49 protein-coding genes and 1 pseudogene (2 of these 50 running past the window's edge) are annotated in these 57,671 nt (G+C 58.3%); 14 read left to right on the forward strand and 36 right to left on the reverse strand.

What is annotated here, in order from left to right; all coding sequences use genetic code 11:
* Positions 1–57 carry the 3' end of an ABC transporter permease gene (locus HU724_RS20155; RefSeq protein WP_186567864.1) on the forward strand. It extends 2,448 nt beyond the left edge of the window, so 57 of the gene's 2,505 nt are visible here — the last part of the coding sequence; the start codon falls outside the window, past its left edge; the stop codon is at positions 55–57.
* Between the two features lie 34 nt (positions 58–91).
* The gene (gene greB, locus HU724_RS20160) at positions 92–589 is read left to right on the forward strand and encodes a transcription elongation factor GreB (protein ID WP_071173132.1); all 498 of its coding nucleotides are present in this window, start codon (positions 92–94) and stop codon (positions 587–589) included.
* A 6-nt stretch (positions 590–595) separates the two neighbouring features.
* On the opposite strand, the gene HU724_RS20165 is transcribed toward greB, so the two are convergent.
* The 3 genes from HU724_RS20165 to HU724_RS20175 form a co-directional block, all read right to left on the reverse strand.
* On the reverse strand, positions 596–904 hold the full coding sequence (locus HU724_RS20165) for a hypothetical protein (RefSeq protein ID WP_016770886.1): 309 nt from the start codon (positions 902–904) through the stop codon (positions 596–598).
* Between the two features lie 248 nt (positions 905–1,152).
* Complete coding sequence (locus tag HU724_RS20170) at positions 1,153–1,587, reverse strand: DoxX family protein (RefSeq protein ID WP_133339411.1); 435 nt, start codon at positions 1,585–1,587, stop codon at positions 1,153–1,155.
* A gap of 113 nt (positions 1,588–1,700) precedes the next feature.
* Positions 1,701–3,122, reverse strand: a complete 1,422-nt coding sequence (locus HU724_RS20175; RefSeq protein WP_016770888.1) for an MltF family protein — start codon at positions 3,120–3,122, stop codon at positions 1,701–1,703.
* Between the two features lie 234 nt (positions 3,123–3,356).
* On the opposite strand from HU724_RS20175, the gene HU724_RS20180 reads away from it, so the two are divergent.
* The 3 genes from HU724_RS20180 to HU724_RS20190 all read left to right on the forward strand — a co-directional run bounded on the left by HU724_RS20180 (position 3,357) and on the right by HU724_RS20190 (position 6,446).
* Positions 3,357–4,163: a TatD family hydrolase gene (locus HU724_RS20180; RefSeq protein ID WP_186567863.1), complete on the forward strand. Its 807-nt coding sequence runs from the start codon at positions 3,357–3,359 to the stop codon at positions 4,161–4,163.
* A gap of 206 nt (positions 4,164–4,369) precedes the next feature.
* Positions 4,370–5,851 (forward strand): methyl-accepting chemotaxis protein, encoded by a 1,482-nt coding sequence (locus tag HU724_RS20185; protein ID WP_186567861.1) that lies wholly within the window; start codon positions 4,370–4,372, stop codon positions 5,849–5,851.
* 229 nt (positions 5,852–6,080) lie between these two features.
* Positions 6,081–6,446, forward strand: coding sequence for a DUF962 domain-containing protein (locus tag HU724_RS20190; protein ID WP_016770891.1), 366 nt, complete (start codon positions 6,081–6,083; stop codon positions 6,444–6,446).
* Position 6,447: 1 nt separating this feature from the next.
* On the opposite strand, the gene HU724_RS20195 is transcribed toward HU724_RS20190, so the two are convergent.
* The 3 genes from HU724_RS20195 to HU724_RS20205 all read right to left on the reverse strand — a co-directional run bounded on the left by HU724_RS20195 (position 6,448) and on the right by HU724_RS20205 (position 8,626).
* On the reverse strand, positions 6,448–7,242 hold the full coding sequence (locus tag HU724_RS20195; RefSeq protein ID WP_186567859.1) for an acyl-CoA thioesterase: 795 nt from the start codon (positions 7,240–7,242) through the stop codon (positions 6,448–6,450).
* A 236-nt stretch (positions 7,243–7,478) separates the two neighbouring features.
* On the reverse strand, positions 7,479–8,240 hold the full coding sequence (locus tag HU724_RS20200; protein ID WP_186567857.1) for a CHAD domain-containing protein: 762 nt from the start codon (positions 8,238–8,240) through the stop codon (positions 7,479–7,481).
* A 107-nt stretch (positions 8,241–8,347) separates the two neighbouring features.
* Positions 8,348–8,626, reverse strand: coding sequence for a hypothetical protein (locus HU724_RS20205; RefSeq protein WP_016770894.1), 279 nt, complete (start codon positions 8,624–8,626; stop codon positions 8,348–8,350).
* A gap of 214 nt (positions 8,627–8,840) precedes the next feature.
* Between HU724_RS20205 and HU724_RS20210 the strand changes: the two genes are divergently transcribed.
* On the forward strand, positions 8,841–9,878 hold the full coding sequence (locus HU724_RS20210; RefSeq protein ID WP_186567855.1) for a patatin-like phospholipase family protein: 1,038 nt from the start codon (positions 8,841–8,843) through the stop codon (positions 9,876–9,878).
* Positions 9,879–9,987: 109 nt separating this feature from the next.
* Here the strand turns inward: HU724_RS20210 and HU724_RS20215 are convergent, their stop codons facing one another.
* The 6 genes from HU724_RS20215 to kdpF all read right to left on the reverse strand — a co-directional run bounded on the left by HU724_RS20215 (position 9,988) and on the right by kdpF (position 18,246).
* Positions 9,988–10,683 carry a response regulator gene (locus HU724_RS20215; protein WP_016770895.1) on the reverse strand — a complete coding sequence of 232 codons (696 nt, stop codon included), beginning with the start codon at positions 10,681–10,683 and terminating at the stop codon, positions 9,988–9,990.
* Between the two features lie 48 nt (positions 10,684–10,731).
* Positions 10,732–13,383 carry a DUF4118 domain-containing protein gene (locus tag HU724_RS20220; RefSeq protein WP_186567853.1) on the reverse strand — a complete coding sequence of 884 codons (2,652 nt, stop codon included), beginning with the start codon at positions 13,381–13,383 and terminating at the stop codon, positions 10,732–10,734.
* A gap of 144 nt (positions 13,384–13,527) precedes the next feature.
* Positions 13,528–14,073 carry a potassium-transporting ATPase subunit KdpC gene (gene kdpC, locus HU724_RS20225; RefSeq protein WP_186567851.1) on the reverse strand — a complete coding sequence of 182 codons (546 nt, stop codon included), beginning with the start codon at positions 14,071–14,073 and terminating at the stop codon, positions 13,528–13,530.
* 312 nt (positions 14,074–14,385) lie between these two features.
* Positions 14,386–16,443, reverse strand: coding sequence for a potassium-transporting ATPase subunit KdpB (gene kdpB / locus HU724_RS20230; RefSeq protein WP_186567849.1), 2,058 nt, complete (start codon positions 16,441–16,443; stop codon positions 14,386–14,388).
* A gap of 10 nt (positions 16,444–16,453) precedes the next feature.
* Entirely contained in the window at positions 16,454–18,148 is a 1,695-nt protein-coding gene (gene kdpA / locus HU724_RS20235; protein ID WP_073472398.1) for a potassium-transporting ATPase subunit KdpA, read from the reverse strand.
* Positions 18,149–18,156: 8 nt separating this feature from the next.
* Positions 18,157–18,246: a K(+)-transporting ATPase subunit F gene (kdpF, locus tag HU724_RS20240; RefSeq protein WP_007899818.1), complete on the reverse strand. Its 90-nt coding sequence runs from the start codon at positions 18,244–18,246 to the stop codon at positions 18,157–18,159.
* A 399-nt stretch (positions 18,247–18,645) separates the two neighbouring features.
* Here kdpF and eat point away from each other — a divergent pair, with 399 nt between their 5' ends.
* The 3 genes and pseudogenes from eat to HU724_RS20255 all read left to right on the forward strand — a co-directional run bounded on the left by eat (position 18,646) and on the right by HU724_RS20255 (position 21,002).
* Positions 18,646–20,010 (forward strand): ethanolamine permease, encoded by a 1,365-nt coding sequence (gene eat, locus HU724_RS20245; RefSeq protein WP_186567847.1) that lies wholly within the window; start codon positions 18,646–18,648, stop codon positions 20,008–20,010.
* Positions 20,011–20,139: 129 nt separating this feature from the next.
* Entirely contained in the window at positions 20,140–20,307 is a 168-nt protein-coding gene (locus HU724_RS20250) for a DUF2897 family protein (protein ID WP_016770901.1), read from the forward strand.
* A 137-nt stretch (positions 20,308–20,444) separates the two neighbouring features.
* Positions 20,445–21,002: pseudogene (locus HU724_RS20255) on the forward strand (TetR/AcrR family transcriptional regulator).
* Here the strand turns inward: HU724_RS20255 and fabF are convergent.
* The 3 genes from fabF to HU724_RS20270 all read right to left on the reverse strand — a co-directional run bounded on the left by fabF (position 20,999) and on the right by HU724_RS20270 (position 24,919).
* Positions 20,999–22,273, reverse strand: a complete 1,275-nt coding sequence (gene fabF, locus HU724_RS20260; protein ID WP_186567845.1) for a beta-ketoacyl-ACP synthase II — start codon at positions 22,271–22,273, stop codon at positions 20,999–21,001. The pseudogene HU724_RS20255 and the gene fabF sit on opposite strands and share 4 nt — an antisense overlap.
* Positions 22,274–22,478: 205 nt before the next feature.
* Positions 22,479–22,814, reverse strand: a complete 336-nt coding sequence (locus HU724_RS20265; protein WP_186567843.1) for a ComEA family DNA-binding protein — start codon at positions 22,812–22,814, stop codon at positions 22,479–22,481.
* Between the two features lie 110 nt (positions 22,815–22,924).
* Positions 22,925–24,919 carry a polysaccharide biosynthesis protein gene (locus tag HU724_RS20270; protein WP_186567841.1) on the reverse strand — a complete coding sequence of 665 codons (1,995 nt, stop codon included), beginning with the start codon at positions 24,917–24,919 and terminating at the stop codon, positions 22,925–22,927.
* Between the two features lie 357 nt (positions 24,920–25,276).
* On the opposite strand from HU724_RS20270, the gene HU724_RS20275 reads away from it, so the two are divergent.
* The 5 genes from HU724_RS20275 (at position 25,277) to HU724_RS20295 (ending at position 31,025) form a co-directional block, all read left to right on the forward strand.
* Complete coding sequence (locus tag HU724_RS20275) at positions 25,277–27,421, forward strand: glucosyltransferase domain-containing protein (protein WP_186567839.1); 2,145 nt, start codon at positions 25,277–25,279, stop codon at positions 27,419–27,421.
* Positions 27,422–27,633: 212 nt separating this feature from the next.
* The gene (locus tag HU724_RS20280; RefSeq protein ID WP_186567837.1) at positions 27,634–28,743 is read left to right on the forward strand and encodes a DegT/DnrJ/EryC1/StrS family aminotransferase; all 1,110 of its coding nucleotides are present in this window, start codon (positions 27,634–27,636) and stop codon (positions 28,741–28,743) included.
* 1 nt (position 28,744) lies between these two features.
* The gene (locus HU724_RS20285) at positions 28,745–29,680 is read left to right on the forward strand and encodes a glycosyltransferase family 2 protein (RefSeq protein WP_186567835.1); all 936 of its coding nucleotides are present in this window, start codon (positions 28,745–28,747) and stop codon (positions 29,678–29,680) included.
* On the forward strand, positions 29,677–30,633 hold the full coding sequence (locus HU724_RS20290) for a WxcM-like domain-containing protein (RefSeq protein ID WP_186567833.1): 957 nt from the start codon (positions 29,677–29,679) through the stop codon (positions 30,631–30,633). Before HU724_RS20285 ends, HU724_RS20290 begins: the two co-directional genes overlap by 4 nt.
* Entirely contained in the window at positions 30,630–31,025 is a 396-nt protein-coding gene (locus HU724_RS20295; RefSeq protein ID WP_186567831.1) for a GtrA family protein, read from the forward strand. Before HU724_RS20290 ends, HU724_RS20295 begins: the two co-directional genes overlap by 4 nt.
* Before the next feature lie 89 nt (positions 31,026–31,114).
* Here the strand turns inward: HU724_RS20295 and HU724_RS20300 are convergent, their stop codons facing one another.
* The 21 genes from HU724_RS20300 to gyrA all read right to left on the reverse strand — a co-directional run.
* Positions 31,115–32,209, reverse strand: coding sequence for an acyltransferase family protein (locus HU724_RS20300; protein WP_186567829.1), 1,095 nt, complete (start codon positions 32,207–32,209; stop codon positions 31,115–31,117).
* A gap of 105 nt (positions 32,210–32,314) precedes the next feature.
* A complete protein-coding gene (locus tag HU724_RS20305) occupies positions 32,315–33,325 on the reverse strand; it encodes an MraY family glycosyltransferase (RefSeq protein WP_186567827.1) in 1,011 nt (336 codons plus the stop codon).
* 97 nt (positions 33,326–33,422) lie between these two features.
* Positions 33,423–37,679: a glycosyltransferase gene (locus tag HU724_RS20310; protein WP_186567825.1), complete on the reverse strand. Its 4,257-nt coding sequence runs from the start codon at positions 37,677–37,679 to the stop codon at positions 33,423–33,425.
* Positions 37,676–38,986 carry an ABC transporter ATP-binding protein gene (locus HU724_RS20315; RefSeq protein WP_437180364.1) on the reverse strand — a complete coding sequence of 437 codons (1,311 nt, stop codon included), beginning with the start codon at positions 38,984–38,986 and terminating at the stop codon, positions 37,676–37,678. The genes HU724_RS20310 and HU724_RS20315 overlap by 4 nt, the downstream gene beginning before the upstream one ends.
* Entirely contained in the window at positions 38,973–39,791 is an 819-nt protein-coding gene (locus tag HU724_RS20320) for an ABC transporter permease (protein ID WP_186567821.1), read from the reverse strand. Before HU724_RS20320 ends, HU724_RS20315 begins: the two co-directional genes overlap by 14 nt.
* A 114-nt stretch (positions 39,792–39,905) precedes the next feature.
* On the reverse strand, positions 39,906–40,898 hold the full coding sequence (locus tag HU724_RS20325) for a glycosyltransferase family 2 protein (RefSeq protein ID WP_225927638.1): 993 nt from the start codon (positions 40,896–40,898) through the stop codon (positions 39,906–39,908).
* A gap of 399 nt (positions 40,899–41,297) precedes the next feature.
* Positions 41,298–42,251: a UDP-glucose 4-epimerase family protein gene (locus HU724_RS20330; RefSeq protein ID WP_186567817.1), complete on the reverse strand. Its 954-nt coding sequence runs from the start codon at positions 42,249–42,251 to the stop codon at positions 41,298–41,300.
* Complete coding sequence (locus tag HU724_RS20335) at positions 42,248–43,171, reverse strand: glycosyltransferase (protein WP_186567815.1); 924 nt, start codon at positions 43,169–43,171, stop codon at positions 42,248–42,250. The genes HU724_RS20330 and HU724_RS20335 overlap by 4 nt, the downstream gene beginning before the upstream one ends.
* Positions 43,172–43,222: 51 nt before the next feature.
* Positions 43,223–44,113, reverse strand: coding sequence for a glucose-1-phosphate thymidylyltransferase RfbA (rfbA, locus tag HU724_RS20340; protein WP_186567813.1), 891 nt, complete (start codon positions 44,111–44,113; stop codon positions 43,223–43,225).
* Complete coding sequence (gene rfbD / locus HU724_RS20345) at positions 44,110–45,003, reverse strand: dTDP-4-dehydrorhamnose reductase (RefSeq protein ID WP_186567811.1); 894 nt, start codon at positions 45,001–45,003, stop codon at positions 44,110–44,112. The genes rfbA and rfbD overlap by 4 nt, the downstream gene beginning before the upstream one ends.
* Positions 45,000–46,076, reverse strand: a complete 1,077-nt coding sequence (rfbB, locus tag HU724_RS20350; protein ID WP_186567810.1) for a dTDP-glucose 4,6-dehydratase — start codon at positions 46,074–46,076, stop codon at positions 45,000–45,002. Before rfbB ends, rfbD begins: the two co-directional genes overlap by 4 nt.
* Positions 46,077–46,299: 223 nt before the next feature.
* Positions 46,300–46,539, reverse strand: a complete 240-nt coding sequence (locus HU724_RS20355; RefSeq protein WP_186567808.1) for a LapA family protein — start codon at positions 46,537–46,539, stop codon at positions 46,300–46,302.
* 30 nt (positions 46,540–46,569) lie between these two features.
* Positions 46,570–46,866 (reverse strand): integration host factor subunit beta, encoded by a 297-nt coding sequence (gene ihfB, locus HU724_RS20360; RefSeq protein WP_007950920.1) that lies wholly within the window; start codon positions 46,864–46,866, stop codon positions 46,570–46,572.
* Between the two features lie 153 nt (positions 46,867–47,019).
* Positions 47,020–47,298, reverse strand: coding sequence for a hypothetical protein (locus HU724_RS20365; RefSeq protein ID WP_110646032.1), 279 nt, complete (start codon positions 47,296–47,298; stop codon positions 47,020–47,022).
* Between the two features lie 192 nt (positions 47,299–47,490).
* Positions 47,491–49,176 (reverse strand): 30S ribosomal protein S1, encoded by a 1,686-nt coding sequence (gene rpsA / locus HU724_RS20370; protein ID WP_016770920.1) that lies wholly within the window; start codon positions 49,174–49,176, stop codon positions 47,491–47,493.
* A gap of 119 nt (positions 49,177–49,295) precedes the next feature.
* Positions 49,296–49,985, reverse strand: coding sequence for a (d)CMP kinase (gene cmk, locus HU724_RS20375; RefSeq protein WP_024013869.1), 690 nt, complete (start codon positions 49,983–49,985; stop codon positions 49,296–49,298).
* The gene (locus HU724_RS20380) at positions 49,982–52,189 is read right to left on the reverse strand and encodes a bifunctional prephenate dehydrogenase/3-phosphoshikimate 1-carboxyvinyltransferase (protein WP_241663533.1); all 2,208 of its coding nucleotides are present in this window, start codon (positions 52,187–52,189) and stop codon (positions 49,982–49,984) included. Before HU724_RS20380 ends, cmk begins: the two co-directional genes overlap by 4 nt.
* 28 nt (positions 52,190–52,217) lie before the next feature.
* On the reverse strand, positions 52,218–53,330 hold the full coding sequence (gene hisC, locus HU724_RS20385) for a histidinol-phosphate transaminase (protein WP_133339477.1): 1,113 nt from the start codon (positions 53,328–53,330) through the stop codon (positions 52,218–52,220).
* 13 nt (positions 53,331–53,343) lie between these two features.
* On the reverse strand, positions 53,344–54,438 hold the full coding sequence (gene pheA, locus HU724_RS20390; protein ID WP_016770924.1) for a prephenate dehydratase: 1,095 nt from the start codon (positions 54,436–54,438) through the stop codon (positions 53,344–53,346).
* Positions 54,438–55,523, reverse strand: coding sequence for a 3-phosphoserine/phosphohydroxythreonine transaminase (serC, locus tag HU724_RS20395; protein WP_039760041.1), 1,086 nt, complete (start codon positions 55,521–55,523; stop codon positions 54,438–54,440). Before serC ends, pheA begins: the two co-directional genes overlap by 1 nt.
* Positions 55,524–55,754: 231 nt before the next feature.
* A protein-coding gene (gene gyrA / locus HU724_RS20400; RefSeq protein WP_016770926.1) for a DNA gyrase subunit A crosses the window boundary here: on the reverse strand, positions 55,755–57,671 show its 3' portion. It continues 738 nt past the right edge of the window; only the last 1,917 of its 2,655 coding nucleotides appear in the window; its start codon lies off the right edge, out of view — the gene reads right to left on this strand; the stop codon is at positions 55,755–55,757.

Genomic DNA, 57,671 nt, shown 5'->3' on the forward strand with positions numbered 1-57,671 from the left:
TTCGGCACGCGGCGCGCGCTGAATGCCAGCCCACTGACAGTGTTGCGCGAGGGTTGATAGACTCACGCGGTCTTAATCACAAGAAGTCGCCATGAGTCGTTATCGCCCTCCCCGCACCGCCGGCACCGCGCTGATCACCCCCGAGGGTGAAGCGCGGATGCGCGCCGAATTCCATGAGTTGTGGCATGTACGTCGCCCGCAGGTCACCCAGGCGGTGAGTGAAGCGGCGGCGCAGGGCGATCGTTCGGAAAACGCCGAGTACACCTACGGCAAAAAGATGCTGCGGGAAATCGACAGTCGCGTGCGTTTTCTCACCAAACGCCTGGAAGCGCTCAAGGTGGTCAGCGAAAAACCCAGCGACCCGAACAAGGTCTATTTCGGCGCCTGGGTAACCATCGAAGACGAAGACGGCAAGCAATCGCGCTACCGCATCGTCGGCCCCGATGAACTGGACCTCAAACAGGGTTTGATCAGCATCGACTCGCCGCTGGCCCGCGCGCTGATCGGCAAGGCACTCGACGCGGAAGTGCGGGTGCAGACGCCGACCGGCGAGCAGTTCGTTTACATCGTTGCGATTGAATACCCGTAAGTCTGATCAGCGCCGAGTGATCAGGCCCTGCCGTGCAACGCGGGTGAGTTGCTTGATCATCTCCGGCGCATCGTCTGCGCTCGGCGCCTGAATCACCGCCAGATCAAAGCTGTCGGTGGCGAAACGCGCCAGCGACTCGCCGTCATCGACAAACTGGATCAGGAACGCGGCAGGACCGCCGCTGCGACGTGGCCAGCCATCGAGATAACGCAACAGCGTCGGCTGGTGTTTGCCGCCAAGAAGGATTTTCGGGTTGCGCTGGGTGACATGTGCCGTGATCGGCGCGGGACGTGCTGGAGGGCGTAGTGCGTTCATCGTGTCGTGTCTCTGCCTCAAAAGTCTGCATGGCAGGTGAGAGGCAACACCGAACCAGCGCTTTAGCGGTATTTCGAAGCCCTGTTCCGGCTTCTGACGGTAACTGTAGAAGTCACCTGGCGCCCCGCAAGTAGCTGTTTAAATCGGCGCATGGGCAACATCCTAGAGAACGTGACCGATCAGTGTCAAGAATCCCCCGCAACAAAAAAGGCCCGCGCAATGCGGGCCTTTGCCTTGAGCCAGAGCCTTCAACCGGCGATGGCGCGATCCGCCGAGAGCTTGCCGGCACCTTCGATCAGTACCGCGATGCTGCCAGCCAGCAGAGCCAGAGCAAACTCATAACCGTTGTTGGCCATGAACAGACCGTTGCCGATGTGCACCGAGAAGATCGCCACCAGCGAGAGGAACGCCAGACCCAGTGCCGCCGGGCGTACCAGCAGGCCGATGATCAGCGCCAGACCGGCGAAGAACTCGGTACCACCTGCCAGCGCGGCCATCAGATAGCCCGGGGTCAGGCCGATGCTTTCCATCCATTGCGCGGTGCCGGCCAGGCCGTAACCACCGAACAGACCAAAGAGTTTCTGCGAACCGTGGGCGGCGAAGATCACGCCGACAGCAATGCGCAGGACAGTCAGGCCGTAACCGGCGCGGGTGAACAGAACCTTGTTGATCAGAGAGCTCATGGTGCATTCCTTGTTGTGCAGAAGTGTTTGTGTGTTTGGGTTGGTCGCTATATTAATCAGTTTATTTCATGTTTAAAGCGCAAAGATTTCGCCATAACAATCGAATTTTTAGATTATTTCCGTGTGACCACTTTCTGCTGCCGGGGCTCGAGCGATTCACGCTCCCGGTCGAATGCCAGGTAATACTTGTTCACGCTATTAACATAGCTGACGGCGCCCATCCCCACCTGCTCCATGGCAATGCGCTCGACCTGGAAGAACCACTGGTTGGGATTGAGGCCACGGCGGCGGGCTTCGGCGCGCATGCCCTGCACGCGCTCGGGGCCGATGTTGTACGCGGCGAGGGTGAAGGCCATGCGCTCACGCTCGTTGAGTTTCGGGCTGCTGAAGAATTTGCGGCGGATCATCGCCAGGTACTTGGCGCCGGCCTGCACATTCGCATCGAGATTCTGAATATTGCTCACGCCGACCCGCTGCGCGGCGGACGGGGTGATCTGCATCAGCCCGGTCGGGCCGCTGCCGCTGCGAGCGTTGGGCTGCAGACGCGATTCCTTGAACGCCAGCGCCGCCAGATTGAGCCAGTCCATGTTCTGCGCGTCGGCGTGCTTCTGCAGGGTCGGACGGAGTTTTTCCAGACGCTGGCGATCGGCCTTGGCCAGCGGATTGTGCACCTGATACAGGCGCCGATAGATGCGCAGGAACGCCGCGTCTTCGTCCGACGGTTTCTTGTAACCGGTGAGGAAGCGATCGATGCTCGCGCGCAACATCGATGCATCGCGACGCACGAACCAATGCTCCTCGCCCGGCTCGCCGAGGCTCAGTTGCCGATCAAGGCGCAGCTTCGGCAGGATCTTGCCCCAGCGCTCGGCAATTGGTTGCTCGACAATGGTCAGGTGGAAAATGCCGCCCTGGACCATTTCCAGCACATCTTCGACCGCCAGCGTCGGATCGACCCATTCGATGTTGATCGGCGCGAGTTTGTGCAGCGCCAGTTTCTGATTGAGCTGACTGACCACCTCCCCCGCCGCACTACCGGTGGGCAGCGCCAGGGTTTTGCCGGACAGTTGCTCGACCTTGGTGTAACGGCGCTGACCCTTGATGCCGACCAGCACCAGCGGCACGTTGCTGGCAATCGGCTCACTGCTGGCCACCGCGTAGCCAGATGGCAGATCGAGCAATTCACCGGGCGCGACCATATCGCCTTCGCCGCGCTGCAAGGCGCCGAGCAATTGATCCTTGGCTTTGGGAATGATCTTGAGGGTGACTTCCTGGCCGTCACGAGCATGGCCATTGAGGTATTGCTCGAACGCGCGCAGTCGGTGGTACTCGACACCGATGGCTTGGCCCTGGACCTCGCCGGAGCTGTTGCGGCTCTGATTGACCAACACCCGCAACACGCGGCTGCTGCGAATGTCCGAGAGGTCGCGAACCTTGCTCGCCGGCACGGCTTGCAGCGGCCCGGGCAGGCGCGCGACCGCCGTCATCGGCAGCAGCAACGCAGCACACAACAGCAGCAGAACCGAGGGACGATGCATCCACTCTCCGAAAAGAATACGGGGCGATTCGTCGCAAAAAAGACGACATCACCGACGAAAACAGAGCGCTCTGAGCGCTGGTAAAGTGCGAGAGACTGGCACAGTGATGGCATCGTCGCCACCCCGGAGTTCTTCGCGGCCTCAACAGACAGCCATAAGTCTTTGTAGTTCTTGGCTTTTCTTATAAATCTACAGCTCTGATATGCTTTCCGGCCTTCGGCCCGAGGTAGCACCATGCAACTCATCGATATCGGCGTCAACCTGACCAACCCCAGTTTCGCCGACAAACACCAGGCCGTGCTCGACCGCGCCTATGCCGCCGGCGTCTGCCAATTGGTGCTGACCGGCACCAGCGTCGAGGGCAGCGAGCAGGCGCTGGAACTGTGCCAGCAACTGGATGAAAGTGGCCAACGGCTGTTCGCCACCGCCGGTATCCACCCGCATTCGGCCAGCGACTGGAACGCTGACAGTGCTCGTCGCCTGCGCAGTCTGTTGAACGAATCCAGCGTCGTCGCGGTGGGCGAATGCGGGCTGGATTTCAACCGCGATTTCTCCCCGCGCCCGCAACAGGAAAAGGTTCTCGAAGAACACCTGGCGCTGGCCGTCGAGCTGCAATTGCCGGTGTTCCTGCACGAGCGCGATGCCAGCCAGCGCCTGCTGGAGGTTCTCAAGGATTTCCGCGATCAACTGCCGGCGGCGGTGGTGCACTGTTTCACTGGCGAGCAAAAGGCCTTGTTCAGCTACCTCGATCTGGATCTGCACATCGGCATCACCGGCTGGATCTGCGACGAACGTCGGGGCACGCATCTGCATCCTCTGGTGAAAGAGATCAAGCCGGGACGGCTGATGCTGGAAAGCGACGCACCGTATCTGCTCCCGCGCACGTTGCGGCCGAAGCCGAAAAACGGTCGCAACGAACCGGCGTATCTGACCGAAGTGCTGCGCGAAGTGGCGTTGCATCGCGGCGAGACCGAGGAAGCGCTGGCCGCACATACCACCGCGTGTGCCCGGGCGTTCTTTAAACTCCCAATTCTCACCTGACTGCACACCTCCCCTGTGGGAGCGAGCCTGCTCGCGAAGGCGGTGGATCAGCTACAAATGGGCTGAATGACGCAGCGCTTTCGCGAGCAGGCTCGCTCCCACATTAGATCTCGGCATCTGTTGATTCATATCAAACTCCCGAATCTGCATAGCGGCACAATAATGGCACCTTGCCAAAACTGTTTCCGCTATCAGAGAAGACCTCCATGGGTGCCTGGCTTAGCAACATCTCGCTGAAATACAAATTCTGGGCGGTCAATGCGGTCGCCTTTGTCACCACCCTGCTGCTCGTACTGTACGCCGTGCACCTCGAACAACAGGCCCGCAGCCATGCCGCGCAGGTGTCCGCGCAGGCGCAGGCGCAGTTGCTCATGGCCTGGCCGACCGGGCAAGCTTTGCCCAAATCCGCCCAGGTGCTGACCTTCAAGCGCGGTGAAGCGCCGCGTCTCAATGATCAACCGTTGCTGGAAATCAGCGGCAGCAACGGCTGGAACGCCATCAATGAAATGCCGCTGTTCGGTGACGACCCGTTGATGGGCGCCGAAGTGTTCAGCCGTGCCGACGGTGAGCAAGTGGCGGTCATCGCCTATGCCCCGAGCTTGAGCCAGGTGTTTAGCGAGCGTTTCGCCAACTATGCGCTGGCGGTCTTCGTCTTGATGCTGGCAATGCTCGGCGCTTCGCAACTGCTGATCCGCTTTCTGCTCAGCCAGCTCAACACGTTGAAAGACGTGATGTTGCATGTTGAAAAAACCGGCGACCTCTCCGCTCGCGTGCCGCTGGCAGGCAAGGACGAAGTCGGGCAGATGGCCAATGCCTTCAACGCCATGCAGGCCGGTTATCAACGCGTCGTAACCACCGTTGCCAGCACCGCGCGACAACTGGATAACGGCGCTGCGCGGCTGGCCTCGAGCATGAATGATGTGCGTCACGGCATGCTCGGCCAGCAGAGCGAAACCGACCAGGCTGCCACCGCGATCAACGAAATGACCGCCACCGTTTATCACATCGCTCAACACGCCGGCGCCACCCGCGATCTATCGAAAACCGCCGATGGCCTCGCCGGCAGCGGTCAGCAGGTGGTGGCGCGGGTGCAGCAGTCGATTGCCGGACTGTCCAGCGGCGTGCAGCAGACGGCAGAAATGATTCAACGCCTGGCCGAGGACAGTCAGAAGATCAACGGCGTGGTCAGCGTGATTCACAGCATCGCTGAACAAACCAATCTGCTCGCGCTGAATGCGGCGATCGAAGCGGCCCGTGCCGGGGAGATGGGTCGCGGCTTTGCCGTGGTCGCTGATGAAGTGCGCAACCTCGCCAAGCGCGTGCAGGCGTCCACCGACGAGATCACCGGCATGATCGCCGCGTTGCAGGCCGGCACCCGCGATGCGGTGGATTTCATGCAGGAGAGTTCGTACAAGGCCGACGACTGCGTGCAGCAGGCGCAGGAGGCTGGCGCGGCGCTGGCGGAAATCACCGGGGCGGTGGCGCAGATGCGTGAAAGCAACACGCAGATTGCCGTGGCGGCGGAACAGCAGAGTCAGGTTGCCGAAGAGATGAATCGCGCCGTGGTGAGTATTCGTGATGTGACTGAGAACACCGTGCAGCAGACAGTGGATTCGGCGACGACCAGTAACGAGTTGGCGACATTGGCCGGGGAGTTGAACAAGGCGATAGGTCAGTTGAAACTCTGATGGCCTCTTCGCGGGCAAGTCCGCTCCCACAGGGATTTTCTACAATCAACAATTGTGCGTACACCGAGCACACTGTGGGAGCGGGCTTGCCCGCGATGGCGTCCGCTCAGGCGACATCAATTTTTGCCATTGCCGCTATCAACTCAATAGCCAACCTTGATTCGCCGCCCTCCGCGCCCGGGCCTATTCTTCAACCATGAAGTTCAACATGGATCGAGGAGTAGCAAACATGGGCAAACGTCACCCCAACCTTCCCGCGTGGCAATGGCGCGCCTACCCGGGCAATCATCAGCATCCGACCAATCTGGTCCTGCACTTGATTGCCGTGCCGTTGTTCATTGTGGCGTTTCTGTTGATCGTGTCGGGAGTGTTCAGCCTGAGTCTGGCCAGCGTCGCCATCGGCGTGATCGGTATCATCGCGGCGCTGGGTCTGCAGCGCCACGGCCACGGCCTGGAGGCGCAAGCCTCCGAGCCGTTCAGTGATCGCAAAGATGCCGTGTCACGTTTGCTGGTCGAGCAGTTTCTGACCTTTCCGCGGTTCTTTCTCAGCGGTGGCTGGTGGCGCGCCTGGCGTGAGCGTCACCGTCGGCATTGAGTCAGGCGAAGATCGTCACGGTCTGCCGACTCATGGCAATCAACTCTCCCTTCGCACTCCACAACTTCGCGGCGACATGGCCGTAGCCGTCGGCTGCGTATTCGATGTCGGCCAGGTATTGGCACCAGTCCAGCGTGCTCAGGTCGTGTAACGGCTGCACGAATTCGATGGTCCAGGTCAGCGTGCTACCCGGTGCCGGTTTCTTCAGATACGGCAACAGCGCCGGCGGCCAGGCATCCACCAGCGCCAGCAGATGCGCCTCGTTGACCGGCTCCTCTTTGACATCCCCACGCAACCGCACCCAGCCGCCCATCAAGCGCGAGGCCGTGCCGGAGAACGGAATGCCGCCGACGCTCCAGCGCATCGCCAGATGGCGCATGAATTCCGGGGTCACGCCTTTGATGTAGGGCAGCTCCTGGCATTCGTCCCAGTGTTTCATCGTGGGCGCCGGATAGGCTTCGACGGCGACTTCCGAAGGCCGCGAGGCACCGAAGCTGCCCTGAATGATCGTCACCACCTGACCATTCTGCATGGCGCGGCCCAACACCTGGCTGACGGCTTTGCCTTCACGCAGCAGATCGACTTCGAAACTCACCGGCACCTCCGGCTCGACCGGGCCGACAAAGGTAATCGCCAGCGAACGCACCGGGCGCTCCGTCGGCACCCTGGCGCGCATGGCTTCAAATTGCAGCGCGGCCACCAGCCCGCCAAAACTGGCACGGCCCTGCCCCCATTCGGCGGGGATGGTCACTTCAGGTTGTTGGCGGACAGCATCGAGCAGATCGCAAAAGCGCATGACAACCTCGGAAAACGAGAAAGGAATGCGCGGATCTTACCCAGCCCCGGGCGGCGGCGCAGCGTCTATTCCGGTCAAATGGGCTGACAGATAGGCCTTGGCCCGATTCCTTCAAGCGACAAATCACCTTGTGGGAGCGAGCCTGCTCGCGAAAGCGGTCGATCAGTCGACAACGATTGCGACTGACACGGCCCCTTCGCGAGCAGGCTCGCTCCCACAGGGGAACAGAGCCATCTTCAGGAGTGTTTGAAACACGTCGCGCTGAGCTTCTCCAGCACTTGATCGGCCTTCAGCTCTGCCTTGATCAACCCCGCCTGCCAGGTGGCCACGCACGGTTGCAGATCGGCTTCCTGCTCGACACGCGCCAGCCATTGCCAGCAATCGTGCCAGTCGCCGAGTGCGCCTTGCGCCGATTTCAGGCGTTTGTAAGCCGGTTTCGGCAAGCGATCCAGCTCGGGATAGGCTTCGATGCCATAGCGCACGCGCTTGATCAGCAGGCGCAGACGATGGCGGTCATGGGCGGGATCGTGCAGCGCCGCGTCGAGCTTCTGCCATTGTTTGGCCAAGCGTTTTTCAATGCGTTTACCCAGATCCTTGAGTAAGCCCTGACGCTCGGACGCGCGCAGAAACCGTGGAAATGCGTCGAGAATCATCAGCAACGAAGCCAGTTCCGCACTCGCTGCCAGCGCCGGATACGCCTCGGCCATTTGTGCCAGACGCCGCTGCGCAGCCTCGGGCTGATCATGCTCGAGCAGATACGCCGCGAGCACTTCGCGATCACGCCACGGTGTGGTCAGATCGCCCACCGCAGACGCCGCCGCCTCCAGTTGCTCGACACCCGGCAAGCCGCGCAACGGCCGCAACAGACTGCGCAAGCGCCGCACCGTAGTGCGCAAATCATGCAACGCCTCCGGATCGGTGCGCGCAGTCAAGCGCGCCTGACATGCCAGCAGCCGCACATCCAGGCTCAAAACATGAGCCACCAAGCGATCGATCATGGGGTCTACTCCGTAGACGGCTGCAAGCTTCTAGCTACAAGCTTCAAGCTGAATGCGTTTGCTTCAAAGCTTGCCGCTTGCAGCTGGAAACTTGCAGCTGCTTTTTTTTAACGTCCTGCGCGGGATTCGCGGATGTAGAAGCGGGCTTTCTCGGCTTTCTTGCTGCAGCCTTCAAAGCCTTCGAATTGTTGCTGGGTCTTGGCGGCGGTCAGCAGCGACAGCGCTTTGGAATAGCTGACGGTGCCGGCGAAGCCTTCAGCCTTGGCCAGGTCCAGTTCGTGCCAGGCCGCGTCGAGTTGGCTGCCGCAGCTGTCGCGGTACGCGGTTTTGCCGGCGCAACCGGCCAGAACCAAAGCCATCAACGGTACACAGATCCAGGCTTTCATCACTCACACCTCAAGGTAGGTCAACAGTCGTGCAGGTAAGACGGTCAAGCGGCGAAAAAGTGCCTCGCTGACCGGGCAAACCACGTGGCGCAGAGCATAGCGCGCAAGCGTGTGCCGCGAACGAAAAACGACGTCACCGCTTCGCGCAACGACCTTGGCGATTGAGCCGCTTGGCCGATGCGTGCATTGTGCAGGCTTGTCGGGAGGAAGTTTGATGAAAAAGCGTGTCGCACTGGTGCTGGGCTCCGGTGGCGCCCGGGGCTATGCCCATATCGGCGTCATCGAAGAAATCGAGAAACGCGGTTACGAAATCGCCTGCATCGCCGGGTGTTCGATGGGCGCGGTGGTCGGCGGGATCTACGCCGCCGGTAAACTCGATGAATACCGCAACTGGATCGAGCGTCTCGACTACCTCGACGTCCTGCGTCTGGTCGACGTGAGTTTTCGCCTCGGCGCGATTCGCGGCGAAAAGGTCTTCGGGCAGATCCGCAAGATCGTCGGCGAGATCAACATCGAAGACCTGCGCATCCCCTACACCGCCGTCGCCGCCGATCTGACCAACCAGCAGGAAATCTGGTTTCAGGAAGGCTGCCTGCATCAGGCCATGCGCGCCTCGGCGGCGATTCCCAGCCTGTTTACCCCGGTGATGCAGGGCAACCGCATGCTGGTCGACGGCGGCATTCTCAATCCGTTGCCGATCGTTCCGGTGGTATCGAGCCATTGCGACCTGATCATCGCGGTCAACCTCAACGCCACCAATCAGCGCCAGTACAAGTTGCCGGTGATCGAGCGGCCAGCGGCGTTCCGTTCGCGCTTCGACAGTCTGATCAAATCCATGGGTTCGAAGTTGCCATTCCGGCGTAAACAGGCCGAGCAATTGTTGAAGCTGGAACAGGAAGCCTTGCGCGCCGAGGCGGCGGAGATCAATCCGTGGCTCGAGGGCGTCGAACCGGAAAGCCAGCAACCGGCCGCCGCCCCGGAACGCGAAGGCGCACCGAAATCCGCTACCGGTTCGTTCATCATCGATAACGTCGGGCCGGCGTCGCTGCTGGATTTGATCAACCAGAGTTTCGAGGTGATGCAGACTTCACTGGCGCAGTACAAGATTGCCGGGTATCCGCCGGATATCCTGATCAACGTGCCGAAGCGGGTGTGCCGGTTTTTCGAGTTCTACAAGGCGCCGGAATTGATCGCGCTGGGGCGGGAGATTGCCAGTGATACGCTGGATCGGTATGAGCAGGAGCAGGGTTGATCTGATGCGGATTTTTCGGAGTATTTGATGGCCTCTTCGCGAGCAGGCTCGCTCCCACATTTGAAATGCATTCCCCTGTGGGAGCGAGCCTGCTCGCGAAAGCGTCAGCTCAGCCAGCTTCACTCAACAACCGATACCCAACCCCCGCCTCAGTCACGATAAACCGCGGCCGGGTCGGGTCATCCGCCAGTTTCTGCCGCAGGTGCCCGACCACGATGCGCAGGTAATGACTGTCCTCGGTGTGCGTCGGCCCCCAGATATCCTTGAGCAATTGCTGCTGAGTGATCACCCGCCCCGGATGCCGCGCCAATTGCGCGAGCACCGCATATTCCTTGCGGGTCAGGGCGACTTCGGCGCCATCGAGCAGCACGCGCCGATAGGCCAGATCCACGGTCAACGGGCCGAAACTCAGCGCCGCCGGCTGCGCCTCCCCCGCCGGTGCCTGACGCAACAACGCGCGGACCCGGGCGAGAAACTCCTGAATGCCGAACGGTTTGGTCACGTAGTCATTGGCGCCGCCATCCAGCGCTTCGACTTTCTGCCCTTCACTGGCGCGCACCGACAGCACCAGCACTGGCGTGGTCGCCCACTCGCGCAACTCGCGCAGCACCTGCTGACCGTCCATGTCCGGCAACCCGAGGTCGAGCACCACCAGGTCCGGTTTGCTCAGCGCGGCCTGCGCCAGGCCTTCAGCGCCGGTGCCCGCTTCGAGCACTTTGTAGCCTTGTGAAGCGAGGCTGATGCGCAGGAATTTGCGGATCTGCGGTTCGTCATCGATGACCAAAATGGTCGCGGTCTGGCTCATGAATTCACATCAACACAATAGATTGGCAAGAGAGTAGCGCAGTCGACTTCAAGCTTCACCGTCCATCCCCGGCTGCGCCTGCAACGGCAGGTGCAAGGTGATGCAGGTGCCGCGCCCGTCGATGCCGTCAGCTACGGAAATACGCCCGCCGTGCGCGCCGACCATGCCCTGACAGATCGCCAGCCCCAACCCCGTGCCCTGCCCGCCGCGATCACCGCGCGCGGCGGTGTAGAACATGTCGAAAATCTTCGCTCGGTCCTCTTCGGGTATCCCCGGGCCTTCATCGCTGACCGCAAAGAAAATCTCCTGCTCATCGGCGCCGGCGCGCAGTTGCAGGCGACCGTGGCTGGGGGAAAAGCGCGCGGCGTTCTCCAGCACGTTAACCAGCGCCTGCTCGATCAGCGCCGCGTGCACATACAGCAACGGCAGCTCGGCCGGCACTTCGGTGCTGACCTGCAGCGGCGCCAGCACGGCGCGCAGGCGATTGAGCGAACTGCCGACGATATCGGCTGGCGAAACCCAGTCGCGCGCCAGCTTCAGGGCGCCGTGGCCGAGGCGGGTCATGTCGAGCAGGTTCTGGATGTAGCGGTCGAGGCGTTCGGCCTCATCGCGGGTGCCTTCGAGCAGCTCGCGGCGATCCTCCAGCGGGATCGCTTCGCCGAGGGCCAACAGGCTGTCGATGCTGCCGCGCATGGCCGTCAGCGGCGTGCGCAAATCGTGGGACACCGAGGCCAGCAAGGCGCTGCGCAATTGTTCGGTTTCGCCGTGCAGACGCGCCGCTTCGAGGTCATCGGCCAATTGCGCGCGGGCCAGGGCTTGCGCCAGCGGCTGGCTCAGCGCAGTGAGCAAACGCCGGCGCTGACCGCTCAAGCTCTGGCCTTCCTTGGCGCAAACGCCGAGCAACGCCAGCGGCCCGTCCTCGACCGACAACGGCCACCACCACCAACGGCCCAGCGGCAAGGTACCGGTGCCCTTGCCCGCCGGTTGATCGTGTTGCCAGGCCCAATCGGCGGCGGCGCGTTCGGCCTCGGTGAATTGCAGTGGCCCGCCGGTTTCGACTTTCCAGCCGCCCTGGCCGTCGCGGTTGAGCAAGCACAATTGCACATCGCTCCAGCCTTCGAGGTGTTGCGCGGCGGCGCTGATCACGGCCTGGCGGTCGGTCGCGGCGGTGAGTTTGCGCGACAGGTCGAGCAGTTCGCTGGTTTCTTCCTGGGTATCGCGCAAAGCCTGCAATTGCCGCCGCTGACGCGCCGCAAGGTTGCCGGTGAGCGCCGCCATCAACAGGAAGAACAGCAGCGTCAGCACATCTTCTTCGCGCTGAATGCTGAACGAGAAATTCGGCGGGATAAACAGAAAATCGTAGGTGAGAAACGACAGCGCCGCACAGGCCAGCGCCGGGCCGAGGCTACTGCGCACCGCCACCAGCAACACCGCCGCGAGAAACACCAGCGAGATGTTCGGCAACGGCAACACACTCGACACCGCCCAGGCCAGGGCCGTGGCCAACAACGTCGCGACCAGCGCCAGCGCATAGTCGAACCACACCAGCGTGACTGAATTACGCGGGCGCGGTTGGTGCTGCTCGTGGTCACTGTCGAGCACGTTGATTTCCAGACCGTGAGCCTGACGCAGCAGGCGCGCCGCCAGGCCACCGCCGAACAGTCGACGGCGCAGACGTGGCCGCGATTGGCCGACCAGCAACAGACTGGCGCGGCGTTCGGCGGCGTGTTGAATCAGGGTTTTCGCCACTTCGCCGGCCCGCAACAGCACCACTTCGCCACCGAGGCGTTCGGCCAGTTGCTGGGCGCTTTGCAGGCGCAACCGCGATTGCTCGTCACGGGCACTGCCGTTGTCGACGTGCACCAGACTCCACGGCAGATGCCGGCGCTGGGCGACGCGGCTGGCGTGACGCACCAGCCGCTCGGCCTGCGCATCGCCATCGATGCCGACCAACAAACGCCCGCGCACCGCCGGCGCGGCCTGGCCGAGTTGGCGATAGCCCTGGGCCAGATCGTTGTCGACCTGCGCGGCAGCGGTCTGCATTGCCAGTTCACGCAGTGCGGTGAGATTGGTCTGGGTGAAAAAAGCATCGATCGCAGCGCGGGCCTGTTCCGGCACGTAGACCTTGCCTTCGCGCAGACGCTCGAGCAATTCACGCGGCGGCAGGTCGATCAGCAGCAGCTCGAAAGCTTCCTGCAAGACCCAGTCCGGCAGGGTTTCGCGCACCTGCACGCCAGTGATGCCGCGCACCTGATCATTGAGGCTTTCCAGGTGCTGGACGTTGACCGTGGTGAACACGTCGATGCCGGCGGCGAGCAGTTCCTGAATGTCTTGCCAGCGCTTGGCGTGACGACTGCCGGGGGCGTTGCTGTGGGCCAGTTCATCCACCAGCACAAGTTTCGGCTTGGCGACGAGAATGCCGTCGAGGTCCATTTCCTCAAGCAGCACGCCACGGTATTCGCTGCGCACCAACGGCTGCTGCGGCAGGCCGCCGAGCAAGGCTTCGGTTTCGGCGCGGCCATGGGTTTCGACCACGCCGGCGAGAACCTTCACGCCTTGCCGCAGTTGCGTGTGGGCGGCCTGGAGCATGGCGTAGGTCTTGCCGACCCCGGGGGCGGCGCCGAGGAAAACCTTGAGCCGGCCACGGCCATCGCGGGGCAGGTCTGCTAACAATGCGTCGGCGCGGCCGGAGTCGCTCATGCTTGATGTCTCTCTTCCTGATGATCGTTCCCACACCCTGCGTGGGAATGCAGTCCGGGACGCTCTGCGTCCCATAAAAGCAGACGCAGAGCGTCTATTGATGCATTCCCACGCAGAGCGTGGGAACGATCGGTATCAACTGAATTACAGGTTTTGCAGTGCCAGATTCAGCTCCAGCACATTCACCACCGGCGGCCCCACCAGCGGTTGTTCGATGTGCTTATCGAGCAATTGCTGCAAGGTCGACACCGGCAGATTGCGCGCCGCCGCGACACGCGCCAGTTGATAGGCAATTGCCGCCGGTGGCAAGTGCGGATCGAGGCCGCTGGCGGAGGTGGTCAGCAATGCCAATGGCACCGGCCCCTGCCCAGCGACTTGTTGTTTCTGCGCGTCGTCGATTACGCGGGTCGCCAGGGCCGGGTTGCTCGGTGCAAGGTTGCTGGCGCCGCTGGCGACCGTGGCATAAGCCCCAGCGGACGGGCGTGGGTGGAACCAGTTGTCGCCGCTGAAATCCTGGGCGATCAGCGCCGAGCCGCGGACTTTGCCGTCGGCGTCGTGGATCAGGCTGCCGTTGGCCTGAGCCGGGAAAGCGACCTGGGCGATGCCGGTGACCGCGAGTGGATAGGCGACGCCGGTGATCAGGGTCATCAGCGCCAACAGGGTCAGGGCCGGGCGTATCATTGTGGACATTTCAAGATCCTCGAATTCGTTGGACAAACTTTTGCCGGGTGTCAGGGAGATCCATTCCCCCTCACCCCAGCCCTCTCCCCCAAGGGGGCGAGGGGGAAAGGGAGCCGATCTTCATGCTGTTCAAAACCTGAGTTCGGCTCGGAATTTCAGGTCGGCGAACCTCGCACAAACACCTCGGTCAGTCCCCTACGGTGATTGGCTTTCCAATCGCGCATTCACCTCGGTATCCCAAGTCGGCGTACCTCTCGCAAACACCTCGGTCAGTCCCCTCTCCCCCCGGGAGAGGGCTAGGGTGAGGGGCTCTTTTCAGCCTTACACCAGATACAACGCCGTAAGCAGCATGTCGATCACCTTGATCCCCACGAACGGCACGACGATCCCGCCGACGCCATAGATCAGCAGATTGCGCCGCAGCAACGCCGCCGCACTCGCTGCCTGCACGCGCACGCCGCGCAATGCCAGTGGAATCAGCACAACGATGATCAGCGCGTTGAACACAATGGCCGAGAGAATCGCGCTCTGCGGACTGCTCAGATGCATGATGTTCAGCACGCCCAGCTGCGGGTAAATCGAGGCGAACAGCGCCGGCAGAATCGCGAAGTATTTGGCGATGTCGTTGGCGATGGAAAAGGTCGTCAGCGCGCCACGGGTCACCAGCAATTCCTTGCCGATCTGCACCACGTCGAGCAGCTTGGTCGGGTCGCTGTCGAGGTCGACCATGTTCGCCGCTTCACGTGCCGCTTGCGTGCCATCGTTCATCGCCATGCCGACGTCGGCCTGAGCCAGCGCCGGGGCGTCGTTGGCGCCGTCGCCGCACATGGCGACCAGGCGACCGTCGTTCTGCTCGTGACGGATGCGCGCGAGTTTCTTCTCCGGCGTGGCTTCGGCGAGCACATCATCGACGCCCGCTTCAGCGGCGATCGCTGCTGCGGTCAGCGGGTTGTCGCCGGTGACCATCACCGTGCGAATTCCCAGTTTGCGCAACTCGGCAAAACGCTCGCGAATGCCTGGTTTGACCACGTCCTTGAGATGGATCGCGCCAAGCAATTTGCCGTCAGCGCAGACCAGCAACGGCGTGCCACCACTCTGGGCGATCTTGTCGATTTCCCGCGCCAGCGCCGGGGCCAGATCGCTACGCTGTTGACCGAGAAACGCCAGCAGCGAATCCACCGCGCCTTTGCGATACACGCGGCCCTGATAATCGACGCCGGACAAACGGGTTTCCGCGCTGAACGGCACGGCGATCAGGGTTTCCGAGGCCGGCTCCGGTTGTGGATGCAGGCCACGGAGGAACTCGACGATCGACTTGCCTTCAGCGGTTTCGTCGGCCAGCGAGGCGAACAACGCGCCTTCGGCCAGCTCACGGCCGGTCACTCCCGGCGCGGCATACACCGCGCTGCAACGACGGTTGCCGAAGGTGATGGTGCCGGTCTTGTCGAGCAACAGCACGTGCACGTCGCCCGCCGCCTCCACCGCGCGACCGGACTTGGCGATCACATTCAGGCGCACCAGACGATCCATCCCGGCGATACCGATGGCCGACAGCAGACCGCCGATGGTGGTCGGGATCAGCGTGACCAATAACGCCACGAGGAACACCAGCGGCAGGCTGCCGTTGGCGAAATGCGCGAACGGTTGCAGGGTGACGACCACCAGCAGAAAGATCAGGGTCAGGCCGATCAGCAGGATATCCAGCGCGACTTCGTTCGGGGTCTTCTGACGCTTGGCGCCTTCGACCAGGGCGATCATGCGGTCGAGGGTCGATTCACCAGGGTTGGTGGTGATCTTCACCAGCAGCCAGTCGGACACCAACCGCGTGTTGCCGGTGACGGCCGAGCGGTCGCCGCCGGACTCGCGGATCACCGGCGCCGATTCGCCAGTGATCGCCGCTTCGTTGACCGCCGCAATACCTTCGATGACTTCGCCGTCACCGGGGATCATTTCCCCGGCTTCGACTCGCACCACGTCACCCTTGCGCAGATTGGCAGCCGGCACGATCTTGAAGCTGCCATCGGCTTGGCGGCAGCGGGCGCTGAGGCCTTCGCTGCCGGCCTTGAGGCTGTCGGCGCGGGCCTTGCCACGACCTTCGGCCAAGGCCTCGGCGAAGTTGGCGAACAGCACGGTGAACCACAGCCACAGAGCGATTTGTGCGGCGACGAAGGTCGGCACATCAGCGTCCGGAATGAAGCACAGCACGGTGGTGAAAATCGCCGTCAGTTCGACCACCAGCATCACTGGCGAACGGGCCAGCTGCCGTGGGTCGAGCTTGACGAAGGCTTGCACCAGCGCCGGGCGCCACAGGGCCGAGATCGCGGTTTTGGCTTGTTCCGGCGCCTTGACGGCGGCGGGTTTGATTGCAGGCATATTCATGATGGATTCCTTAGAAGCCCATACTTAAATGTTCGGCGACAGGACCGAGCGCCAGCGTCGGCAGGAACGTCAGGCCGCCCACCAGCAAAATGGTCACGGTCAACAGGGTCACGAACAGCGGGCCGTGAGTCGGGAAGCTGTTCTGGCCGACCGGTGCGCTTTTCTTCATCGCCAAACTACCGGCCAGTGCCAGCACCGGCAGGATGTAGCCGAAGCGGCCGATCAACATGCCCAGGCCGAGCATCAGGTTGTGGAACGGCGTGTTCGCGCCCAGGCCACCAAATGCCGAACCGTTATTGGCGCTCGCCGAGGTGTAGGCATAGAGCAACTGACTGAAACCATGCGCGCCGGGGTTGCTGATGGTTGCCGCAGCGCTGGGAACCGTGGCGGCAATGGCGCCGAGCACCAGCACGCCGACGGGCATCACCAGCAGCGTCACCACCAGCAATTGCACCTCACGCGCTTGAAGCTTCTTGCCGAGGTATTCCGGCGTCCGACCGATCATCAGACCGGCGAGGAACACGGCGATCAGCACGTTGAGCAACATGCCGTAGAGCCCGGCGCCGACCCCGCCGAAGATCACTTCGCCGACCATCATGTTGACCAGCGCGACCATGCCGCTCAGCGGGTTGAGGCTATCGTGCATGCCGTTGACCGAGCCGTTCGACGCCGCCGTGGTGGTCACCGACCACAGCACCGTCGCGGTGGTACCGAAGCGCGCTTCCTTGCCTTCCAGCGGCGCGGTCTGCTCGACGGCAGCGTTGTTCAGGGTCGGATTCGGCTGATACTCGGCCCACAACGACGTCGCACCGCCGATCAGGAACAGCGCCAGCATGCAAGCGATGATCGCGCGGCTCTGGCGCAGATCCTTGACGTAATGGCCGAAGGTGAACACCAGCGCCACCGGGATCAGAATGATCGAAGCGACTTCGAAGAGGTTGCTCCACGCGGTCGGGTTCTCGAACGGATGCGCCGAGTTGACCCCGAAGAAACCGCCACCGTTGGTGCCCAGTTGTTTGATCGCAATCTGGCTGGCGGCCGGGCCGAGCGGGATCACCTGATCGACGCCTTGCAGGGTCACGGCATTTACATACTGGGCGAAGGTTTGCGGCACGCCCTGCCAGACCAGATACAGCGCCAGCAACAGGCACAGCGGCAGCAGGCCATAGAGGGTGGCGCGGGTCATGTCGACCCAGAAGTTGCCGAGGGTCTGCGCCGACTTACGGCCGATGCCACGGCACAGCGCGACCAGCACGGCCAGACCGGTGGCGGCGCTGACGAAGTTCTGCACGGTGAGACCGACCATCTGGCTCAGGTAGCTGAGGGTCGCTTCACCGCTGTAGGACTGCCAGTTGGTGTTGGTCATGAAACTGACCGCGGTGTTGAACGCCTGGGTCCATTCCTGACCCGGCAGGTTTTGCGGATTCAGCGGCAGGTGATCCTGGAACAGCAGAATCGTAAACAGCAGCAGGAAACCGGCAAGGTTGAACGCCAGCAGCGCCAGCGTGTACTTCTGCCAGCTCTGCTCCGCCTGCGCATCGACCCCGGCAAGACGATAGCAACCGCGCTCGACCGGGCCGAGAATCGGCGTCAGCCAGGTGCGCTGGCCCTCCATCACCTTGTAATAGAAGCGCCCAAGGAACGGCGCCGGCAGCAGGACCAGCGCAAAAAACCCGAGGATCAGCCAATAGTCATAACTGTGCATAGCCGCTCCTAGTTCCGGTCCGCGCGCAACAGCGCAACCAACAGATAAATGAACAGCCCCACTGCCAACAGCAGTGACACCCCGTCCAGAACGCTCATGGAAGATCTCCGTGTAACGGCGTATTGCCGTGTGTGCGGTGATTGTCGGGAAGGAGGCTGTAAAGGAACGAGAGCGAGGCGCGGCGTGGGGCATAAAGAAAGCGTAAAGAGTGGGTTTATGCGGGCTTTACGGCTGAGTTTCGTGGTGTTTGGGCTGGCGCCTTCGCGAGCAGGCTCGCTCCCACCGGGGCAACACATTTCAAAATGTGGGAGCGAGCCTGCTCGCGAAGACGGCATCACCGACAACATCGCACCCAACTGGCGCACAAAAAGCAGCTATCCCCACCCGAACATCCCCGATACGACAGCTTTCAACTTATTACGACTTGTTTCACGGTGATGGCACGCCCACTGCACACGCCCTCCCCGAAGCTTTCCAATTCTTCAGGGAGCAAGCGCATGAACACACAACTCAAACCCACGCTGGGCACGTTGCACCTGTGGGGCATTGCCGTGGGGCTGGTGATTTCCGGGGAATATTTCGGCTGGAGTTACGGCTGGGGCGTGGCCGGTACGCTGGGATTTCTGGTGACTTCATTCATGGTCGCGACCATGTACACCTGCTTTATCTTCAGCTTTACCGAACTGACCACCGCGATTCCCCACGCCGGCGGGCCGTTTGCCTACAGCCGCCGCGCGTTTGGCGAAAAAGGCGGATTGATCGCCGGACTGGCCACACTGATCGAATTCGTCTTCGCCCCGCCAGCGATTGCCCTGGCAATTGGCGCTTACTTGAATGTGCAGTTTCCCGCGCTCGACCCGAAACACGCGGCGGTCGGCGCGTACATCTTGTTCATGGGCCTGAACATTCTCGGGGTGAAACTGGCCGCGACCTTCGAACTGATCGTCTGCGTGCTGGCGGTGGCTGAGTTGCTGGTGTTCATGGGCGTGGTCGCGCCGGCGTTCAGCTTCAGCAACTTCGCGCTGAATGGCTGGGCCGGCTCAGACGTCTTCGGCGCGCCGGCGATTGCGGGCATGTTCGCGGCCATCCCGTTTGCGATCTGGTTCTTCCTCGCCATCGAAGGCGCCGCCATGGCCGCCGAAGAAGCCAAGGACCCGAAACGCACGATCCCAAAAGCTTACATCAGCGGCATCCTGACCCTGGTGCTGCTGGCAATGGGCGTGATGTTCTTCGCGGGCGGCGTCGGCGACTGGCGCACCTTGTCCAACATCAACGACCCGTTGCCGCAAGCGATGAAAACCGTGGTCGGTGACAACTCCGGCTGGCTGCACATGCTGGTGTGGATCGGCCTGTTCGGCCTGGTCGCCAGTTTCCACGGCATCATCCTCGGCTACTCACGCCAATTCTTCGCCCTCGCCCGCGCCGGTTACCTGCCCGCCTCATTGGCAAAACTGTCGCGCTTCCAGACCCCGCACCGCGCAATCATCGCTGGCGGCATCATCGGCATCGCGGCGATTTACAGCGACGGTCTGATCAACCTGGGCGGCATGACCCTGACCGCTGCGATGATCACCATGGCCGTGTTCGGCGCCATCGTGATGTACATCATGAGCATGCTCAGCCTGTTCAAACTGCGTAAATCGGAACCGAATCTGGAACGTACTTTCCGCGCGCCGTGCTATCCGCTGGTGCCGATGATTGCGCTGATACTGGCGGTGGTTTGCCTGGTAGCGATGGCGTGGTTCAACACACTGATCGGGCTGATTTTCCTCGGTTTCATGGCGGTGGGATTCTGCTACTTCATGCTGACCGGGCAACTGCGCGCCGATGCGCCGGCGGATGCGATGTTGACCGGTTTGTGACGCCGTTCGGGTGTGCCGGGCATTAGCGGCCTAGAATGGAACCACTGCGAAGTCGTTTCGCTCAAAGGTGGTATGCAGCATCGCACGGCGAAGTCCTCGCCCGTCGAGCTGCCCTTAAGGAGAGCCGTTATGCCCTGGTATGCCTGGTTGATTCTGGTCGTTGCGATCGGCTCGATTGTTGGCGGATTGATGATGTTGCGCGACACCGCCAACAAGGTCGAACTGACCGATGAAGAACGCAAGCGCGTCGCACAGCGCAATGCCGAAGCGGACGCCAAGGACGCACAAGACCGCTGATACCAACCCCGCCGCAATGGCGGGGTTTGTTTTTTCAGCACGATCGGACTTACCCACAGGCTGTTTAGATTTTAGAAGTACAGTCACCATTTAATCTTCCGTGGTTAAGATGGCAGCATCGTCGCGGAGAGCTCCACATGCGTTACTCGCCAGATCACAAAGCCCAGACCCATCAACGCATCATCAAGGAAGCTTCCGCCCGATTTCGCAAGGACGGTATCGGCGCCACCGGCCTGCAGCCTTTGATGAAAGCCCTGGGCTTGACCCATGGCGGCTTCTACTCGCACTTCAGATCCAAGGAAGAACTGGTCGAAAAAGCCCTGCAAGAGGCCGGCGAGCAAGTCGCGGGCCTGTGCGAAGAAATCTTCGCGCAGGAAAACCCTCTGCAAGTATTCATCGACACCTACCTGTCAGAGTGGCATCAGACCTCGCCCCACGAAGGCTGACCGCTGCTGACCATTTCCTCGGAGCTGGGCCTGCGCGGCCAGCCAAGCCCCACCAGTGACGAAGTCCTCAATGCTCGCCTCGGACAAATTCAGGGCACGCTCAAAGGCGAGAACATCGGCGATCGCAGCATTGTCATCATGGCGACCCTGGCTGGCGCATTGCTGCTGTCACGCAGCGTCGCGGATGCTGACTTCGCCCAGCGCATCCTCGACGTCACCCGCGAACATCTCAAGCAATCGAGCGGTTAACCCTCCCAGCGCTTGAACAACACGCTCGCATTGACCCCGCCAAAACCGAAGCCGTTGGACAATGCATATTCGATCGCCATCGACCGCGCCTCGCCATGGACAATGTCCACCCCTTCGCTCGCTGGATCCGGGTTTTCAAAGTTGAGCGTTGGCGGCACTAGCTGATCACGAATCGCCAAGAGCGTGAAAATCGCCTCCAGCCCACCCGCCGCGCCGAGCAAATGACCGGTGGCGGATTTGGTCGACGTTACGGCGATCTTGTTCTGCGTGCCAAACAACGCCTTGATCGCCGCCAACTCGCCCAGGTCACCGACCGGCGTCGACGTCGCATGAGCATTGAGGTGTTGCACCTGATCCGGCGTCACACCGCCCTGAGCCAGTGCCAATTGCATCGCCCGGCGAGCGCCGCTACCGTCTTCCGGACCGGCGGTCAGGTGATAGGCGTCGGCAGTGGTGCCGTAGCCGACCAGTTCGGCCAACGGCGTCGCACCGCGTGCCAAGGCATGCTCCAGCGACTCGATGACCAGCAGACCAGCGCCCTCGCCCATTACGAAACCATCGCGCCCACTGTCGAAGGGACGCGAAGCTTTCTCAGGGGTGTCGTTGTAACCGCTGGACAACGCCCGCGCGGCGGCGAAACCGGCCAGACTGACACGATCAATCGAAGCTTCCGCACCGCCACATACGGCAATGTCCGCCTCACCCGCTCGGATCAACCGCGCCGCATCGCCGATCGCCTGAACACCTGCGGCACAGGCGGTAACCGGCGCACCAAGCGGCCCTTTGAGGCCATGCTGGATCGACACATGACCCGCCGCGAGATTGACCAGAAACGATGGAATGGTGAACGGCGACAAACGCCGGGGGCCACGGCTGTCGGTGGTACGCACCGCATCGGCAATCGCACCGAAACCACCGACACCCGAGCCGATGATTGTTGCGGTACGCTCTTGGCTTTCGGCGTCGGCTGGATGCCAGCCGGCCTGCTCCAGCGCCTGCCGCGCCGCTTCCATGGCAAACATGATGAAGCGATCCATCTTCTTCTGTTCCTTGGGCGGCGTCGCACGATCCGGATCAAACCCGGCCTCGGCATCCTCCTCCACCGTCGGCACACTGCCGCCGACCCGGGTCGGCAGATCAGCCACGACTGCATCGGGCAAGTTGCGCAACCCGGAACGACCGGCCAGCAAACGCTGCCAGACGATTTCAACATCACTGCCCAAGGGTGAAACCAGGCCCATGCCCGTGACGACGACTCGACGTTGGTTCATACCGTGGTTACCCCTTATCAATTCAAAATTCGACGTGCACCGGTGTGCTGCGATTCGGCTGCCGAATCAGTCCCGAGCGAAATTATTATAGGCATAATCAAGGCGCAATATGATACCCGTAATTTTCAGCGTTCAGGCATCCACCCGATCAGCACCCAATAAAAAGGCCGGTCAAAGACCGGCCTCTCGGCGTTGAACTGTCAGCTTAGTTCACTTCCAGCTTTTCACGATTGCGATCCAGAATCGCCTTACCAATCCCCTTCACCTCCAACAACTCATCCACCGACGCGAACGGCCCGTTTGTATCCCGATACGCAACAATTGCCTGCGCCTTCGCCTCACCCACACCCGCCAACTCCTTCTGCAAAGTCGCCGCATCCGCGCCATTGAGATCAACCTTCACGCTTGCCGAAGGCGCAGCCGCATCCATCAGCAAAGGCGCCTTTGTTGTCTCGGTGGGCACTACAGGCGCAGCAATCGCAGCGATCGAGGCGCTGGTGAGGAAAGCAAAAATCAGTGAGTAGAAATAACCGGTACGCATAAGTGACGCTCCATCATCGTTTTAGAAAGCAGCTTTTCCCAAGCTGCTCTCCAAACGTAGGTCATGATGGAGGGAAGTCAAAAATGTGAGAGTTACAGGATGTGAAACAATCAGGGTTCAAGACGTCGTTGCTGGTAGATCCAGTCAACGATTTCGCCATCGGGGGTGTAGCCGGAGACGGTTTCTCGCAGGAGCTGGCGGACGCGGGTGTAGTCGTCGGCTTCAACGGCTTTCAGCAGTTCATCCAAGCGGGCTTTCAGAACGTCCCACGGAAGGTGATCTTCATTTGCGCTCATGATCATCGGATGCGATGTCGCTGCGACGTTATCCCCGATGAGCAATTCCTCGTAGAGTTTTTCGCCCGGGCGCAAACCGGTGAACTCGATGGAGATGTCGCCCTGCGGGTTGCGCTCGGAACGGATGCTTAAGCCGGATAGGTGGATCATTTTTTCCGCCAGCTCGACGATTTTTACCGGCTCACCCATATCCAAAACGAAGACATCCCCGCCCTGCCCCATGGAACCAGCCTGGATGACCAATTGTGCGGCTTCGGGGATGGTCATGAAGTAGCGGGTGATCTTGGGATGCGTGACCGTCAGCGGTCCGCCCGATTTGATCTGGCTGTGGAACAACGGAATCACCGACCCCGACGATCCGAGTACATTACCGAAACGCACCATGGTGAAGCGCGTCTTGTTGACTCGGGAGACATTGGAACGATCCCCAAACAATACGGGGGCAATCTCACGACTCAAAGCCTGAAGGGTCAACTCGGCCAGACGCTTTGTGCTGCCCATGACGTTGGTAGGACGGACGGCCTTGTCGGTCGAGATCAATACAAAGTTTGAAACGCCAGACTGCAAAGCCGCCTGAGCGGTGTTAAGGGTGCCGATGGCGTTATTCAGAACACCTTCGGCGATGTTGTGCTCGACCATCGGCACATGTTTATAAGCTGCCGCATGGTAAACCGTATCGACCTTCCACGTTTTCATCACATCGAGGAGCTTGTCCTGATGACGGATCGAACCGAGGATCGGCAGTAGCTTGACCGATACCGACTCACGACAGCCCCGCTGCTCCAGCTCCGAGAGAATGCTGTAAAGGTTGAACTCGCTGTGTTCAAACAAAAGAAGTGTGGTGGGCTGCAAGGAAAAGATCTGTCGACACAGTTCAGACCCAATGGATCCTCCTGCCCCGGTCACCATGACAATCTTGCCTTTGATACACCGCTCCAGCAGATCAGGCTGAGCCGGCACCGCGTCGCGTCCCAACAAGTCGGCAATATCGACTTCCTGGATGTCTTCGACCTTCACCCGACCGCTGGCCAGATCAGTGAAATTGGGAACACTGCGCACGTGCAGGGGAAAACCTTCAAGCAGGTGCAGAATCTCCCGGCGCCGGGCACGTGTAGATGATGGCAGGGCCAACAGAATCTCCTGAGCCCCAGTGACATCAATCATCTGCTGGATATGTTTGGGTTTGTAGACCTGAAGGCCGGAAATCGAGCGATCTGAGATCCCCGGATCATCGTCGATAAAGGCTACCGGGCGCATGACTCGCCCCATCCGAAGCGCCGCCACCAACTGATTGCCGGCAACACCCGCCCCATAAATCGCAACTTTGGTAAGGCCGTCGTCACGATTGGTGAACGGAACATGCTGGGCGGCGGTGAACCAGTCGCCCATGAAATAATGGCGCATGCACAGGCGCAGTCCGCCGATGATTACAAGGCTCAGCCACCAATAATTGAAAATAATCGAGCGCGGTACGACCGCTTCGTGATTGCTGTACCAGTATACGACCAGCGCCAAAATCAACGAAGACAGACTGACTGCCTTGATAATCACCACCAATGCGTCGTTGCCGAAATAGCGCATGACTGCCCGGTACATGCCAAACCGGATAAACAGCGGGATAGCCACGATGGGAGCGCAGACGAACAGCCACAAGTGCACTTTGAACGGATTGACCATCTCGTCGATGCCCAGACGGACGATGAACGCCAACCACAACGCCAGCCAGACGAGGCCCACGTCGGTCAACACCTGAATCAATCGCTTCTGTCGACGCGGTAACCCCAGTAAGAATTCGCGCATTCTGTTCATACTCCCTTGTACCAATCTGGCCTACTCCCTTGGGTTGAATCGGCGGTTGACATTGTACGGAGGTGAGGGCTTTCGTTACAGAAAAAACAGCCGGACAAAGCGACTTTCGCGTCATGTATCCACCTTCAAGGACTCAGACCCCATCACCGACTTCTCCGGTCAGCCGTTAATATTTCAATCGCTGCCTGCCGCCCAGCTACTGCGACGGGCCAAGTGAGCAGGTATACTCCCCGGCGCGTTTGCGGCCGACTCCGTGCCTGAGGGAACAACTGGGCAGTTTCCGCAGCCTGAGGTCCCCCGCTTTACGCGTGCCAGCACAATCAACAATCAGAAAGTATAGGGAAGTGAGCACACGTTATGCACACCAGGTTCAGGATAAAAGTAAAGACACTTGTAAAATCAACCGCCCTGGTCGTCATCCTGACGCTGGCTCTGACCTGGTTACTGCTGAAAAGCCCGATATTAACGCCTACGCTGAAAATTGAAACTCTTGAATTTCCGGCAGAAAAATCACAGTTATTCTACAAAAGGCTGTCACCCTTTACCGAGCAAAACTCCTCCTATACAAAACTTGACGCGTCCCGGACAGCATTTCAGTTCAGCCTGCCAATCTATGACGATGACCTGCGTTGGGACCCATTCGAAAAAGCGGGAGATTTCTACCTGACATCGGTGCGTATCAACTTGCTCGCGTATCACTCAGTCATCCCGATGGAAAATGTGAATCCATCGTTTCAACTGCAAAAGGGTATTCGCAACAACCGCACTTTCTTTATTGCGCCGGCGGGTTCAACAGACCCCCAGATCACCATTCACATAGACAGCGCACATCTGGACAAAGTAAGAGTTGGCATGGCTCTTACCTTGGCGGCATTGATTGCATTGGCCATCGTCATATGGATCAACTGGCACGCGGCCATTCTTGACTATGCCCAGCGTGAAAGTGGCTGGATCGCACGCTTGAAAGGCGCGATAAAAAAAGACGGTTTCTCGCCAACAGAGTTTTCAGCACTGCTGGGCGTCGGGATTGTTCTGAATCTTATTCCCATGAGCCACTTCCTACTGTCAGTTGATGACGAGGTTGGAGCCTTTCGAACAGATCCTGCAGTCTGGATCTCGGATGGGCGATGGACTGCGTTTCTGGTAGAAAAGTTTATTTTTCCATTGCCGGTAATGCCGTTCGCTCCAAATCTGTTCTTTTATATCTGCCTCGCCGTGTCTTACATGGTGATATTACGTGCACACAACCTGAAGTTTAGCTGGATCACAACGCTCGGATACTGCGCATTTGTCGCGCACCCAGTCTGGTGGTTCATTGGCGAGTTCTACTCAAACTTGCCATCAACCGGTCTTGGCGTATTGTGCCTGTCCGTGGCCGTATACATCACATCTCGTATAAATCTTTGCGGCCGATTCAATCGAAGCCGAATACTCCAGTTCGCCGGCGCCAGCATCTTTCTCTCACTGGCTATCGGCGCCTATCAGTCGCTGGCAATGTTCTATCTGGTAGTCGCGATCGGCAGCGTCATCTTTATCGCCAAAGACAAAGCCAACGAACCATCAACAGCTTCCCTGTCGCTTGTTAAACGGATTGCTGCACTGGTCGCTGTTTTTTTGAGCGGTTTAATTTTGTATGCATTTTTCAACAAAGTCGCGAAGCACTTTTATCCGGTAAATTACGGATATCTGGACAGCTTCCTGAAAATAGACGAACTACTCGCAAACCCTCTGCAGATCACTAGATTGACCGTCAACGAGATGTTCAAGATCTATGGGGGGTCGGTGCAGAGCTTCGGCGTAAGCTTTTTCATTTCCACAGTAGTCCTAGGCATTGCCACAGTGCTTCTGATTACGCAAAAGACGCTGATCTCCTCCGCTCGCATGACGCTGTTTATCGGCGCCCTGCTACTCTCGCCTTTCTTGCTGCATTTTGTCACCGGAGGTACCTTCCTCCCCATGCGCTCCATGCTGGCGGTGTCTTTCATCACGTGGCTCAGCGTCATTGTCATTCTTGAAAAACGAGGCTCTCTCCAGGTTTTGGGGCTCATACTGACCTCAGTACTGGTCTTTCAAATGGTAACCATCAACAGTCAGTACGCCGCCAGCACCATTCTGGCGACCACCCACGACCGCCTCACGGCAGAAGCCATCTATGCCCGAATAGCAGAGGTTGACCCTCATTTTGATCGAGAAGCCCGGGCACCGGTTGATCTATATGGCAAGCTTTCCTTCAGTAGCCGATATCCATCGCCCGACTCTTCGACCATGAGCGCTTCGTTCTTCGACTGGGATGAGGGCAACGCCAACAGGATGCTCAAATATATGCAACTGCTCGGTTTCAGCAATGTATTTGCTCTGCACCCGACAATTCGTATCGGGCTGACGCCGAAGTTCAAGAATATGCCCGTCTGGCCTGCGCCAGGCTCTGTTCGCTTGGATAATGGTGTCTACCTGATCAAGCTGTCAGAAAAACCAGACCCGACCCACGCCAAGCACCAATAGACTATCGAAGTCCCTCGCGAGTGGAGCTCCGAGGGAGCTTCCTCGGAGCTCCACTCTGCGCAACACAAATGCACTCGAGATGTTGAAGACAGCCACTTTGAACCAATGCACGCCACTTACGAACGGCGTGGATTGGCCCGACATACGCAGCAACATCTGTAGTAACATTTCGCCCATCATCAAGTGCTCCGCCCTATATTTTTGGATAAATCATGGAAGTGAATCAAACCGTTCCGTTGTTTTCTGCAGCCGCGGCGAACGCAGGCATCGACTTCTCCGAACCCCTAATGCGGGTAGTCAATCGACACTGGTACATCATGGGCGAGGAGGTCAAAGCTTTTGAGCGCGAATTCTCCGACTATGTAGGCGTTGAGCATTGCATCTCCGTCGCCAATGGCTCCGAAGCATTGGAGATCGCTTTGCTTGGGCTCGGCGTAGGCCCGGGAGATCGTGTCATTACCGTGGCCAATGCCGGTTTCTACAGCAGCACGGCTATTCGGGCTGTGGGCGCCGAGCCGGTGTATGTCGATGTGGACGAACATTCTCTGACTATGTGCCCCGCCTCACTGAAAAAAGCCCTGTCCAAACCGGCTAAAGTCGTGATCGTCACCCACCTTTACGGTCAGTTGGCTGAAATCGAAACGCTTGCCCAAATGGCGAAGGTGGCAGGTGCGGCGGTGCTGGAAGATTGCGCTCAATCTCATGGCGCACGATCATCCGGAGGACAGTGTGGCTCTTTTGGCGATCTGGCCTGCTTCAGCTTTTATCCGACGAAAAATCTCGGGGCTCTGGGTGATGGCGGGGCAATCGTTACGTCCTCCGCCGAAATTGCCGAACGTCTGCGCACGCTGCGGCAGTATGGCTGGTCGACCAAGTATCACGTCACCACAGCCCTTGGCCGCAACAGCCGTCTCGACGAAATGCAGGCTGCTATTCTTCGCGTCAAACTGCCTCTGTTGGACCAATGGAATGAACAACGCCGGCATATCGCTCGCCGTTATAATCAGGGGCTCAAAAGCCTGCCCGTAATACTTCCATTCAGCCTGGAAAGCGATTTTGTCGCACACTTGTTCGTCTTGCGTGTAGCGGACAGAGAGGCCTTCACCCAGTACCTGAAAGAGCAAGGCGTCAGCACCGATGTTCATTACCCAGTACCCGATCACTGGCAGACTGCCTACACGTTGACCGAGCAATTCGACCTGCCGGTTACCGAGTCGGCGTGCTCTCGCCTCGTGTCCCTGCCTTGCTTCCCAGGGCTGACAGAGTCTCAGGTAGACCGCGTCATTGAAGTGGTCAACAGCTACTTCAAGCAGAGGACTTAACGTGCTGTCGCTCGTCATTCCGGTCTATCGCAACGAAGAATCACTCCCTTCACTGTTGAAGGCTGTCGACAACTTGAATGTCGAGCTTCACGGAGCGTTGGAAGTGGTGTTCGTTGTAGATGGCAGCCCGGATCGCTCGTATGAGATACTGCGCGACAGCCTGCCACTGCAAAATTTCGCGTCGCAGCTGATTCTACTGTCGAAGAACTTCGGCTCTTTCATGGCGATCAGAACCGGCCTTCAGCACGGTAAAGGCACGACGTTCGCTGTCATGGCTGCCGACCTGCAGGAACCACCGAGCTTGGTTCTGACCATGAATCGAGTGCTGAATACCGAGCCCGTCGATGTTGTCGTCGGCGTGCGAGAAAGCCGTCAGGATCCGTTCCTGTCAAAGCTGGCGTCGAAAACGTTCTGGGGACTATATAAACGCTACGTGATTCCGGAAATGCCGGCCGGCGGTGTCGATATGTTTGGCTGCAATCTGGAGTTTCGCGACAATCTGCTGAAGCTTGAAGAGCGGCATAGCTCGCTGATCGCCCAGATTTTCTGGCTCGGCTTCCGCCGTCAGATCGTCCACTATTCCCGGGTGGCCAGAGAGCACGGAAAATCTGCCTGGACGCTGCGCAAGAAGGTCAATTACCTGATGGACAGCGTCTTCTCTTTTACCGACCTGCCGATCCGGTTGTTGATCCGGATCGGCGCCGTGGGGTCGGCGCTTTCTGCACTTTATGGCTTCAGTGTCGTTCTAGCCAAGTTGGGAGGACTGATCGACGTGCCAGGCTATGCCATGACCCTGTTCACCATCACGCTGCTGGGCAGCCTGAATCTGTTGGGACTGGGCGTGATCGGTTCGTATGCCTGGCGCACCTATGAAAATACAAAAGGGCGCCCACTGGCGATCCCTATGAAAGTTTCTGAGTTTGGAGCCAATAAATGAGTGATTCACGGGATTTTTTCGTTCACGACCGTGCGATTTGTGAATCGTCCACTATTGGCGCTGGCTCGAGAGTCTGGGCGTTTGCCCATGTTCTGCCGAACGCCCGGATCGGCGCCGAATGCAATATCTGCGACAACGTGTTCGTAGAGAACGACGTCATCATCGGTGACCGCGTGACACTGAAATGCGGCGTGCAGGTCTGGGACGGCATCACCATTGAGGACGATGTTTTCGTTGGACCGAATGTCACATTCACCAACGACAAGTTCCCGCGCAGCAAGGTTTACCCGGAAGCTTTCTCCCGCACCATTATTCGCAAAGGTGCCTCCTTGGGTGCCAACTCAACGATTCTGCCGGGCATCATCGTTGGTACTTCGGCAATGGTCGGCGCGGGCGCAGTCGTCACGAAATCGGTTCCACCCAATGCCATTGTGGTCGGCAACCCGGCAAAAATCATCGGCTACGTCGATGCCAAACCTACCGATGGTGCATTGGTGGAAAATCCGGTCGAGGTCGGCAAATCGGGTGTCTACCCTTGCGGCGTCACGCTGCACCGCATGATGGAAGCCGTCGATATGCGCGGTAGCCTCAGCGTTGGCGAATGCGGTAAAGATGTGCCGTTCGAAGTGAAGCGTTACTTTCTCGTGACCAATGTTCCAACGGCGGAAACCCGTGGCGAGCACGCTCACCGCGAATGCCACCAGTTTTTGGTAGCGGTCAAAGGCACCGTACATGTCGTTGCCGACAACGGTAAGCATCGCCAGGAGTTTGTTCTGGACAACCACACGCTGGGCCTTTTCCTGCCAGCGATGACCTGGGGGATTCAGTACAAGTATTCGGCGGACGCTGTCCTGCTGGTCTTCGCTTCGGAACACTACATGGCCGATGACTATATCCGTGATTACGATCAGTTCCTGATCGAGAAGAAACAGCAGGCAGTTTCGCCGGAATGAAGCTGAAAAAACTGCTGGAGATCAAGTTTGTCCGGTTCCTCCTGACTGGAGGACTCAACACTGCACTGACGTACATTCTGTACTTGGCTTTATTGAGTTTCCTGCCTTATATCTGGAGTTACTCAATCAGTTACGTCTGCGGGATTTTTCTCGCGTTCCTGCTCAGTCGCTTCTTCGTATTCAAAGAGCACCAAGGGTTGAAGTCCGCCCTTTTGTTCCCTTTTGTCTACCTGGCTCAATACATCCTGGGTGTTTTCATTGTCTGGCTATGGGTCAAGAAGCTCTCGCTTCCTGATTACCTGGCGCCGCTGGCAGCAATTGCACTCACGCTGCCGCTGACCTTTGTGCTGAGCAGGCTAGTGTTTGTGAAGGGGAGAACGCCAGCGCATTGAAAAACCCGTAGACATCCAGCCAAAACAGTTGTTTTGGCGATCAACAGACATAAAAAAACTCGGTAATCCGGGTTTTTTATACCTGAAGGTCAGGCTGTTTTTTCAAGCACCGCCGGTGCCGAGAACTTCTTTTTGAACTGCATGGACGGCTTTTCAATGTACCGCCAGGAGAGCCAGGCCAGACTCATGGAAACAACACTGGCGGCAATCGCCAGCCACCAGGCGTTGATAGACTTGTGAGAGATCGACACCAATGCCTGCTGGATCGGGAAAGCGAATAGATAAGTACCGTAGGAGAGATCGCCAAGCTTGCGCATGCCATCAACGCAGACAGGACGACGATAAGCGAGGTACATCAGCAAGTAAGGCAACGCGATAAATAGCGCCAGATCGTTGTAATTGAATCGTGATCCGATCAGCAGGATCACCAGACACATTGCCGCGATACTGCCTTTGAACGGCACGATGTCCTTGTACTTCCAAAGGAAGGTACCCGCCAGGAAAATCAGACCAAAACGCATGGCCGGCATTACTGGAGTTGTGCCGAAAAGCGTTCTCGGTGCCATGGGTCCATGGAAGAACAACCAGATAGAGAATGCCGAGATCAACACAATTACCGGCACAACCAGCGAGAAGGTTTTACGCCCGGCAAAGAAAATGGCGGCCAGAGCTACGTAGCAGAACGCTTCGATCGGGATCGTCCATAACGAACCGTTCACCGTCTGTGGATAGGTTACATCCATGAAGACGCCAGGCAGTACGAACGCTGTCTGATACGGAATCGAATTGGTCAGATAACGATAGGTGCCGGAGTCCTGGAAATACTCGCCAAGTGGCAGTGCCGTGAAAATCGGGCCCAAGATCAATGCGGTGACAAACGAGGTAACCGCCAGAGCCGGTACTATGCGCAAAGCACGTGCCTGCCAGTATTCGGTGAATGTCCGCCGCTCCAAAGAACCGGCAATCAGAAAACCACTGATCGCAAAAAAAGCACTAACTGCGAGGCTTCCGGGCTCATACCCCATAAAAATGTTGAACCACGTTCCAGGCGATTTACCTGTTAGGGCAAAGCTATGAGTTATCAGGACGACCAGCGCGGCGCACAATCTGATCAAGTCAAAATTGTTAGTACGAAGCTTTACCATGTCGCCGAGTGATGTTGCTGGCTGCTTGAAATTGATCATTACGCGAACTCGTTTTGGCACCTTATATTCGGCGCGCGCATATTATCACGTAAGTGCGGCAGGATAATTTCGCCCTACGAAAGCAATATTATCTGCCGCTCAAGCTTACTCCGCCATTCCCGCTTGGTACTTGAAGGCGAGAAATATCAAAGGGACATAAGAAAGGATGAGCCCTGTCACCCCGTCCAGCCAGAATCGACTGACGCCTACGGCAATCGGCAGCAACCACAGCAGATTGATCAAACAGATTGCAACCGTGACACGCCAATGCTTGCCATATCGGCGCGAAGCGAACTGATAGGCATGACTGCGATGGGCCTCATAGACCCTCTCGCCGCGAAGCAGTCGGCGCAGGAGTGTAAACGTCGCGTCGACGATGAAAACGCCCAGCAGGATCAGCCATCCCCAAAACAGCTCGAATGACACCCAACTGGCCGCAAGCGCAAGAATGCCCAGAATCAGGCCAAGAAAGCCGCTGCCAGCATCGCCCATAAAGATTCGCGCCTTCGGGAAATTCCAGACCAGGAATCCGCCCACAGCGGCCGCGAGCAGTAGAGTCGACCCAATCAACGGGGCATCGGCCCCCAACGCGTACAGCAGACATGCACCCAGGCAAACCGTGACCGCCTCGACACCGGCGATCCCATCGATACCGTCCATGAAGTTATAGAGATTAAGCATCCATACGAGATAGAAAGCCGCCAATGCCGACCCGACCCACCCCAGATCGAACACCTGCCCAAGCGCATGAATCGGCGGCAAACCTCCCAGCCAATAGAGCGCCCATGCAGCCGCGACGAAATGCCCCAAGAGCCGCCAGCGGGCAGCGATGTGGCCATGATCATCCATAAAACCAATGATCGCGACCACCGCCCCGGCCCCCATCACCGAGACAAACAGTCCTGTGGGGATCAACTCTCCTACAAACAACAGACAAAGCGCAGCCAGAAAAGTGACCACGATCGCCACGCCTCCACCCCTTGGGGTCGGAATCGTGTGCGAACTCCGGTCGTTGGGAATATCGATAAGGCTTTTGGACAAGGCATAGCGGCGCAATAGCGCCGTTAAAATGAAGGCACTGACGAAAACCACTGGCACAAGCCAAACGCTACTCATAAGCCCAGTGGCTCCTTTGCAAAACTCGAATTCGACATTGCGTCAAAAATACTCTGCCCCTTACCGCTGAAACTCAGCGGTAAGGGGCACAACCGGCTCAGTTCTTGTGCAGGTCGACAATTTCGTGAAGTGGACGTTTGCTCAGCTTTCTCTTGATTTTCTGACGCAAACCATAAGGAACCGCACGACTGAGTCGCTGCATGCCAGGCTTGCGGTACAACGTCCAGAGAGCGAGCAGCGCGATCTCCCGGGTGGTCAACGGCGCTTCGTACTCAGCTGCCGAAGCACTTGCAGCAGGAAGTTCCAGGAAACCGAGGTGTTCCTGGCGCGGTACATCGCTTTTCACTAGTTGCAAATAATCGACATCGTAGAAGTCAGCATTCAACAGGCTTTGGCCACGTGACGGTGCCAGGACGGAGTCTCCCGCAACAGACGACTTCACAAATGCGCTCATCGCTCCTAGAAGCTCTTCCGGCTCGATGCCAAAACGGTATACGAGCGTATGTTCACGGCTGGCCAGACGCTCGGGGAATGCACCGATATCCGGCGCAATGATCGGCAAACCCGACTGAAGCGCATAACTGAGCGTGTAGCTGTAGGTTTCCGGCCACTGCGCAGGAAACAGGATCAAGTCGAGATCATGTTCCGCCATCAAACGCGCAAGGTCAGCGGCATCGTATTTCCCGGTGGTGAAAACGCCTCTCAACTCCCGATAGGCGAACCCAAGCAGCTTGAAGTCGAAGGGCGCACTTGCAGCCTTCGCCTTCTCAGCCAGTTGCTCAAGGTAATCAGCACCTTTTTCTTTGCCCAGCGCACCCAGCACACCGACGGTGTACCGCGGCTTGGCACTGATCGCCGCCACCGCAGAACTGACAGGTCGTTTCTCTTCAACGTGCAGCGCCACGATCGGACGTTGCAGAGCATAGTGTTGCTGGTAGAGCGACAGCGTGTACTCGGACGGGAAAACAACCGTTTTCGCGTTTTCGATGAAGCCTCTCAATTGATCTCGCCACGCGGCTGCCGAGACACCATCGGGCAGAGGGAACGCAGGATTAAGCAAGTCATCGGAATATTGGCCAGGAAAAACACCCGCTTCGTTGGTCAACGTCGGGTTGCCACCGATCCAGTAGAAGTCGTGGGCCGTCAATGCATACTCAGTCCCCAGCTGCGCCGGAAGGTCGAACAGGGCAGGGTTCAACCCAAGAGTGTGATGGAAATGGACGAATCCGACACCGCATCCTTTAAGCAAGTCCACCAGCATCGGGAGTTCTTCTGGAAGACGGAATACCAGTTCGTCTGCCCCTGGGAATGTGCCCATGTACAGCGAGACGGCGCCGGTACCTTTACGCGGCGTGAGAATTAGGTTGTAGGCATTGGCCTGAAGCGCTTCACTCAGTTCCTCGACATGCTGCTTGACCCCGCCCCCCGCCTCATGGGAAACCTGCAGGATCTTGGGACGATCCAGTATCGACAGCAACTGGACCAGACGATTGATGCGTACCAATTTGACCGGATCTTCAGCAATGAACGTCTGAATATCCAGGTGATAGTCCGGGTGCAGGTCGACAATGGCCTTGAAGGCATTCTCGATCAACTCCTGCTTGGTCGAGGAAAAACTGACACCGCCTTCATGGAACGCGTACAGGTTCGGAGTTATGACGTTGAACCAGCCAGCTTTGAGGGCACGCTGGCACAAATCGTTTTCTTCGCCATAACCACGGCCGAATTTTTCCTCGTTCAACAAGCCCACGACGTCCAGGCAATCGCGGCGCACGTACATGCAGAAGCCGACACCGGTCGGCGCCTTCACATTTGGCAGTCGAGCACCGGCAAAGACTTTGTCGATCTGATGGACATCCAACCCGAACGCCTGCTCGTTTTCGTACAGGAAGGCCGGGAAACTGCAGATGGTCGCGTTATTCGAAAACGGCGTCACCGTACCGATATTCGGTGCACTGTAGGCTTCTGCGGTGAGTCGTTCCAGCCAGTTTTGCGGAACGATCACATCGCTATTCAGGAACACGATGTCATCTTCGCCAGCCTGGCGCATGCCTCGGTTAACGGTTTTCACGAAGCCCAGGTTATTCGGGTTGTCCAGAACCGTCAGCAAGCCTGGCCATTGCGTTTCGAGCTCGAGCAACATGTCCAGCATACCTGCATCCGGGCTGCAGTCGTTGATCGCAATGATTTTTGAACCCGCCATCGAAAGAATGCCCGGCATGGCAGCTTCGATGCAGCGTTTGGTCATCTCGATGCCTTTATAGACAGGCAAGATCACAGTCACGGACCGGGCACGGACGATTGGCGCCTCGACGATGTAACTCTTGCCTGCCGCTACCGGAGCCTTGATCTCTTGGTCACGCAGATAAACGGTGGCCGCGCGCTTGCAGCATTCCACGTTACTGCGCAGTGCCTTTTTACCATTACGCAACGAACGAACGACAAAACGGATCGGCTTGGTGATGAACCAGGAGTTCGAATGGATCACATCGTTGTAAGCCGCCTCACTCTCGGCCAGCCGCACAGACAAACGGTAGCGTTCCGACTGAAGGCTCTCAAGCTCGGACTGAAGTTCGAACTTGATCTGTTTAGAATCAGCCTGAATCCTTTCAATTTCTCGTCCGGCAGCGTCCAGCGCTTGTGTTTCTGTAGCCAAGGCGGACTGAGACTTGTTGAAAGCCATCAACAAGTTGTCGACGACAACCCGGCGATCCTCTTCCCAGGTTAGAAACTCGCTTGGCTCGCGACCATTGACGGCACTTTGTACAGAGGCTTCCAGCGACAGGAATTGGCGAACATCTGCCTCGTCTATCAAATAGCCAGCCGCCGCACAAGCGGCAAACACGAATTCCTTGTAAGTGGCTGTAGCGAAATCAGCACATGGGCTGAAGCGAGTCACCGATCCAAGCAATTGCCGCAGCGCCCTGAACAACAAAAATTCGACGCGCAAACCGGCCGTCAGCGACCACTCTTTATCGATCAGATGAGGCGCACCTTGCTGATCAATCAGAATGTTCTGCGGTACGGCATCGAACAGATGCCCCGGCAACAAACCATCATTCCCCGGCTGCTCACCGGAAATATTTTTTAGTATGTCCACGTAGCCGTTCAGGAATACGCCAACCTGAGCATAAGTCCAGCCTTCGGCATTGACGATCTCGATCAACTTCGTCGAGAGAACCTGTCCTTTGACATAAGGCTCTGACGCCGTCAGTTTGAATTCGACGATGGAGTCCACCGCTGGCGCCACTTGTGTCTCGGCCAATTTCTCGTAATGAACGCTAATTGAGCGGTCGGCACCTTTTTTGAACGAGGAGCTCTTGCAGAACTCAGCGCGGCGGTCACTGCTGAAGTGAACGGCGAGCGTTCCTTTATCGAGGGTTCTACGGGCACCCGGCGAAGCACCGATAAGGAAGGAGTTGGACATGTCCATGCCTAAACCATTCTTGCAGATCTGCGGCCACGCTAACTCGAGCGAAAACGTACATAGCTCAGGCAATTGCGGGTCGCGCTGGGCGCTTTGCCAGGCAAAAGCCGCGGCATCGAAATCAGGGTCGACAAAACCTTCTTCCGTGACAATCGAAACCGGCAGTTTGTAATCCGGAAATGGAGCAAAAAATTCGTTGGACGAGAAGCCGGCACCGGACAATAGCGAAGCCAGCGCCTGCTTGCCGTAGGTTTGTGGGGTCGCACTGTTGTAGCGACCCTCGACACCGAACATCGGTGTAACAACATGGTCTTCCGGTGCGCCCGCAAAATACTTGAGACCCAACTGGTTCTCGATGGCGATGATCAGCAAACCATCCGGCTTCAAGAGCGAGCGGACTTTTTCAAGCATGTTCGCGCCCGGATTCTCACCCGAAACGAACAGGTTGGCGTATTCAAAAACACCGATTAGCGTTATGACGTCAAACTTGTTGTCAATCTGGAAGCTTTCGAAGGTTTCGGCCAATACCGATACGTTCGGCAAGTCTCTGGTACGCGCACGGGCAATGCTGGCACGGCGGGCACTGCCCTCCAGCGCCAGGACATTTCCGCCCTGCTCGCCCAGATAGCGGGTGATGGCGCCACAGCCAGCGCCAATCTCCAGGACGTCACCGCGAAGATCTGCGTCGAACACTCGCAACAAGTTCGCGCGAGTACTGGATAAGTAATAAAGCGACGGCCAATCCGTGCACCAGCCACGAAGCTCATCGGAAAAAACGCTTACATCACGCGCCTTGTCTATTAAGTACTTGATGCGCAGTTCGGTGGTATCGCCGTCACTGTAATTGATACTCGCATAATCCGGCCGCGACCAGATCTTGAGTTCTTCGTTAAGTTGATAGCCCGCTTGCGTCAGTAAAGTATTCAATTTGTAACCTTTTTGGCACGAATGCTCGAATCTAGATTTACAAGCCCAAAAAACTTGTCTGTCGGCCGCACCTGCAGGTGCACAGAATCGTAACGGCGATCACGTGGAGTCACTTCCTCACCGTCCTTGGTCGAAACACCAAGGGAAATGAAGTAGTCACCCGGAGCCAGTTCGCAGGCAATCGACAGCTCGACCTCGACGATATCGCCCTTGCGACCAAAGGCACGGAAATCCGCAGAGTCGAGCGTTTCACTGTTCACGCCGTAAACGGTAACACCTTCCTTGGTCTTGATGGTCATGCCGAGGATAGGGCAAACCAGATCGGTATCAAATCTGACGAACACGGCCAGCTTGAGCTTCGACCCGGTGTCGACAGCGACGGGATACTCTTGGCCATCCGCGCTTAAATGAAAGTCGATGATCGTTGCTGCACGATCACCCCAACGATATTCATTGGGATTGTAGTTGGGGTGAGTATCAAACACGTCCATCCCGCCCTCAGGCGTGTGATACGTTTCCGGTGCGTCGGCAGCAGGCTCGAGTTCCGTCACCACTGAGTTCTGGGTCTTGCCGAACAGCAGATCCAGATAGCGATTGACTACTTTGCGTGGCTCGCCTTGCTCTAACTGCACGCCGTCATTCAACAGGAATGCCTTGTCGCAGTGAGTCACGATCTGCTCACTTGAATGCGTCACGAGGAGAATGCTGGTGCCATTTTCCTTTAGCTTCTTCAAGCGATCGAAACAGCGTGCCTGGAACTTCGCATCACCCACGGCCAACGCTTCGTCAACAATGAGAATGTCCGGCTCGACCTGTGCTTGAACGGAAAACGCCAGGCGCACGAGCATGCCGCTGGAATAGGTTTTTACCGGTTGATTGATAAACTCGCCGATGTCTGCAAACTCGATGATTGCATCGTACCTTTCATCGATCTCATCTTTGCTCAAACCGAGGATAGTTGCGTTCAGGTAAACGTTCTCTCGCCCGGTAAACTCGGGATTGAAACCCGAGCCCAGTTCAAGCAACGCGGCGATCCGGCCGTGCGTTTCCACAGTACCGCCGGTAGGGTTCAGCGTCCCGCAGAGAATCTGCAACAGCGTGGACTTGCCACTGCCGTTTTTGCCGACAATCCCGACGGTCTCGCCTTTACGGATCTCGAATGAGACATCGTGGAGCGCCCAGAACTCGCGGCAATATTTCTTCCTGCCGCGACTGAGCATCTGCAGCAGACGATCACGGGGCTTGTCATAAATCTCGTAGCATTTGCTGAGATTCTGAACTTTGATGGCAATCTCAGATGACATCAGCAAATCCTTTTCGAGTTTTCTGGAACCAAGCGAAGCCCAGCCAGGCGACCACTAGCGAGCCTGCGAAATAAATGCCCAGAACAGTGAAATCTGGCATCCGCCCCCAAAACAGCACTTCGCGCGCGTATTCAATGGTTGGCGTGAGCGGGTTCAACATCAGCAGGTGCTGATACTTTTCAGGCAATGCACTGGCCGGGTAGAAAATGGGAGATAGAAACATCAGTACAGTGGTCAGGATCCCGATGAATTGCGCAACGTCACGCAAATAAACGCCGAGCGATGCCAAGGCCCAGGTCAATCCCATGATCAACAACACCAGAGGCAACATGATCAGCGGGAACAACAAGACCGTGAGATGTGGCGTACCAAACAGAAAGACATAGGCAATCAGCCACACGATCAGACTGATCACCATATGAAACAGTGCGGAGCCCACGGTTACCCACGGCAGGATCTCCAGCGGGAAGACCACCTTCTTGACGTAGTTGGCGTTGGAAAGAATCAATGTCGGGCTGCGATTGAAGCACTCGGCGAACAGGTTGAATACGATTAGCCCCGCGAACAGGATGAGCGCGAACTCTGTCTTGGAATCACTGCCACCACTCCAACGGGCCTTGAAAACGACACTGAATACAAACGTGTACACAACCAGCATGAAGACCGGATTGAAGAACGACCACAGAATCCCCATGAAAGACCCGCGATAGCGCCCGACAACCTCTCGTTGCACCAGTGCTCCGATCATGCTGCGATTGCGCCACAAACTACCGAGCAATTCCCTCGGCGAAATTGAAAAATTACGCATTAAACACACACCTAAAAAAACGCAGGGAGAGGAACCACATCAAAAATTCTATCGCTCAAATACTGCTGACGTGCCTGCAGGACACTCCTAAAGCGTCCTCCGGCGCGAATATGTTCATATTCGATTAATGGCCGCGGCTAGCATCAATCCCAGGCTGCCCCACACGGTCTGTCGATAGACGCCTGATCTTCTCAACCAGAGGAATCGAGCCGCTCCTCGGGATTTTCGGGCCCTATTGAACAGGTCCAGCGTCAATTGATTCTCTTTGCTCAACCGTGTCCGGACCGATTCAAGGGCAATGATATTTCTCTGGTTCCATCCTTTGAAACGCCCGCTGAACATCATGCGCAATCTTGCCAAACGCGCACGCGCCCCCATGTCGGAACCGATCAGATTGGTATCGTGCTGCCTGTAAAAGATGGTCGGGGCAGGATCATAGACAACTTGTCCACCCGTACCCGTCACCAACAGGTAGGCCCACCAGTCATGGGAGACAATATCGAGATGCGGCCCCCCCTCCTGAAATAGCACTTGCGCCGAACGGTTGAAGACCATGGTATTGCCACCGGCAAGGCTCTGCACCAATGCATTGGCGAAACTGGCCGGCCGTGCGAACAATGGCGAACAGCCAATCACCATTCCCGTATCGTCAATCAATTCAGTACGCGCGCAATACAACGCTGGAATGTTCGTCGGCAGATGCTGTAGCGACTTGAGAGCAATATCCAGTTTGGCGTCTTGCCAGATATCATCCTGATCGGCCCATGCGTAAAAATCGGACTGAGCGGGCGCCACACAGGCGAGCGACAGAAAGTTCGCAGCGAAACCTCGCTTCGGGCCTTGCCGGACAGTCAGCTTGCCTTCGCCCCAGGCCTCGGCGTATTGGCGCAATATGTCCAGAGTGGCATCGGTTGAGCCATCATCCGATACCACGACATCCCAATTCTGAAAACTTTGACGAGCAATGGAATCCAGTTGTTGAGACAGAAAACGCTCACCGTTGTAAGTACACATGAGGATTGTGACGCGCGAAGCGTGCGAACCTTGACCCGGCTCTCGGAAAGGTAAATCGCCTGTCTGAATAGCTTGCGGAAGAGGGACTACCACCGAGCACTCCATTGCGTTAAGGATAAAATAATGGCGGGATTGATTCGCCCGCCATCAAACTGCGCCCTATCATTGGGCAAGTCTTACATGCTCTTCTCATGGGCCGCTCCGACTGCGCAAAATTCGCGATTATAACAATGAGTCAAAGCCACTTGATAGCCCGGTGATATCGCGCAGGAAATATGGTCGGACACTCACAGCAGCGGAAAATAGAAATCCCATCCGCTTGGATTGAACTTCAATAACCCGGCAAAGCTGCAATTGGTTTGGGGGGTGCTTAGGGTATCAAGCGTCCCGCATTGGCAAAAGGGGTGGCATTCTGCCAATTGGCACTTGCAGATCGGCGGCCGCTATCCCCGGCACCTTCAACCCCATTCGAGAAAGAGACACGCGAATTGATCAATGATCGAGGTAATGCATCGCTGTGACCTTCAAGGCCTTGTCGACACTAACAGGAGGCGACCACTGCAACAGCAAGCGTGTTTTATCGATGTCGGCCTGAAGTGAACCGCAAAGTCGTTGCGCCATGTCCCCTTTACCCACCAATTGTGCAGCAGCTCGCAGCAGCAGTTGCGGCAGAGGCAACAACAGGGCCCGCTTATCCAGAGCCGCCGCCATGCGCCGCAGCAACCGAGTGGTAGACAGGTCTTCGCCATCGCTGACCAGAAACGTCTGATTCGCCGCTGCGGGGTGCGCAATACAGGTAACAATCAGGTCCACGAGATTGCCCAGCGCCACCAGACTGCGCTGATTTCGCAACATCCCCAATGGCAACGGCAAGCCTTTGTGCAACCAGCTCATCATGCTGAGAAAGTTGGCTTTTACACCCGGGCCATACACCAGCGGCGGCCGGATGATGACAATCTCCATGCCGGTCTCACGACCGATTTCACGCAAGCTCTCTTCCGCCTCGCACTTGGAAATACCATAGGGATCGACAGGTGCGGGCTGATCGTCAGCCTTGAAGGGCATTCCGGGCAATGTCGCTTCACCGTTGACCTTGATCGAACTGATGAAGACGAAACGTCTGACATCCGCCTCAGCCGCTTCGCGAGCCAGGCGCTTTGTGCCCTGGACATTGATCTCGCGAAATTTTGCCAAAGGATCGACGCAGCTATCACTCATCACATGGACGCGAGCCGCACAGTGGACCACTGTATCAATCTGTACAAATGTCGGCAGCTCAACGCTTTCGCTCAAGTCGAAACGGACCACGTCACACAAACCGCCTAAGCGGCTTTCACCGCGCACGGCGGCAACAGGCGAATACACCTTGTCCAGCAACATGCGAAAAACCACTGCCTCACCGACAAATCCGGTGGCTCCCGTAACCAATACCCGGCGCTTCGTCATTCAGCTTTTTTCCCAATGACCGCAGTGGCCCAACAAATACAGAAGAAAAACACCTTATCCCTCGTTCGACGCCGGCAATGCCGGGCACTCAGTGACAATCTTAGTAACTGTCTGCGACCTAACGGGAACCAGCCACGCACGAACGCATCGTCCGCGACCCCCACCAGCCTGGCGATCAATCGCACCTGGGAAAACCACCAGCCATCGTGAATAGTCTTGTACCGACTGAGCAATGAGCCGAGGCCGGTATTCGCCCCCACTTGATTTTGCTCGTGCTGGCGATATTGCATGGATGACAGCGGATCGATGAACCAGCGAAAGCCGTGACTGCGAGTGTAGGCGTAGCAATACCAGTCATGCAGGCTAACCTGCTGCAACTCGTCCCAATTGGCGAGCATCGACACCTTCAACTGCGCCACCAGTCGACGGCTCATGACATAGGTACAACCCGGACCGGCGGCCTCGAACAAATAATCCCAGGCAACTTGCGGCTGCCCTTTATCGAGCAGACAAGATCGCCCATCCGCCCAGAAGGCCGTGACATTGCTGGAGTAGGCGTCAACCTGGCGCAACCTGATCGCTTGGGTCGCGCGATCAAGCTTGTCGATGTTCCAGACATCATCCTGGTCAGCGAAGGCGATGAAGTCATATTCATCGACAGGCACATCCCGAATCAGCCTGAAGAAATTACGCGAGGCCCCTCCGAAGCTGCCGGCTTCAGGCAGGACGATGACCTGAGTGTGGCGCGCGGCATAGTCCGTGCACCAGGTTTCGGTGCCGTCAGTGGAGGGGTCGATACTGATGTAAACGGTCACATCGACGGCTGACTGCTTGAGGATCGAAGCCAACTGCTCCTCGATCCAGCGCATGCCATTGAAGGCCGCCAGCAACACTGCAACCTTGGGATGTTCTACTGGCATGCCAATCCTGATTAGACCGGTTAAACACTTCTGTACGAAACGGACTTTCGATCAGCGTAAAGGCGCTTCCAAAAGCTTCTGTAAGTATTGGCCGTAACCCGTCTTCTTAAGTGCATCAGCTTGAGCGGCCAGTTGTTCAGCGGTGATCCAGCCGTTGTGATAGGCAATTTCTTCCAGGCAGGCGACTTTCAACCCCTGACGCTGCTCAATGGTGTGAACGAAGTGACTCGCTTCCAGCAGGGAATCATGGGTACCGGTATCCAGCCAGGCGAAACCACGACCCAGCATTTCCACATTCAACGACTTCTGCTTGAGGTAGGCACGATTGACATCGGTGATTTCCAGCTCTCCACGCTCCGAAGGCTTGATGTTCTTGGCAATCTGAACCACCTGATTGTCATAAAAATACAGACCCGTCACGGCATAGCTGGATTTTGGCTTCAGCGGTTTTTCTTCGATGCTCAACGCGCGGCCGGAGGCATCGAACTCCACAACACCAAAACGCTCCGGATCGGAAACGTGATAACCGAATACCGTCGCGCCTTGCTGCTGGTTGGTCGCCGAACGCAGATTGTCCGAGAAATGCTGACCGTAGAAGATGTTGTCACCCAGAATCAGGCAGCATGGATCCTCACCGATGAACTCTTCACCAATGATGAACGCTTGTGCCAAACCATCTGGACTCGGTTGTTCCGCATAGGTGAGTTTGATCCCGTAAAGGCTACCGTCGCCCAACAGCTTGCGGAAACATGGCAAGTCTTCAGGCGTCGAGATAATCAGAATCTCGCGCATACCAGCAAGCATCAACACCGACAACGGATAAAAGATCATCGGCTTGTCGTAGATCGGCAGCATCTGCTTCGACACGCCGAGAGTCAGCGGGTGCAGGCGCGTGCCCGAGCCGCCGGCGAGGATGATGCCTTTACGATTTGTTGTGGTCATTTGTTCAGAACTTCCCTAAGCATTCGGGTTACACCACTTTGCCAATCCGGCAAGTGTAGAGAAAAATTGTCACGCAGTTTTTGAGTATCCAGTCGGGAATTCAAAGGACGGCGCGCAGGTGTCGGGTAAGCGGTGGTATCGATCGGATTGATCGCCGTGACGGCAAGCGCTTCACCGTTTGCCTTGGCAAAGTCGATCACATGGCTGGCATAACCGTGCCATGAGACTTCGCCGGCGGCGGCCAGATGATAGAGCCCCGCCAGTTCCGGGCGAAACAAGACCTGCTCGATAGCCCGTGCGGTGACGTCAGCGATCAGCTCAGCACCAGTAGGCGCGCCGATTTGATCTGCGATCACACTCAGCGTTTCGCGATTCTTTGCCAGCCGCAGCATGGTCTTGGCGAAATTGTTACCACGCGCTGAGTAGACCCAACTGGTTCGGAAGATCAGGTGCTTGCAGCCAGAAGCGATAATCGCTTGCTCGCCCGCCAATTTACTTGCGCCATACTGGTTCACCGGCGCGACGGCATCTACCTCTTGCCAAGGCGTCTCGCCCAGGCCGCTAAAGACGTAGTCGGTGGAGTAATGTATCAACCACGCACCCGAGACCGCCGCTTCTTCGGCCATCAGCCGGCTCGCTTGGGCATTGACGAGATCAACCAGCTCCGGTTCCGATTCAGCCTTGTCAACGGCGGTATACGCGGCCGCATTGACGATGATCTCGGGCTCGACGTGTCGGATAGTCATGCGAAGCGCATCCAGATCGGACAAATCGCCGCACAGACCATCGACGGCATTGCGATCAAGCGCAATCAACTCGCCCAGCGGTGCGAGCGAGCGTTGCAACTCCCATCCAACTTGTCCGTTTTTGCCCAGCAGAAGAATCTTCATGCTTTGTTCGAACGATCCGCATAGTTCTGATCAATCCACTGCTGGTAGCTGCCGCTCTTCACGTGCTCTACCCACTCAGTGTTAGTCAGATACCACTCGACAGTCTTACGAATGCCTGTATCGAAGGTTTCCTCGGGGGTCCAACCCAGCTCACGCTGAATCTTGCTCGCATCAATTGCGTAACGCACGTCATGACCAGGACGATCCTGAACATAAGTGATCAGGCTGGCATGCGGACGATGGGCAGAATCAGGACGCAACTCATCGAGCAACGCACACAGGGTATGCACTACTTCGATGTTTTGTTTTTCGTTATGACCGCCGATGTTGTAAGTCTCGCCGATGACACCTTCGGTAACGACTTTGTACAGCGCGCGCGCGTGATCTTCGACATACAGCCAGTCACGAACCTGGTTGCCTTTGCCGTACACCGGCAGCGGTTTGCCTTCCAGCGCGTTGAGAATGATCAGCGGGATCAGTTTCTCAGGGAAGTGGCACGGGCCGTAGTTGTTCGAGCAGTTGGTGACCAGTGTCGGCAGGCCGTAAGTGCGGGCCCAGGCACGGACCAGGTGGTCGGAGCTGGCCTTGCTGGCCGAGTATGGCGAGCTTGGCTGGTAAGGGGTGGTTTCGGTGAAGAGGTCTTCCGGACCTTCGAGGTCTCCGTAAACTTCGTCAGTCGAAATGTGGTGGAAGCGGAAGTTGGCTTTGCGCGTGTCATCCAGCGCAGCCCAGTAGTGGCGCGCTGCTTCGAGCAGCGTGTAGGTGCCAATAATGTTGGTCTGGATGAATTCGGACGGGCCGGAGATCGAGCGGTCAACGTGGGATTCTGCGGCCAGGTGCATGATTGCATCAGGTTGATGTTCACGCAGGACGCGGTCGATCTGATCACGATCGCAGATATCGACGCGCTCGAAGGCGTAACGCGAATTCTGGCTGACTTCTGCCAGGGACTCCAGATTGCCGGCGTACGTCAGCTTATCGACGTTAACGACTGCATCGGAAGTGTTGGAGATGATGTGACGGATGACTGCCGAGCCAATGAAGCCGGCGCCGCCGGTAACTAGAATTTTCACGCGAAACGATACCCTTGAGCTGCGGACAGCGCTGCGAGCGAGCGCGGTCTAATCCATGAATGCAGAAGCCACTATCAGTTGGCATCCGTCAGAGTCAGTCTGAATCGACATGCATTAAGGCACGATCGAACAAGGGACGCATTTTACAGCTTAATGATGCTTTTACTAATGGATAAAGACAGGCTGAGGCGCAATTTCGACAGATGCCGTGCGCCTGTCGTTTTCAGACCAGTCGCTTGCGTGCAGCTCTGGACGAACGCCCCAGAAACCAGCCCAATACAGGACCAATCAACATACCAATCAGCAAAGCCAACACCGCAACAACCGACACTGGCAACTGCGGGCCAGCAAAACCCAGAAACAAAAGCGAAACCGATTGCTGATTCTCAAGCACAAACGCCAGAACAACCAGAACCATCAGCAGAAGAAAAACGCCAAGCAGTATGCGTTTGAGGTTACGCATTCACGCCCCCTTGAATTTGAATAGCGAAGATCAAGCACCCTCCTCCTCTTCTTCGTTCACGCGGTCACGCAATTCCTTGCCCGGCTTGAAATGCGGAACGAATTTACCGTCCAGACTTACCGACTGGCCGGTCTTTGGATTGCGGCCGACGCGCGGTGCGCGGTAGTGCAGGGAGAAGCTGCCAAATCCACGGATCTCGATACGATCACCGGTGGCGAGGCACTGAGACATTTGTTCAAGCATGGTCTTGATGGCCAGCTCCACATCCTTGGATGAGAGTAGCCCTTGATGGGTGACAATTCGTTCGATCAACTCCGACTTCGTCATATTTTTCCCTTCTTTTTCAAGCAGCTAGATCAGCGCTTGAAAGGTTTTAGCATGCCCGGAAGAATTTGAACAGCCCAGGGATTGACATATCTTTCCCGGGGTCAAAACGCCCATTTTCAGGGCACTCCAGTGGCGAGTCGGATCGCCGCTGCCCTAACGACACATCACCAGCATGGTCCGGGTCACGAAGCCCGCCGGATTAAAGCCAAACGGGTATTCGTCTTCATCTTTGGCATCGTCAGAACGTGTGATGACCTTGTAGCCCTTGCCTTTGCACTCCTTCGCCGCACGCTTCTGGCACTTTTCCCAACCGGAACCCAACCCGGAGCAATCCACCTCGATACCGCTGACGCCGCGCACCGCATGGGTTTTCGCACTGGTGGTGCACCCTGCCAGCGCCAAGACCACTGCAACAACAAGTAACTTGTTCATCCACTTCCTTATGCCAGGCAAGCCTGACGACTAATGCTCAAGATCAAGCTTAGTCGCGAATAGGCGATTGATCCGATTAAAGAAACAGACCCGCAGGCGTCGGCATTGGTTTCATGCACGGACGTACAAAGAGCAAATCACAGGCACAAAAAAGGGCGACCGAAGTCGCCCTTTTTCATGATCAAGCAGAACTCAGTTCTGTTTGGCCATTGCTTGACGCAGCAGTGCCGCCATGGTGGTGTCAGCTGCTTCGCCTTCCGGAGCTGCTTTCAGGCTCTGGATGGCTTCTTTCTCTTCAGCGTCGTCTTTCGACTTGATCGAGAGCTGGATTACGCGGCTCTTGCGGTCAACGCTGATGATCTTGGCTTCAACTTCCTGGCCTTCTTTCAGAACGTTGCGCGCGTCTTCAACGCGGTCACGGCTGATTTCGGAGGCTTTCAGGGTAGCTTCGATGTCGTCGGCCAGAACGATGATGGCGCCTTTGGCGTCAACTTCTTTCACGGTACCGGTCACGATAGCGCCCTTGTCGTTAACCGAGACGTACTCGGAGAACGGATCGCTTTCCAGTTGCTTGATGCCCAGGGAGATGCGCTCGCGCTCTGGGTCAACCGACAGGATGACGGTGTCCAGCTCGTCGCCCTTCTTGAAACGACGTACGGCTTCTTCGCCCACTTCGTTCCAGGATATGTCGGACAGGTGAACCAGACCGTCGATGCCGCCGTCCAGACCAATGAAGATACCGAAATCGGTGATCGACTTGATGGTGCCGGAGATCTTGTCGCCCTTGTTGAACTGGCCAGAGAAGTCTTCCCATGGGTTCGACTTGCACTGCTTGATGCCCAGGGAGATACGACGACGCTCTTCGTCGATGTCCAGAACCATGACTTCCACTTCGTCGCCGACTTGTACGACTTTCGAAGGGTGGATGTTCTTGTTGGTCCAGTCCATTTCCGAAACGTGTACCAGACCTTCAACGCCTTCTTCCAGCTCAGCGAAGCAGCCGTAGTCGGTCAGGTTGGTAACACGAGCGGTAACGCGAGTGCCTTCTGGGTAACGGGCTTTGATAGCAACCCATGGATCTTCGCCCAGTTGCTTCAGGCCCAGGGAAACACGGTTGCGTTCGCGATCGTATTTCAGAACCTTGACGTCGATTTCGTCACCAACGTTGACGATCTCGGAAGGATGCTTGATGCGCTTCCAGGCCATGTCGGTGATGTGCAGCAGGCCGTCCACGCCACCCAGATCGACGAATGCGCCGTAATCGGTGAGGTTTTTGACGATACCTTTGACTTGCTGGCCTTCCTGCAGGGATTCCAGCAGAGCTTCACGCTCGGCGGAGTTCTCGGCTTCGAGGACGCTGCGACGGGAAACGACAACGTTGTTGCGCTTCTGGTCCAGCTTGATGACCTTGAATTCCAGCTCTTTGCCTTCCAGGTGCGTGGTGTCGCGCACTGGACGGACGTCAACCAGGGAACCTGGCAGGAACGCACGGATGCCGTTAACGTCGACAGTGAAGCCGCCTTTAACCTTACCGTTGATAACGCCCTTGACCACTTCCTCGGCTGCGAAGGCTGCTTCCAGAACGATCCAGCATTCAGCGCGCTTGGCTTTTTCACGGGACAGCTTGGTTTCGCCAAAGCCGTCTTCAACCGAATCCAGAGCAACGTGAACTTCATCACCAACGTTGATGTTCAGTTCGCCAGCATCGTTGTAGAACTGCTCAAGCGGGATGAGTGCTTCAGACTTCAGACCAGCGTGAACGGTTACCCAGCGAGCCTGGTAATCGATATCAACGATAACACCGGTGATGATGGAGCCTGCCTGAAGGTTCAGGGTTTTCAGGCTTTCTTCAAAGAGTTCCGCAAAGCTTTCGCTCATTTTAATTCCTGTAGATGAGGGCGAAGTAAACGCCCATCTCCACACCCCAGACGGTGTGGGTTAGTTTCATTTAAAAGAAGCACCGCAGGACTATGACTGGTCCCCTGCGACCCTCTTGGTCACCCGGCGATATCGCGAATGGCGATCTCGCTCATGATGCGTTCAAGCACCTGATCGATGGAAAGCTCCGTTGAATCCAGCTGAATCGCGTCGGCCGCCGGCTTGAGCGGGGCTACTGCGCGCTGGGTGTCACGCTCATCGCGTGCACGGATCTCATCTAGCAGACTCGACAGACTAACACCCTCGACTTTGCCCTTCAACTGCAAATATCGACGGCGCGCCCGCTCCTCGGCACTGGCGGTGAGGAAAATCTTCAGCGGTGCATCCGGAAATACCACCGTGCCCATGTCGCGACCATCGGCCACCAGGCCCGGCGCTTCCTGGAATGCACGCTGGCGCTGCAGCAGCGCCTCGCGTACGGCGGGCAGCGCAGCCACTTGCGAGGCGCCGGAGCCGACACTTTCGGTGCGAATGACATCGCTGACTTCGTCGCCTTCGAGAATGATCCGCTGCAGTTGACCTTCGGTCGCGGCGATGAACTGCACATCCAGATGAGCGGCCAATGTCTTCAGCAGTTCTTCATTGGTCAGGTCGACGCCATGGTTGTGCGCAGCAAACGCGAGCAAGCGATAAAGCGCACCGGAATCCAGCAGGTTCCAGCCCAGACGCTTGGCCAGAATCCCGGCGACCGTGCCTTTGCCGGAGCCGCTTGGCCCATCGATGGTGATGACCGGTGCAATGTTTTTCACGACTGAGCCTCTTGTGCCACACGAATGCCGACTTGCCCGCACAGCGCGAGGAAGTTGGGGAACGAGGTCGCGACGTTGGCGCAATCATGGATGCGGATCGGTGCGGTAGCGCGCAGCGAGGCAACGCTGAAGGCCATGGCGATACGGTGGTCGCCGTGACCGTGCACTTCACCGCCGCCGATCTGGCCGCCGTCGATGATGATGCCGTCCGGGGTCGGTTCGCACTTGACGCCCAGCGCCAGCAAACCGTCCGCCATGACCTGAATCCGGTCGGATTCCTTGACCCGCAGCTCTTCTGCGCCGGTCAGCACGGTACGCCCTTCGGCGCACGCAGCCGCAACGAACAGGACCGGGAATTCGTCGATCGCCAGCGGCACCAGCTCTTCCGGTATCTCGATACCTTTGAGTTTAGCTGCGCGCACGCGCAAGTCAGCCACTGGCTCGCCGCCCACTTCACGTTGGTTTTCCAGAGTGATATCGGCGCCCATCAGTCGCAGGATATCGATCACGCCAGTACGGGTCGGGTTGATGCCGACGTGCTCAAGCACCAGCTCGGAACCCTCGGCGATCGAGGCCGCGACGAGGAAGAACGCCGACGACGAGATATCGCCCGGCACTTCGATGTGAGTCGCGGTGAGCTTGCCGCCGGACTCGACCGAAGCCGTCGCACCGTCGACGCTGACCGGGTAGCCGAAACCACGCAGCATGCGCTCGGTGTGATCGCGGGTCGGTGCCGGCTCAGTGACGGTGGTCTTGCCTTCAGCATAGAGACCGGCAAGCAGCAGGCAGGATTTCACCTGAGCACTGGCCATCGGCATGGTGTAGGTCAAACCCTTGAGCTTGTGGCCACCGCGAATGGTCATCGGCGGACGCCCTTCAGCAGCGGTCTCGATGACCGCGCCCATTTCCCGCAGCGGATTGGCCACGCGATTCATCGGACGCTTGGACAGCGAAGCGTCGCCGGTCAGGGTGCTGTCGAAGTTCTGCGCCGCCAGCAGGCCGGAGAGCAGACGCATCGAGGTGCCGGAGTTGCCCAGATAGATCGGGCCGGGCGCAGGTTTCAGGCCGTGCAGGCCAACACCGTGAATGGTCACGCGGCCGTGGTGCGGGCCTTCAATGACCACGCCCATGTCGCGGAATGCCTGCAAGGTCGCCAGGGCGTCTTCGCCCTCGAGAAAGCCTTCGACTTCGGTGACGCCTTCGGCCAGCGAGCCGAGCATGATCGAACGGTGGGAAATCGATTTGTCACCCGGTACGCGAATCCGACCGGACAGGCGGCCACCAGGTTGAGCCAGGAAGATCAGATCGTTGGAATTCATAGCGTCCACATAGGCCCTGCGGGCCAGGATTTTACTGAAATGCTCGCGGGCAACCCGGGCGCGCGTGAAAACGCCCAATAATTGGTGCCCATCCCCTGCATCGACCGCGTCGCGCAAGGCGTCGAGGTCGCTGCGAAATGTATCGAGTGTGCGCAGGACAGCCTCGCGGTTGGCGAGGAAGATGTCGTGCCACATCACCGGGTCGCTTCCGGCGATTCTTGTGAAATCGCGAAAACCACCGGCAGCGTAACGGAAGATCTCCAGATTTTCATTGCGCTTGGCCAATGAATCGACCAGACCGAAGGCCAGCAGGTGCGGCAGATGGCTGGTCGCGGCCAGCACTTCATCGTGACGCTCGACCTGCATGTGCTCGACATCGGCGCCCAGTTCGCGCCAGAGACGATCGACCACCGCCAGCGCGGCAGGATCGGTCTGCTCGAGCGGCGTCAGGATCACCTTGTGCCGGCGGAACAGCTCGGCATTCGAGGCTTCCACCCCGCTCTGCTCGGAACCGGCAATCGGGTGCCCCGGGACGAAGCGCGCCGGCATGCCGCCGAACGCTTCAGTCGCGGCGCGCACCACGTTGCCTTTGGCACTACCGACATCCGTGAGAATCGCCTGCCCCAGATCCATGACAGCCAGACGCGCGAGCAGCTTTTCCATGGCCAGAATCGGCACCGCCAGCTGAATCACATCGGCACCGACGCAAGCCGCCGCCAAGTCGTCTTCACAGCGATCGACCACACCCAATTCGACCGCGAGCCTGCGCGATTGCGGGTCGAGATCGACGCCGACCACTTCACGGCACAGGCCGCTTTCACGCAAACCCTTGGCAAACGAACCACCGATCAACCCCAGACCGACCACCACGAGGCGACCGATCATAGGTGCAGCAGGTTGCAGCGCAGTGACATCAACCACGAGCCAGAACCTTGCGCAGCGCCTCGAGGAAACGGCTGTTTTCCGCCGGCAGACCGATGGTCACCCGCAGGTGGTTCGGCATGCCGTAATTGGCCACCGGACGCACGATCACGCCTTCGCGCAGCAAGCCCTGAAAAATTGGCGCCGCGACCTGGCCGAGATCGACGCAGATGAAGTTGCCTTTGGATTCGATCCAGCCCAGCCCCAGCTCACGGAAACCGGCCTGCAACTGCTGCATGCCGGATTCGTTGAGCTGACGGCTTTGCGCCAGATAGTCCTCGTCCTTCAGCGCCGCACACGCCGCCGCCAACGCGAGGCTGTTGACGTTGAATGGCTGACGAACGCGGTTCAGCACGTCTGCCACCACAGGCGTCGACAAGCCATAACCGACGCGCAGCGCGGCCAGACCATAGGCCTTGGAGAAGGTGCGCGACACCAGCAGGTTCGGGTATGCGGCGAGGAAGTCGAGACCGTCCGGCAAATCACTGCCTTCGGCGTACTCGATGTAAGCCTCGTCGAGGACTACCAGCACATGCTCGGGAACGTCCTGCAGGAATTCGTCCAGCGCTTCGGCGCCGAACCAGGTGCCGGTCGGGTTGTTCGGGTTGGCGATGAACACCACGCGGGTGTTGGCATCGATGGCCGCAAGCATCGCCGGCAGGTCATGGCCCCAGTCTTTGGCTGGAACGACTTTGGCTTGTGCGCCGACTGCTTGAGTCGCGATCGGATACACCGCAAAGGCGTGCTCACTGAACACCGCATTCAGGCCCGGCGCCAGGTAGGCACGGGCGACCAGCTCAAGAATGTCGTTGGAGCCATTGCCCAGCGTGACCTGATTCAGCTCGACGCGGCACTGCTCGGCCAGCAGCGATTTCAGGGCGAAACCATTGCCGTCCGGGTAGCGAGTCAGCTCGGCCAGCTCTTCGCGAATCGCCGCCAATGCCTTCGGGCTGGCACCCAATGGGTTTTCGTTGCTCGCCAGTTTGACGATTTTTGCCGGATCCAGATCCAGCTCGCGCGCCAGTTCGTCCACAGGCTTGCCCGGAACGTACGGCGAAAGTTGTTGTACGCCCGGCTGTGCCAGAGCGAGGAAGTTGCCACTCATTTGCTACCGCCCCTTAGAGAACTGCTTTCGGGTAGGAACCCAGCACTTTGAGTGCTACTGCTTCCTGACTGATCTTTTCCAGCACACCTTTGATCAACGGATCACGGTGGTGGCCGACGAAGTCGATGAAGAATACGTAGGTCCATTTGCCGCTGCGCGACGGACGGGTTTCGATGCGGGTCAGGTCGATGCCATTGTCGTGGAACGGCACCAGCAGCTCGTGGAGCGCGCCGGGCTTGTTGCTCATCGACACGATGATCGAGGTCTTGTCGTCGCCGGTAGGCGGCACTTCCTGGTTACCGATCATCAGGAAGCGCGTCGAGTTATCCGGGCGATCTTCGATCTTCTCGGCCAGACGCGTCAGACCGTACAGCCCCGCAGCCATATCGCCAGCGATCGCCGCCGAGTTCCACTCACCCTTGACGCGCTTGGCCGCTTCGGCATTGCTCGACACCGCGACGCGCTCGACATTCGGGTAATGCGCGTCCAGCCACTTGCGGCACTGGGCCAGCGACTGCGCGTGGGAATAGATGCGACTGATGCTGTCGGTCTTGGTATTTTCACCGACCAACAGATGATGGTGGATGCGCAACTCGACTTCGCCACAGATCACCATGTCGTGCTCGAGGAAGCTGTCCAGAGTGTGATTGACCGCGCCTTCGGTGGAGTTTTCCACCGGCACTACGCCGAAATTCACCGCACCGGCCGCTACTTCACGGAACACTTCGTCGATCGCTGCCATCGGCTTGCTGATCACTGCGTGGCCGAAGTGCTTCATCGCTGCCGCTTGGGTGAAGGTGCCTTCAGGACCGAGATAAGCCACTTTCAGTGGCTGCTCCAGCGCCAGGCACGACGACATGATTTCGCGGAACAGCCGCGCCATTTCTTCGTTGCCCAGCGGCCCCTGATTGCGCTCCATCACACGCTTGAGCACCTGAGCTTCGCGCTCGGGACGATAGAACACCGGCACTTCGCCTTCAGCCAGCGAGGCCATCTTCACGCGGGCGACTTCCTGGGCGCAACGCGCACGCTCACTGATCAACTCCAGGACTTTGGTGTCCAGAGCGTCGATGCGAACGCGCAGTGCCTTGAGTTCTTGCTCGGACATCAGCCGTGTTCCTTCTCGAATTCCGCCATGTACGCCACCAGCGCGTTGACCGCAGTGATGTCGACGGCGTTGTAGATGGAGGCGCGCATGCCGCCCACCGAACGGTGACCCTTGAGGTTGAGCAGACCGCGCTCGTCGGCACCGGCGAGGAACGGCTTGTCCAGACGATCGTCAGCGAGACGGAACGGCACGTTCATCCACGAGCGATCCGACTTGTTGATCGGGTTGCTGTAGAGACCGCTGGCGTCGATGAAGTCGTACAGGGTGCGCTGCTTGACGTCGTTGAGCCTGGCGATCGCTTCGACGCCGCCCTGCTCTTTCAGCCATTGGAACACCAGACCGGACAGGTACCAGGCCAGCGTCGGCGGGGTGTTGTACATCGAACCGTTATCAGCCGCGACCTTGTAGTTGAGCATGGTCGGGCACAGCGAGCGGGCCTTGCCGAGCAAGTCTTCGCGGATGATGTTGACGACGATGCCGCTCGGGCCGATGTTCTTCTGCGCGCCGGCGTAGATCATGCCGAATCGCGAAATATCGACCGGGCGCGAGAGGATGTCCGAAGACATGTCCGCCACCAGCGGTACGTCACCGGTTTGCGGGATCCACTGGAATTCCAGGCCGCCGATGGTTTCGTTCGGCGCGTAGTGAACGTAAGCGGCGTCTTTCGACAGGTTCCACTCGTTCTGGCCTGGGATGGCGAAATAGTCGTAAGGCTTGGCAGTGGCAGCAACGTTAACGTGGCCATAGCGCGAGGCTTCTTCGATGGCTTTCTGCGACCAGATACCGGTGTCGATGTAGTCGGCCGAGCCGCCTTCAGGCAATAGGTTCAGCGGGATCTGCGCGAACTGCTGGCTGGCGCCGCCCTGCAAAAACAGCACTTTGTAGTTCGACGGGATATTCAGCAGGTCACGCAGATCCTGCTCGGCCTGGGTGGCGATGGACACGAACTCATCGCTGCGATGGCTCATTTCCATGACCGACAGACCCTTGCCGTGCCAATCAAGGAGTTCACCCTGGGCGCGCTGCAGGACAGCTTCAGGCAGCGCCGCCGGACCGGCGCAGAAGTTATAGGCTCGCTTGCTCACATCCAATCTCGCTCTGATTTGGTGGTATCACGCAATAAATCACACTACCGATCAACATGGCCCTGTGGGAGCGAGCCTGCTCGCGAATGCATCACCGCGGTGCTTCAGAGGTACCGCAGCGCCTGCTTTCGCGAGCAGGCTCGCTCCCACAGGGGATCTCCATGATGTCGAAAATTCATAGCGGACAAATAACAAGGGGGCGAATTCTCATCCGCCCCCTCGTTTGTCCGCTTATTCCTGCGGTTCTTCGTCTGCTGCGGCGTCGAGTTGCTGGTCTTCACCCGCTTCGTCGATACCGACGCTGCCTGCGATTTCCTCGCCCTCTTCACCTTCGAGCTCTTCGCCTTCGATTTCCGAAGGCTCCTGAACCCGCTCCAGCCCGACCAGGGTTTCATCCTTGGCCAGCTTGATCAGCGTCACGCCCTGAGTGTTACGACCCAGGCTCGATACTTCGTCGACACGGGTACGCACCAGGGTGCCCTGATCGGAGATCAGCATGATTTCTTCACCGTCGAGCACCTGAACTGCGCCGACCAGACGGCCGTTACGCTCGTTGCTGACCATGGCGATCACGCCCTGACCGCCACGCTTGTACTCAGGGAACTCAGTGATCGCGGTGCGCTTGCCATAACCACGCTCGGAAGCAGTGAGGATCTGGCTGCCTTCTTCCGGAATCAGCATGGAAATCAGCTTCTGCCCTTCCGGCAGACGCATGCCGCGCACGCCGCGAGCGGTACGGCCCATGGCACGCACGTCGGACTCTTTGAAGCGGGTGACCTTGCCGCCGTCGGAGAACAGCATCACTTCGCGCTCGCCATCGGTGATGGCCGCAGAGATCAGCACGTCGCCTTCGTCCAGCTCCAGCGCGATCAGACCGACGCTGCGCTGACGGCTGAAGGATTCCAGCGGGGTCTTCTTCACGGTGCCGTTGGCGGTGGCCATGAAGATGTAGTGACCTTCGGTGTATTCCTCGACCGGCAGCATGGTGGTGATGTATTCACCGTCATCCAGCGGCAGCAGATTGACCAGCGGACGACCACGGGCCGCGCGGGATGCCTCCGGAATCTCGTAGGTCTTGAGCCAGTAAACCTTGCCCTTGCTGGAGAACAGCAGCAGCGTGGTGTGGCTGTTGGCAACCAGCAAGTGAGCGATGTAGTCCTCGTCCTTGACGCCGGTGGCCGATTTACCTTTGCCGCCACGACGCTGAGCCTGGTAAGCAGCCAGCGGCTGGGTCTTGGCGTAGCCACCGTGGGAGATGGTCACGACGCGTTCTTCTTCCGGGATCATGTCACCCAGGGTCAGGTCGAGACGGGCATCGAGGATTTCGGTGCGGCGCACGTCGCCGTATTCGGCGCGGATCACTTCCAGTTCTTCGCGGATCACTTCCATCAGGCGCACAGCGCTGTTGAGGATGCGGATCAGCTCGCCGATCTGGTTGAGAATCTCTTGATACTCGGCCAGCAGCTTCTCGTGTTCCAGACCGGTCAGACGGTGCAGGCGCAGTTCGAGAATGGCTTGCGCCTGTTCTGGCGAGAGGAAGTACTTGCCTTCACGCAGACCGTATTGCGGATCGAGATTTTCCGGACGGCACGAATCGGCACCGGCACGTTCAACCATCGCCACCACGGCCGAGGATTCCCAAGGCGTGCTGATCAGCGCTTCCTTGGCTTCCGACGGCGTTGGCGACGCCTTGATCAGGGCGATTACCGGATCGATGTTCGACAGCGCAACAGCCTGACCTTCGAGAATGTGCCCACGCTCGCGCGCCTTGCGCAATTCGAACACGGTACGGCGGGTAACCACTTCGCGACGGTGACGGACGAAGGCTTCCAGCAGATCCTTGAGGTTGAGGATGCGTGGGCGGCCGTCGATCAGCGCGACGATGTTGATACCGAACACCGATTGCAGCTGGGTCTGGGCGTAGAGGTTGTTGAGGATCACCTCAGGCACTTCGCCGCGACGCAGCTCGATGACGACGCGCATACCGTCCTTGTCGGACTCGTCGCGCAGCTCGGTGATGCCTTCGAGCTTCTTCTCTTTGACCAGCTCGGCGATCTTCTCGATCAGACGCGCCTTGTTCAGCTGGTAAGGCAGTTCGGTGATGACGATCTGCTGACGGCCACCCACCTTGTCGATGTCTTCGATGAT

The sequence above is a fragment of the Pseudomonas iranensis genome (assembly GCF_014268585.2).
GTDB lineage: Bacteria > Pseudomonadota > Gammaproteobacteria > Pseudomonadales > Pseudomonadaceae > Aquipseudomonas > Aquipseudomonas iranensis.

Coding starts and splice junctions, on each gene's coding strand:
- greB (WP_071173132.1), top strand. CDS start 92: ATGAGTCGTTATCGCCCTCCCCGCACCGCCGGCACCGCGCTGATCACC.
- HU724_RS20165 (WP_016770886.1), bottom strand. CDS start 904: ATGAACGCACTACGCCCTCCAGCACGTCCCGCGCCGATCACGGCACAT.
- HU724_RS20170 (WP_133339411.1), bottom strand. CDS start 1,587: ATGAGCTCTCTGATCAACAAGGTTCTGTTCACCCGCGCCGGTTACGGC.
- HU724_RS20175 (WP_016770888.1), bottom strand. CDS start 3,122: ATGCATCGTCCCTCGGTTCTGCTGCTGTTGTGTGCTGCGTTGCTGCTG.
- HU724_RS20180 (WP_186567863.1), top strand. CDS start 3,357: ATGCAACTCATCGATATCGGCGTCAACCTGACCAACCCCAGTTTCGCC.
- HU724_RS20185 (WP_186567861.1), top strand. CDS start 4,370: ATGGGTGCCTGGCTTAGCAACATCTCGCTGAAATACAAATTCTGGGCG.
- HU724_RS20190 (WP_016770891.1), top strand. CDS start 6,081: ATGGGCAAACGTCACCCCAACCTTCCCGCGTGGCAATGGCGCGCCTAC.
- HU724_RS20195 (WP_186567859.1), bottom strand. CDS start 7,242: ATGCGCTTTTGCGATCTGCTCGATGCTGTCCGCCAACAACCTGAAGTG.
- HU724_RS20200 (WP_186567857.1), bottom strand. CDS start 8,240: ATGATCGATCGCTTGGTGGCTCATGTTTTGAGCCTGGATGTGCGGCTG.
- HU724_RS20205 (WP_016770894.1), bottom strand. CDS start 8,626: ATGAAAGCCTGGATCTGTGTACCGTTGATGGCTTTGGTTCTGGCCGGT.
- HU724_RS20210 (WP_186567855.1), top strand. CDS start 8,841: ATGAAAAAGCGTGTCGCACTGGTGCTGGGCTCCGGTGGCGCCCGGGGC.
- HU724_RS20215 (WP_016770895.1), bottom strand. CDS start 10,683: ATGAGCCAGACCGCGACCATTTTGGTCATCGATGACGAACCGCAGATC.
- HU724_RS20220 (WP_186567853.1), bottom strand. CDS start 13,383: ATGAGCGACTCCGGCCGCGCCGACGCATTGTTAGCAGACCTGCCCCGC.
- kdpC (WP_186567851.1), bottom strand. CDS start 14,073: ATGTCCACAATGATACGCCCGGCCCTGACCCTGTTGGCGCTGATGACC.
- kdpB (WP_186567849.1), bottom strand. CDS start 16,443: ATGAATATGCCTGCAATCAAACCCGCCGCCGTCAAGGCGCCGGAACAA.
- kdpA (WP_073472398.1), bottom strand. CDS start 18,148: ATGCACAGTTATGACTATTGGCTGATCCTCGGGTTTTTTGCGCTGGTC.
- kdpF (WP_007899818.1), bottom strand. CDS start 18,246: ATGAGCGTTCTGGACGGGGTGTCACTGCTGTTGGCAGTGGGGCTGTTC.
- eat (WP_186567847.1), top strand. CDS start 18,646: ATGAACACACAACTCAAACCCACGCTGGGCACGTTGCACCTGTGGGGC.
- HU724_RS20250 (WP_016770901.1), top strand. CDS start 20,140: ATGCCCTGGTATGCCTGGTTGATTCTGGTCGTTGCGATCGGCTCGATT.
- fabF (WP_186567845.1), bottom strand. CDS start 22,273: ATGAACCAACGTCGAGTCGTCGTCACGGGCATGGGCCTGGTTTCACCC.
- HU724_RS20265 (WP_186567843.1), bottom strand. CDS start 22,814: ATGCGTACCGGTTATTTCTACTCACTGATTTTTGCTTTCCTCACCAGC.
- HU724_RS20270 (WP_186567841.1), bottom strand. CDS start 24,919: ATGAACAGAATGCGCGAATTCTTACTGGGGTTACCGCGTCGACAGAAG.
- HU724_RS20275 (WP_186567839.1), top strand. CDS start 25,277: ATGCACACCAGGTTCAGGATAAAAGTAAAGACACTTGTAAAATCAACC.
- HU724_RS20280 (WP_186567837.1), top strand. CDS start 27,634: ATGGAAGTGAATCAAACCGTTCCGTTGTTTTCTGCAGCCGCGGCGAAC.
- HU724_RS20290 (WP_186567833.1), top strand. CDS start 29,677: ATGAGTGATTCACGGGATTTTTTCGTTCACGACCGTGCGATTTGTGAA.
- HU724_RS20295 (WP_186567831.1), top strand. CDS start 30,630: ATGAAGCTGAAAAAACTGCTGGAGATCAAGTTTGTCCGGTTCCTCCTG.
- HU724_RS20300 (WP_186567829.1), bottom strand. CDS start 32,209: ATGATCAATTTCAAGCAGCCAGCAACATCACTCGGCGACATGGTAAAG.
- HU724_RS20305 (WP_186567827.1), bottom strand. CDS start 33,325: ATGAGTAGCGTTTGGCTTGTGCCAGTGGTTTTCGTCAGTGCCTTCATT.
- HU724_RS20320 (WP_186567821.1), bottom strand. CDS start 39,791: ATGCGTAATTTTTCAATTTCGCCGAGGGAATTGCTCGGTAGTTTGTGG.
- HU724_RS20330 (WP_186567817.1), bottom strand. CDS start 42,251: ATGACGAAGCGCCGGGTATTGGTTACGGGAGCCACCGGATTTGTCGGT.
- HU724_RS20335 (WP_186567815.1), bottom strand. CDS start 43,171: ATGCCAGTAGAACATCCCAAGGTTGCAGTGTTGCTGGCGGCCTTCAAT.
- rfbA (WP_186567813.1), bottom strand. CDS start 44,113: ATGACCACAACAAATCGTAAAGGCATCATCCTCGCCGGCGGCTCGGGC.
- rfbD (WP_186567811.1), bottom strand. CDS start 45,003: ATGAAGATTCTTCTGCTGGGCAAAAACGGACAAGTTGGATGGGAGTTG.
- HU724_RS20355 (WP_186567808.1), bottom strand. CDS start 46,539: ATGCGTAACCTCAAACGCATACTGCTTGGCGTTTTTCTTCTGCTGATG.
- ihfB (WP_007950920.1), bottom strand. CDS start 46,866: ATGACGAAGTCGGAGTTGATCGAACGAATTGTCACCCATCAAGGGCTA.
- HU724_RS20365 (WP_110646032.1), bottom strand. CDS start 47,298: ATGAACAAGTTACTTGTTGTTGCAGTGGTCTTGGCGCTGGCAGGGTGC.
- rpsA (WP_016770920.1), bottom strand. CDS start 49,176: ATGAGCGAAAGCTTTGCGGAACTCTTTGAAGAAAGCCTGAAAACCCTG.
- HU724_RS20380 (WP_241663533.1), bottom strand. CDS start 52,189: ATGATCGGTCGCCTCGTGGTGGTCGGTCTGGGGTTGATCGGTGGTTCG.
- hisC (WP_133339477.1), bottom strand. CDS start 53,330: ATGAGTGGCAACTTCCTCGCTCTGGCACAGCCGGGCGTACAACAACTT.
- pheA (WP_016770924.1), bottom strand. CDS start 54,438: ATGTCCGAGCAAGAACTCAAGGCACTGCGCGTTCGCATCGACGCTCTG.